At 39.6% G+C, this 57,671-nt stretch carries 53 protein-coding genes (2 of these 53 cut by a window edge); 29 read left to right on the top strand and 24 right to left on the bottom strand.

What is annotated here, in order from left to right; genetic code table 11:
- Positions 1-504, top strand: the 3' portion of a protein-coding gene (locus BM266_RS06110) for a DUF2062 domain-containing protein (RefSeq protein ID WP_093407190.1). It extends 699 nt beyond the left edge of the window; only the last 504 of its 1,203 coding nucleotides appear in the window; its start codon lies beyond the left edge, outside the window; it ends in the stop codon at positions 502-504.
- Between the two features lie 17 nt (positions 505-521).
- Here the strand turns inward: BM266_RS06110 and BM266_RS06105 are convergent, their stop codons facing one another.
- From BM266_RS06105 to tsaD, 6 genes are read right to left on the bottom strand one after another with little or no spacing between them, the layout of a single operon-like run.
- Entirely contained in the window at positions 522-1,709 is a 1,188-nt protein-coding gene (locus tag BM266_RS06105) for a class I SAM-dependent methyltransferase (RefSeq protein WP_093407187.1), read from the bottom strand.
- Between the two features lie 10 nt (positions 1,710-1,719).
- Positions 1,720-2,760 carry an AI-2E family transporter gene (locus BM266_RS06100; protein ID WP_394333117.1) on the bottom strand — a complete coding sequence of 347 codons (1,041 nt, stop codon included), beginning with the start codon at positions 2,758-2,760 and terminating at the stop codon, positions 1,720-1,722.
- Between the two features lie 60 nt (positions 2,761-2,820).
- Positions 2,821-3,342: a TrmH family RNA methyltransferase gene (locus BM266_RS06095; protein ID WP_245760393.1), complete on the bottom strand. Its 522-nt coding sequence runs from the start codon at positions 3,340-3,342 to the stop codon at positions 2,821-2,823.
- Positions 3,339-3,983: a DUF4159 domain-containing protein gene (locus tag BM266_RS06090; protein WP_093407182.1), complete on the bottom strand. Its 645-nt coding sequence runs from the start codon at positions 3,981-3,983 to the stop codon at positions 3,339-3,341. The genes BM266_RS06095 and BM266_RS06090 overlap by 4 nt, the downstream gene beginning before the upstream one ends.
- 50 nt (positions 3,984-4,033) lie before the next feature.
- Entirely contained in the window at positions 4,034-4,744 is a 711-nt protein-coding gene (locus tag BM266_RS06085) for a 16S rRNA (uracil(1498)-N(3))-methyltransferase (protein WP_093407180.1), read from the bottom strand.
- A 3-nt stretch (positions 4,745-4,747) separates the two neighbouring features.
- Positions 4,748-5,770: a tRNA (adenosine(37)-N6)-threonylcarbamoyltransferase complex transferase subunit TsaD gene (gene tsaD / locus BM266_RS06080; protein ID WP_093407177.1), complete on the bottom strand. Its 1,023-nt coding sequence runs from the start codon at positions 5,768-5,770 to the stop codon at positions 4,748-4,750.
- A gap of 93 nt (positions 5,771-5,863) precedes the next feature.
- On the opposite strand from tsaD, the gene BM266_RS06075 reads away from it, so the two are divergent.
- The 3 genes from BM266_RS06075 to BM266_RS06065 all read left to right on the top strand — a co-directional run bounded on the left by BM266_RS06075 (position 5,864) and on the right by BM266_RS06065 (position 11,772).
- Positions 5,864-10,270, top strand: a complete 4,407-nt coding sequence (locus BM266_RS06075; protein ID WP_093407175.1) for a translocation/assembly module TamB domain-containing protein — start codon at positions 5,864-5,866, stop codon at positions 10,268-10,270.
- 145 nt (positions 10,271-10,415) lie between these two features.
- Positions 10,416-11,402, top strand: coding sequence for a 6-phosphofructokinase (gene pfkA / locus BM266_RS06070; RefSeq protein WP_093407172.1), 987 nt, complete (start codon positions 10,416-10,418; stop codon positions 11,400-11,402).
- Position 11,403: 1 nt separating this feature from the next.
- Entirely contained in the window at positions 11,404-11,772 is a 369-nt protein-coding gene (locus BM266_RS06065) for a methylglyoxal synthase (protein WP_093407170.1), read from the top strand.
- Between the two features lie 23 nt (positions 11,773-11,795).
- On the opposite strand, the gene BM266_RS06060 is transcribed toward BM266_RS06065, so the two are convergent.
- Together BM266_RS06060 and BM266_RS06055 are read right to left on the bottom strand one after the other, a co-directional pair.
- Positions 11,796-12,179, bottom strand: a complete 384-nt coding sequence (locus tag BM266_RS06060) for a RidA family protein (protein WP_093407167.1) — start codon at positions 12,177-12,179, stop codon at positions 11,796-11,798.
- A 12-nt stretch (positions 12,180-12,191) separates the two neighbouring features.
- On the bottom strand, positions 12,192-14,906 hold the full coding sequence (locus tag BM266_RS06055) for a putative LPS assembly protein LptD (protein WP_093407165.1): 2,715 nt from the start codon (positions 14,904-14,906) through the stop codon (positions 12,192-12,194).
- Between the two features lie 137 nt (positions 14,907-15,043).
- On the opposite strand from BM266_RS06055, the gene BM266_RS06050 reads away from it, so the two are divergent.
- The 7 genes from BM266_RS06050 to bshA all read left to right on the top strand — a co-directional run bounded on the left by BM266_RS06050 (position 15,044) and on the right by bshA (position 24,005).
- Positions 15,044-16,147, top strand: a complete 1,104-nt coding sequence (locus tag BM266_RS06050) for an N-acetylmuramoyl-L-alanine amidase family protein (protein WP_093407162.1) — start codon at positions 15,044-15,046, stop codon at positions 16,145-16,147.
- Positions 16,148-16,201: 54 nt separating this feature from the next.
- The gene (locus tag BM266_RS06045; RefSeq protein ID WP_093407160.1) at positions 16,202-17,152 is read left to right on the top strand and encodes an MlaD family protein; all 951 of its coding nucleotides are present in this window, start codon (positions 16,202-16,204) and stop codon (positions 17,150-17,152) included.
- A gap of 10 nt (positions 17,153-17,162) precedes the next feature.
- Positions 17,163-18,503 carry a 4Fe-4S dicluster domain-containing protein gene (locus BM266_RS06040; protein ID WP_093407157.1) on the top strand — a complete coding sequence of 447 codons (1,341 nt, stop codon included), beginning with the start codon at positions 17,163-17,165 and terminating at the stop codon, positions 18,501-18,503.
- 42 nt (positions 18,504-18,545) lie between these two features.
- On the top strand, positions 18,546-19,337 hold the full coding sequence (locus BM266_RS06035) for a (Fe-S)-binding protein (RefSeq protein ID WP_093407154.1): 792 nt from the start codon (positions 18,546-18,548) through the stop codon (positions 19,335-19,337).
- 85 nt (positions 19,338-19,422) lie between these two features.
- Positions 19,423-19,908 (top strand): ABC transporter ATPase, encoded by a 486-nt coding sequence (locus BM266_RS06030; protein ID WP_093407152.1) that lies wholly within the window; start codon positions 19,423-19,425, stop codon positions 19,906-19,908.
- Positions 19,908-22,832, top strand: coding sequence for a serine hydrolase domain-containing protein (locus BM266_RS06025; protein ID WP_093407226.1), 2,925 nt, complete (start codon positions 19,908-19,910; stop codon positions 22,830-22,832). The genes BM266_RS06030 and BM266_RS06025 overlap by 1 nt, the downstream gene beginning before the upstream one ends.
- Positions 22,833-22,874: 42 nt before the next feature.
- On the top strand, positions 22,875-24,005 hold the full coding sequence (bshA, locus tag BM266_RS06020; RefSeq protein ID WP_093407149.1) for an N-acetyl-alpha-D-glucosaminyl L-malate synthase BshA: 1,131 nt from the start codon (positions 22,875-22,877) through the stop codon (positions 24,003-24,005).
- Between the two features lie 61 nt (positions 24,006-24,066).
- Here bshA and BM266_RS06015 read toward each other — a convergent pair whose 3' ends face one another.
- Positions 24,067-24,555 (bottom strand): hypothetical protein, encoded by a 489-nt coding sequence (locus BM266_RS06015; RefSeq protein WP_093407146.1) that lies wholly within the window; start codon positions 24,553-24,555, stop codon positions 24,067-24,069.
- A 140-nt stretch (positions 24,556-24,695) separates the two neighbouring features.
- Between BM266_RS06015 and BM266_RS06010 the strand changes: the two genes are divergently transcribed.
- The 3 genes from BM266_RS06010 to BM266_RS06000 all read left to right on the top strand — a co-directional run bounded on the left by BM266_RS06010 (position 24,696) and on the right by BM266_RS06000 (position 30,171).
- The gene (locus tag BM266_RS06010) at positions 24,696-27,611 is read left to right on the top strand and encodes an FAD-binding and (Fe-S)-binding domain-containing protein (protein ID WP_093407144.1); all 2,916 of its coding nucleotides are present in this window, start codon (positions 24,696-24,698) and stop codon (positions 27,609-27,611) included.
- A gap of 119 nt (positions 27,612-27,730) precedes the next feature.
- On the top strand, positions 27,731-28,795 hold the full coding sequence (aroC, locus tag BM266_RS06005; RefSeq protein WP_093407141.1) for a chorismate synthase: 1,065 nt from the start codon (positions 27,731-27,733) through the stop codon (positions 28,793-28,795).
- A gap of 23 nt (positions 28,796-28,818) precedes the next feature.
- A complete protein-coding gene (locus tag BM266_RS06000) occupies positions 28,819-30,171 on the top strand; it encodes a dicarboxylate/amino acid:cation symporter (protein ID WP_093407138.1) in 1,353 nt (450 codons plus the stop codon).
- Here the strand turns inward: BM266_RS06000 and BM266_RS05995 are convergent.
- Both BM266_RS05995 and BM266_RS05990 read right to left on the bottom strand, forming a co-directional pair.
- Positions 30,168-30,581, bottom strand: coding sequence for a thiol-disulfide oxidoreductase DCC family protein (locus BM266_RS05995; protein ID WP_093407136.1), 414 nt, complete (start codon positions 30,579-30,581; stop codon positions 30,168-30,170). The genes BM266_RS06000 and BM266_RS05995 overlap by 4 nt on opposite strands.
- 2 nt (positions 30,582-30,583) lie before the next feature.
- Positions 30,584-32,770 (bottom strand): endonuclease MutS2, encoded by a 2,187-nt coding sequence (locus tag BM266_RS05990; RefSeq protein WP_093407133.1) that lies wholly within the window; start codon positions 32,768-32,770, stop codon positions 30,584-30,586.
- A 47-nt stretch (positions 32,771-32,817) separates the two neighbouring features.
- On the opposite strand from BM266_RS05990, the gene BM266_RS05985 reads away from it, so the two are divergent.
- The gene (locus BM266_RS05985) at positions 32,818-33,483 is read left to right on the top strand and encodes a uracil-DNA glycosylase (RefSeq protein WP_093407131.1); all 666 of its coding nucleotides are present in this window, start codon (positions 32,818-32,820) and stop codon (positions 33,481-33,483) included.
- A 3-nt stretch (positions 33,484-33,486) separates the two neighbouring features.
- Here BM266_RS05985 and BM266_RS05980 read toward each other — a convergent pair whose 3' ends face one another.
- Genes BM266_RS05980 through BM266_RS05955 form a run of 6 tightly spaced genes read right to left on the bottom strand, consistent with a single transcriptional unit; the run spans position 33,487 to position 39,606 of the window.
- On the bottom strand, positions 33,487-34,341 hold the full coding sequence (locus tag BM266_RS05980) for a substrate-binding domain-containing protein (protein ID WP_093407128.1): 855 nt from the start codon (positions 34,339-34,341) through the stop codon (positions 33,487-33,489).
- Complete coding sequence (gene ppk1 / locus BM266_RS05975) at positions 34,338-36,395, bottom strand: polyphosphate kinase 1 (RefSeq protein WP_093407126.1); 2,058 nt, start codon at positions 36,393-36,395, stop codon at positions 34,338-34,340. Before ppk1 ends, BM266_RS05980 begins: the two co-directional genes overlap by 4 nt.
- 47 nt (positions 36,396-36,442) lie before the next feature.
- On the bottom strand, positions 36,443-37,333 hold the full coding sequence (locus BM266_RS05970) for a nucleoside phosphorylase (protein ID WP_093407123.1): 891 nt from the start codon (positions 37,331-37,333) through the stop codon (positions 36,443-36,445).
- A gap of 1 nt (position 37,334) precedes the next feature.
- Positions 37,335-38,267 carry a DUF1835 domain-containing protein gene (locus tag BM266_RS05965; protein WP_093407121.1) on the bottom strand — a complete coding sequence of 311 codons (933 nt, stop codon included), beginning with the start codon at positions 38,265-38,267 and terminating at the stop codon, positions 37,335-37,337.
- A gap of 27 nt (positions 38,268-38,294) precedes the next feature.
- A complete protein-coding gene (locus tag BM266_RS05960; protein ID WP_093407223.1) occupies positions 38,295-38,651 on the bottom strand; it encodes a translation initiation factor in 357 nt (118 codons plus the stop codon).
- A gap of 4 nt (positions 38,652-38,655) precedes the next feature.
- On the bottom strand, positions 38,656-39,606 hold the full coding sequence (locus tag BM266_RS05955) for an isopenicillin N synthase family dioxygenase (RefSeq protein ID WP_093407221.1): 951 nt from the start codon (positions 39,604-39,606) through the stop codon (positions 38,656-38,658).
- Between the two features lie 141 nt (positions 39,607-39,747).
- On the opposite strand from BM266_RS05955, the gene BM266_RS05950 reads away from it, so the two are divergent.
- The 13 genes from BM266_RS05950 (at position 39,748) to BM266_RS05890 (ending at position 50,495) form a co-directional block, all read left to right on the top strand.
- Entirely contained in the window at positions 39,748-41,754 is a 2,007-nt protein-coding gene (locus tag BM266_RS05950; protein WP_093407118.1) for an alpha-ketoacid dehydrogenase subunit alpha/beta, read from the top strand.
- A gap of 130 nt (positions 41,755-41,884) precedes the next feature.
- Entirely contained in the window at positions 41,885-42,046 is a 162-nt protein-coding gene (locus tag BM266_RS05945; protein WP_093407116.1) for a DUF1328 domain-containing protein, read from the top strand.
- A gap of 91 nt (positions 42,047-42,137) precedes the next feature.
- Entirely contained in the window at positions 42,138-42,620 is a 483-nt protein-coding gene (locus BM266_RS05940) for a lipocalin family protein (RefSeq protein WP_093407113.1), read from the top strand.
- Positions 42,621-42,636: 16 nt separating this feature from the next.
- Positions 42,637-43,344 carry a YiaD family glycine zipper/OmpA-like lipoprotein gene (locus BM266_RS05935; protein ID WP_093407111.1) on the top strand — a complete coding sequence of 236 codons (708 nt, stop codon included), beginning with the start codon at positions 42,637-42,639 and terminating at the stop codon, positions 43,342-43,344.
- A 78-nt stretch (positions 43,345-43,422) separates the two neighbouring features.
- Complete coding sequence (locus BM266_RS05930) at positions 43,423-44,547, top strand: NAD(P)/FAD-dependent oxidoreductase (protein WP_093407110.1); 1,125 nt, start codon at positions 43,423-43,425, stop codon at positions 44,545-44,547.
- Positions 44,544-45,257 carry a methyltransferase domain-containing protein gene (locus tag BM266_RS05925; RefSeq protein ID WP_093407107.1) on the top strand — a complete coding sequence of 238 codons (714 nt, stop codon included), beginning with the start codon at positions 44,544-44,546 and terminating at the stop codon, positions 45,255-45,257. The genes BM266_RS05930 and BM266_RS05925 overlap by 4 nt, the downstream gene beginning before the upstream one ends.
- Positions 45,258-45,261: 4 nt before the next feature.
- Positions 45,262-46,314 carry a type III polyketide synthase gene (locus BM266_RS05920; RefSeq protein WP_093407105.1) on the top strand — a complete coding sequence of 351 codons (1,053 nt, stop codon included), beginning with the start codon at positions 45,262-45,264 and terminating at the stop codon, positions 46,312-46,314.
- Positions 46,308-47,105 (top strand): SDR family oxidoreductase, encoded by a 798-nt coding sequence (locus BM266_RS05915; protein WP_093407102.1) that lies wholly within the window; start codon positions 46,308-46,310, stop codon positions 47,103-47,105. Before BM266_RS05920 ends, BM266_RS05915 begins: the two co-directional genes overlap by 7 nt.
- 10 nt (positions 47,106-47,115) lie before the next feature.
- The gene (locus tag BM266_RS05910) at positions 47,116-47,544 is read left to right on the top strand and encodes a 3-hydroxyacyl-ACP dehydratase FabZ family protein (protein WP_093407100.1); all 429 of its coding nucleotides are present in this window, start codon (positions 47,116-47,118) and stop codon (positions 47,542-47,544) included.
- Between the two features lie 29 nt (positions 47,545-47,573).
- The gene (locus BM266_RS05905; RefSeq protein ID WP_093407097.1) at positions 47,574-48,854 is read left to right on the top strand and encodes a beta-ketoacyl-[acyl-carrier-protein] synthase family protein; all 1,281 of its coding nucleotides are present in this window, start codon (positions 47,574-47,576) and stop codon (positions 48,852-48,854) included.
- Between the two features lie 17 nt (positions 48,855-48,871).
- Positions 48,872-49,126 carry an acyl carrier protein gene (locus tag BM266_RS05900; RefSeq protein ID WP_093407096.1) on the top strand — a complete coding sequence of 85 codons (255 nt, stop codon included), beginning with the start codon at positions 48,872-48,874 and terminating at the stop codon, positions 49,124-49,126.
- A complete protein-coding gene (locus tag BM266_RS05895; protein ID WP_093407093.1) occupies positions 49,123-49,701 on the top strand; it encodes a 4'-phosphopantetheinyl transferase family protein in 579 nt (192 codons plus the stop codon). The genes BM266_RS05900 and BM266_RS05895 overlap by 4 nt, the downstream gene beginning before the upstream one ends.
- Positions 49,702-49,775: 74 nt before the next feature.
- Complete coding sequence (locus BM266_RS05890) at positions 49,776-50,495, top strand: hypothetical protein (RefSeq protein WP_093407091.1); 720 nt, start codon at positions 49,776-49,778, stop codon at positions 50,493-50,495.
- A 106-nt stretch (positions 50,496-50,601) separates the two neighbouring features.
- Here the strand turns inward: BM266_RS05890 and BM266_RS05885 are convergent, their stop codons facing one another.
- On the bottom strand, positions 50,602-51,138 hold the full coding sequence (locus BM266_RS05885; RefSeq protein ID WP_093407088.1) for a hypothetical protein: 537 nt from the start codon (positions 51,136-51,138) through the stop codon (positions 50,602-50,604).
- A gap of 122 nt (positions 51,139-51,260) precedes the next feature.
- Here BM266_RS05885 and BM266_RS05880 point away from each other — a divergent pair, with 122 nt between their 5' ends.
- Positions 51,261-53,285 carry an aconitate hydratase gene (locus tag BM266_RS05880; protein WP_093407086.1) on the top strand — a complete coding sequence of 675 codons (2,025 nt, stop codon included), beginning with the start codon at positions 51,261-51,263 and terminating at the stop codon, positions 53,283-53,285.
- Positions 53,286-53,351: 66 nt separating this feature from the next.
- Here the strand turns inward: BM266_RS05880 and hpf are convergent, their stop codons facing one another.
- The 6 genes from hpf to BM266_RS05850 all read right to left on the bottom strand — a co-directional run.
- Entirely contained in the window at positions 53,352-53,651 is a 300-nt protein-coding gene (gene hpf, locus BM266_RS05875) for a ribosome hibernation-promoting factor, HPF/YfiA family (RefSeq protein WP_093407083.1), read from the bottom strand.
- A gap of 125 nt (positions 53,652-53,776) precedes the next feature.
- Positions 53,777-54,691 carry a cation diffusion facilitator family transporter gene (locus BM266_RS05870; RefSeq protein WP_093407081.1) on the bottom strand — a complete coding sequence of 305 codons (915 nt, stop codon included), beginning with the start codon at positions 54,689-54,691 and terminating at the stop codon, positions 53,777-53,779.
- A 307-nt stretch (positions 54,692-54,998) separates the two neighbouring features.
- The gene (locus tag BM266_RS05865; RefSeq protein WP_093407078.1) at positions 54,999-55,460 is read right to left on the bottom strand and encodes a cupin domain-containing protein; all 462 of its coding nucleotides are present in this window, start codon (positions 55,458-55,460) and stop codon (positions 54,999-55,001) included.
- Between the two features lie 300 nt (positions 55,461-55,760).
- Positions 55,761-55,976 carry a VF530 family protein gene (locus BM266_RS05860; RefSeq protein WP_093407075.1) on the bottom strand — a complete coding sequence of 72 codons (216 nt, stop codon included), beginning with the start codon at positions 55,974-55,976 and terminating at the stop codon, positions 55,761-55,763.
- Between the two features lie 32 nt (positions 55,977-56,008).
- Complete coding sequence (locus BM266_RS05855; RefSeq protein ID WP_093407072.1) at positions 56,009-57,331, bottom strand: DEAD/DEAH box helicase; 1,323 nt, start codon at positions 57,329-57,331, stop codon at positions 56,009-56,011.
- A 131-nt stretch (positions 57,332-57,462) separates the two neighbouring features.
- A protein-coding gene (locus BM266_RS05850) for a cold-shock protein (protein WP_093407069.1) crosses the window boundary here: on the bottom strand, positions 57,463-57,671 show its final stretch. 232 nt of this gene lie beyond the right edge of the window; only the last 209 of its 441 coding nucleotides appear in the window; its start codon lies beyond the right edge, outside the window — the gene reads right to left on this strand; it ends in the stop codon at positions 57,463-57,465.

The raw sequence follows: 57,671 nt of genomic DNA, 5'->3' as shown, positions 1-57,671 counted from the left end.
ATCTGGTTTGTGCTGGTTAGTTTCTTCTATATTCACCCCAGGGATACTTATAATGATTTCAGAAGAAAAGGTTTTAAGCGTTTTTGGAAAGAGAACATTATCAAGAGCGATGAACCGGCACATAAAAAGGCTGCTGCGATCGCTTTAGGAGTCTTTGTTGGTATTTCCCCGTTCTGGGGATTTCATACGTTATTAGTTTTTACCCTTGCCGCAGCTTTCAAGCTGAACAAAGTAGTAGCTTTCTTATTTTCTAACATCAGTATTCCACCACTAATACCTTTAATTGTATATGCCAGTTACCAGGTGGGATCATTTATCACCGGAAGAGGCTTTAGATGGGAATTGCTGCCGGAAGATTTTGACTCGGCTACAGATTTGATCCAGGGATTTTGGCAGTACATAGTTGGAAGCTTTGCCCTGGCAGGAGTAATTGCGTTAACTCTTTGGGCAGTCTTTTATTTTATGTTCGCGCTTACGAAGCAGCAACAGGTGGTTAAGCCATAGCATTGTTTAATCAGGAATCAATTTAAAGCCTTAACCTTTCGACAGTCAAGAACTATCTTTTTATTCTCTTGGTTAGTGGTAAAGAAAAGATAGCGCTCTCCCCCATCTTTGATTCTGAGAAGTTTACGTAAACCTGCAACGCTTTCAGGAAAATTCCGGGTGGTAATATTTGCTTTTTTTTCTTTAAACTCCTTCTTTAGTCTAGAGGCCTTAAAGTCTTTTATACCAATTATTTCAAATCTTCTTCCGGGAAATTTTTTTAATTTTTCTGAAGTAAATAAATGCGAATTCTTATTCAGTTTGAAAGTCCCGGTTTTTTCAGCCAAACGTTCAAAAAGACCGCTTTTCATTATGGCAGCATTGGGTTCATAAAGGTATTTTTTGGGAAGGCTGAAGTTTAGTTCTGGTTTGTTTTCTATGGTTCCCGAAAATTCTTCGAGCTGATTTTTATTAAAATTAATAGTTTTAATTTGAAGAGAACCTGAAAAACCTTTCTCCATAAACCAAAGAAGCTCCTTCACTTCATTATTTACCGCCACTATATGAACCTCTGATCCGTATTTTAATTCTGCTATACCCGCCGTAATATCCAGAAGCGGGGAGGTTTTAATTAAAATTCTGCTGCTTTTGTTGAATAGAAGATCCAGGTTAGCCGGAATATTGGGGAGGCAATCTGTAAGTTTAAAAACCTTTCCGCCGTGGTCATCCCGCCTGGCAGGATCGGCATAGATCACATCAAAATCTTTATCGGTGATTTCCAGCGTTTTTATACCATCTCCTGGAATAACCTGTATGTTATCTTTCTTAAGCTGCTTGAAATTATGTCTTGCAATTTCGGCCAGCTCTTCATTTAATTCACAATAGACCACTTCTTTAAAACTTTCAGCAAAAAAATGATCATCGATACCAAAACCGCCGGTAAGGTCTATGAGTCGTTCTCCCTGAATTAATGAAGCCTTATATTTTGCAGTAATTTCTGAAGATGTTTGCTCCAGGTTTAATTTAGGTGGATAAAAAATGTTTTGGGTTTCAAACAAGGTAGGAATTTTTTTTTCAGCCGTTTTTAAGCCTGATATCTGCATAGCTATTTCAGCAGAAGAAACTTCGGGGAACGGGCTTCCTTTCAGCACAAGTCCCGTAAGATCCCTTTTCAGGTTTTTCCTGATAAAATTTTGGATTTCGGGTTTTAAAAGCGCTTTATTCAAAGCAGGAGATTTAAAGATCGCGGGTAAGTCTTTTTACAATTTTATATTCGCTAAGCGATTCCTTAGCGATAACTTTCAGGGCGGTGTAAACGGGTACAGCTACTACCATTCCCGCAATACCGAAAAGCAAACCAGAAATAAGTATGATAAGGAAGATCTCCAGAGGATGCGAACGTACACTCGCGCCAAAGATCATAGGTTGAGAAATAAAATTATCTATAACCTGACAAATTCCGTAACCCAGCATTACATAACCTAGTCTTGGTAAGATAACGGTAGAGAAATCGGCCCCCAGGAAACTGGAGATTACAAATAGAGCCATTAATATCCCGGCGAAAATAGGGCCCAGGTAGGGGATAAGATTTAAAAATGCGCAAATAAAGGCAATAGCCACAGGATTGTTTATCTCAAAAACAGTGAGTAAAATGGTGTATAAAATAAATAACACAGTAATCTGCAAAAAGAGTCCTACGAAGTAGCGCGAAAGCAATATTTTGATCGCGTTAAAAATCCGCTGATACTTCTTTTCCTCTCCACGGTTGGCGAAAACCAGGATAGAATTCAACATTAACTTGCTATCTTTTAGAAGGAAGAACGAAATAAAAATCACCGAGAAGATGGCAATTAAGGCTGCGCCTAAAATTCCAAATACATTGTTTAAAAATCTGGGTATTCCACCTATATCAAAATCCCGAAAGAATTCACTTTGGCGTAAACCTTCAATTATATTGATTTCTTGCACGCCCAGGTAATCATTGATCTCCTGATTAAGCACATTTAAATCGGCCCGAAAGGCTTCAATATCGATCTGTCCCAGGTGTTGACTTTGTTCAATAACAATTGGAACAAATACAAAAACAATTCCCACGAGTATAGAAAGCACAAGGAGTAACACCAGGACAACCGCCAACTTATTAGGTATTAAAAGCCGGTGTTTCAAAAATATCACCACCGGACGGCCAATAAGCGAAATTACCCCGGCAATTGCAATATAAATTAGTACAGATTGGATCATGTACAAAAAGTAAAGCAACAGGATAATTCCAACCATGATCCCGGTTGCACGCAGTATTCCGAATGTAATCGCTTTTGAATTCACAGGGTAAATATATTATTTCTTGTTGAAAGCAAGGATTGTTTTTGTTATTTCATAAAGGGCGATGCCTGCCGCCTGCGCCACATTCATACTACTATTTTTTCCATACATATTGATATGCAGTCCTTTATCTGAAATTTTAAGTAATTTTTCATCTATTCCTGAAACTTCATTTCCTAGAATTAGACAAAGTGGACGATCTTGCTGATAATCAAAATCTCCAATTGGTACGCTGTCTGAAGTTATTTCAAGAGCATAAAGCCAATATCCCTGTGATTTTAAAGTTTCAGCGACTAGGAAACAATCTTCGTTAATTTCAATAAGCACTTTTTGATGTGTGCTTCTTGCAGTTTTTTTTAGACGGTTGCTTTGGAGGTTTGGGGGAGTCCCGGTAAATATTATTTTTTCCACATTAAAAGCATCTGCCAGCCTGAAGATACTGCCAATATTGGCCTCGCCGGTAATATTATCCAGTAAAAGAACAATGGGAAACTTTCTTTCCTCAAATTTATTTTGTTTGTGAATGAGCTGTATCAATTTTCGAAGACATATTTAAGGATGTTAGCACCCATTTTTAAGGCTTTAAGGCGAACTTCTTCCGGATCATTATGTACCTCGGGGCTTTCCCATCCATCACCAAGGTCGCTTTCTACCGTAAACAGAAGAACCAAGCGTTTTTCTTCAAAAATACCCAGGGCTTGTGGTGGTTTATTATCGTGTTCGTGAATTTTAGGCAAACCCTCAGGAAAATTATAAACCTGGTTAAAAATGGGATGGGCAGAGCTTATTTTCTGTAATCTCCTGTCTGGGAATACTTTTTTTAAGGCTTCCCGCAAATAAGGTTCCATTCCATAATTATCATCAATATGAAGAAATCCACCGCTTAAAAGATAATTTCTTAAGTTTTCAGCATCTGCATCGCTAAAATAAACATTCCCATGGCCGGTCATGTGAATAAAGGGATATTGAAAGATATCTGTACTTCCCGGGCTTACGGTTTCCGGTTTAGTATCAACGGAAGTTTTAGCATTTTCATTGCTGAATCTTATCAGGTTGGGTAGGGCGGTAGGGTTGGCATACCAATCGCCCCCGCCATCATATTTTAAAAGCGCGATCTTTTGCGGATAGGCCCCGGAAACTCCCAGAACTATCAGAAAAATGCTCAACCAAATCTTCATAGCAAATTTTGGATTTTGGTAAAAATAGGAAATAAATATGAGTGTTGAAGCTAGCCCTGATTGGTTAAGGCAACGGTATGGCAGGCAACGATAGCGGCCGTTTCGGTTCTTAATCTGCTATTGCCCAGGCTAACCGGTTGCCAGCCATGTTGCAATGCAAGCTGAATTTCTTCGGAAGAAAAATCTCCCTCGGGACCGATAAGAATTGTAGCTTCTGCTGAAGGCTTTATTTTATCTTTCAGTTGAAATCTCTGCATTCCTTCTTCGCAGTGCGCGATAAATTTTTGTCCTGAAAAATCTTTTTTTAGAAAATCCTTCAAACTTTCAGCTTCATTCAACCGGGGCAGACTATAATGCAACGATTGTTTCATAGCACTTTGCAAAACTCTTTCAAAGCGATTGAGCTTCACGTGCTTTCTTTCGCTGTGATCGCAAATAACAGGGGTGACCTCGTGCATACCAATTTCTGTTGCTTTCTCAAGAAACCATTCGTAACGATCGTTCATTTTGGTAGGAGCCACGGCAAGATGAAGCTGCCAGGAAGCAGGCTTTTCCTTTTCTGAAGCGATTATCGCTGCTCGACATCGGTTTGGGTTGGCATCGGTTATCTTTACCGTAAAAAGAGAACCGCGACCGTTTGTTACCTCCAGGACATCCCCGACATTCTTCCTTAAGACCTTTACGATATGTTTACTTTCATCCCGGAGGAATTCAATATCTTTCTGGTTCTCATCGATTTCAGGATTATAAAAGAGCTGCATGGCTTAGAATTTATAGCGTGCCTGGGCGGTTATGGAGAAATCGGCGAAATCTTTTTCAAGATATTTATAATGCCCTGCTATAGCGATCATCGCAGCATTATCTGTGGTGTATTCAAACTTTGGAATATAGCATTTCCAGCCGTATTTCTTTTCGGCTTCCATCAAAGCGTTTCTGATTCCGCTATTGGCCGAAACCCCACCGGCAATGGCAATACGGTTAATCCCGGTATGTTTTACGGCTTTTTTCAGCTTATCCATCAAAATCCCCACAATGGAATACTGAATGGAGGCACAAATATCCTCTAGATTCACCTTTACAAAATCAGGATTGTTTTTGGTTTCCCGTTGAATAAAATAGAGCACCGCAGTTTTAAATCCGCTAAAGCTGAAATTTAGTTCCGGCACTTTGGGTTTTGGAAATTTGAAGGCTTTCGGATTTCCGCTCTGGGCATATTTATCGATAAGAGGTCCGCCGGGATAGGGTAATCCTAAGATCTTTGCACTTTTATCGAAGGCTTCACCCACCGCGTCATCGGTAGTTTCGCCAATAACTTCCATCTGGAAATAATCGGATACTTTTACGATTTGGGTATGGCCTCCGCTAATGGTTAAGGCAAGAAATGGAAACTCCGGTTTTTCAAAAGCATCTTCTTCAATAAAATGGGCCAGGATATGGGCCTGCATGTGGTTTACGTCAATAAGAGGGATGCCCAGACCCATTGCTAAAGATTTAGCGAAAGAGGTTCCAACAAGCAAAGATCCCATAAGTCCGGGACCGCGTGTAAAAGCGATTGCATTTATATCTTTTTTAACGATATTTGCCTGAGTTATGGCCTGGTGGATCACTGGCACAATATTTTGCTGATGCGCCCTGGAGGCGAGTTCGGGAACAACCCCGCCATACTGCTTGTGGACCGCTTGTGTGGCCACAACATTAGATAAAATTTTACCGTTATGAAGTATGGCCGCAGCCGTGTCGTCGCAGGAAGATTCGATTCCTAAAATGTAAATATTTTGTGAAGCCATTAAGAAATACGGGGCATAGAAATTGTTAATATTGTGTACAAAGTTAAAACATAAAAGCGTATCAAAAAATTCTGGAAAATATTAACTAGAACCGTGGTTGCGCTGGTTTTATTTTTTATTCTACTTCTTATAATTTTCTCCATTCCGGCGGTACAAACTTCGGTTGCCGGGAGGATTACAAAAACCCTTAAAGAAAACAACGATGTTAATATTTCGGTGGAAAGGGTAAGTTTAGGATATTTTGGTAAAGTTAAGCTCAATGGTATTTTCGTGGAAGACCACCACGCCGATACGCTCATACATGCCCGACAGGTACGAACTTCAATTTTAAGCCTGTCAAATTTAATAGGCGGAAACCCTTCCTTGGGTTTTACCCAATTAGATGGATTTAGTCTGAAAATGAAAAAATACGCAAATGAGGATAAGGACAATCTTGCGATATTTCTCGACAAATTAAAAAGCGAGCCTACAGGGGATTCAACCGTGTTCAGGCTGGATGTAAGCACTGTTGAAGTTCTGAATGGTCACTATAGTCTTGTTAACGAAAACCTTGATAACCCTGAAATAATCGTTCTCGACAATTTAGCTCTGCTTACAAAAGATTTTGAGATAGAAGGGAGTAAGATTACCACCGAAATCACCAATATTAGAGGTACTGAAAAACGGGGTCTCAATATAAATCACCTAAGTACCGATCTTAGTTATTCTCCAACGGGAATGATCCTGGATGACTTTATTCTCCGAACCCCGCATTCCCTGATTAAAGCCGATTTACAACTGGATTATATCCTGAGCGATTTTTCTGATTTTACCAATAAGGTCCAGATAAGGGGTGATTTTGAAGAAACAGCTGTTTCAAGTTCAGATTTGAAAGTCTTTCACGATAGTTTTGGTGATGACCAGTTACTGGTTTTTGACACTAAATTAAGTGGTTCACTTAATGATTTTTATCTCGAGGATCTGGACCTAAAAGGAATGGACCGTAGCCGTGTTGATGGTAGAGTGAGGGTGGAAGGTGCTTTCTCAAATAGAGGAGAGAATCTGAGGATTGATGGTAATTTTAATGAGTTCACTTCAAATTATTATGATCTGGTGAATTTATTACCAGGGGACCTGCGTGGAAAATTACCGGAAAACATTCGGGATTTTGGAAATATCAGGATAGTGGGTGATGCTATTCTTACCAAAAACTCCTTGGATGCCGATATTGACCTCACCACCCAACTGGGAGATGCCGAGGCTTTCTTTACACTTAATAATTTCAGTAATGTTAAACTGGCAGAGTACAAAGGTAACCTGATTCTGAAAGAATTCAATTTAGGAAGATTGTTTAACAACGAAAATCTCGGAAAAACCAGTTTCAACTTAAATGTAGACGGCACAGGCTTCGACCAGGAAAGTTTAAGCACACGTCTGGAAGGCCAGATTTCCCAGTTGGAATTCAATAATTACAGCTATTCGAATATCAGGGTAATTGGTAATATGCGCCAACCGGTATTTAATGGTTTGCTTATGGCCAATGATCCTAATTTAAGGATGGAATTTAATGGCCTTGCTGACCTTTCTGAAGAAATAAACGTTTACGACTTTGAGGCTGCGGTTAGTTATGCTAATCTGAATGAACTAAACCTGGTAACCAGGGATAGTATTTCGGTTTTTAAGGGTGATGTGATTATGAATATGAAAGGCACTACGATAGATAATGCTTTTGGGGAGATACTACTACTTAATACCTCGTACCAAAATCAAAATGACCATTACTTTTTTGATGATTTTAGCATAGTTTCCAGTTTTGAAGGTCAGGTGAGAACTATAGAGATCAATTCCCCCGATGTGATTAGTGGCCAGGTACAAGGTGTTTTTCAGGTGGCCGAGATTGTTGACTTGTTTAAAAACTCCCTGGGAAGTATTTATACTAACTATGAGCCCGAAACCATAACCAGTAATCAGTTTATGGAATTTGATTTTGATATTTACAACAAGATCGTAGAGGTTTTTTATCCCGAAATTACTTTGGCTCCAAACACTTTTATTCGCGGCAGGGTGGAATCAGACGAATCTGAATTCAAGATCACCTTCAAGTCTCCCAGGATAGATCTATTCGGAAATATGTTGGAAAACGTGAATCTGCAGGTAGATAATACCAACCCCATTTATAACACCTATTTTGAATCAGATAGCGTTTCTACAGAAGTTTATAATTTTTCAGAATTCAGTTTTATTAATGTAACTCAAAGGGATACGCTTTTTATCCGCTCAGAATTCCAGGGAGGAAAGAAAAATGACGATGTGTTTAACATCAACCTTTTTCATACCATAAACGAAGAAAATAAATCGGTAGTAGGCATTCAGCGATCTGATATTCGCTTCAGGGAAAATATCTGGTATATCAATGAAGACCGGAATAAGAGCAATAAAATTGTTTTCGATAATAATTTTAAAAACTTTACAATCGATTCTTTGGTGATGAGCCATCAGAATGAAGAAATTAGACTTAGCGGAGTACTTCGGGATTCAACTTATAAAAATTTCAGTATGGAATTTGACAATGTGGATGTCGGTAAGATCACTCCGCAAATCGATAGCCTGAGACTGGCCGGCACCCTTAACGGAAAACTGGATTTGTTACAGGAGGATGGGGCCTATTATCCCAATACATCTCTACGCATTGATTCCCTGGATGTGAATGACAATCTTTTGGGGAACCTTGTAATCGATGTAGAAGGTAATGAAGATCTTACCAATTATAATATTGATGCGACCCTAAGAAAGGAGAACTTCGAATCACTGACGGCATTGGGAAATATTGATGTTAGTGGTCAGGAACCCAGCATTGATCTCGATGTGGAACTCAATCGCCTAAATATGGCAGCTTTTAGTCCGCTGGGTGGAGAAGTAATCAGTAATATAAGAGGTTTTGCTACAGGAAGCGCTGGAGTTACTGGAAATTACAAGAATCCAGAATTTTCAGGGCAGTTAAGTCTATTAGATGCAGGCCTTAGAATTCCTTATTTGAATGTGGATTTTGATTTCAGGGATGATGCCACGATTAACCTTACCGAACAACAATTCAATTTTGATCAAATTGGATTAGTGGACACTAAATATGGTACCCGTGGAACTCTTGATGGCTATATAAGGCATCGCAATTTCCGGGAATGGATGCTCAATCTCAATATCACAACAGACAGACTATTGGTGCTTGATACCGAAGCAAGTGAAGATGCTCTGTATTACGGAACCGCTTTTATTAGTGGAGAAGCAAGTATTAAAGGGCCTACCGATGAGCTTTTAATTGAAGTGAATGCCACCACTGAGCGAGGTACTGTTTTTAAGATTCCGCTGAATGAAACCGTATCGGCCGGAGATAATTCCTATATCTATTTCCTGAGCCCCGAAGAAAAAGCGGCGCGATTGGCCGGCGAACAAATCGTTACCAAAGAGGTGAAAGGTATAGAAATGGTTTTTGATCTGGATGTAACCAATGATGCTGAAGTGGAAGTGGTGGTAGATCAAACTAGCGGAAGCACGCTTCGCGGCCGAGGTGCAGGAAACCTGTTGCTAGAAATCAATACCAATGGGAAATTCAATATGTGGGGTGATTTTGTGGCCTATGAAGGAGTCTACAATTTCAAATATGCTGGTTTGGTGCAAAAGGTCTTCAATGTGGAATCTGGCGGAAGCATTAACTGGAACGGAAATCCGGCCCGCGCGCAACTGGATGTTCGGGCAATCTATGAACTTAATGCCAACCCTGCTGTTCTCCTTGAAAACCCCAGCATAAACCGAAAAATCCCGGTGGAAGTGATCATAGACCTTCAGGGAGAGATCATTCAACCCGATATCACCTTTGAAATTGATTTTCCTAATGCGAGCTCGGTGGTACGTTCAGAATTGGAATACAGGATGGATGACAGGGCGAGCAGGGAATTACAGGCACTATTCCTGGTTACCCAAGGGTCGTTTTATAGTGAATTCGGCCTACGTCAAAATGCCATTACAGGAACACTGGCAGAAAGAGCCTCCAGTATTGTTAACGATATTTTTGCCGATGAGGATGGCAAATTCCAGGTAGGCGTGAACTATGTTCAGGGAGACCGCACCCCGGATCAGCAAACTGTAGACAGATTCGGTCTTACCCTTTCAACTCAAATTAGCGACAGGGTGATTATTAACGGGCAGGTGGGGGTTCCTATTGGCGGAGTTACAGAGTCAATAATTGTTGGTGACCTGCAGATAGATTTTCTTCTGAATGAAGATGGGTCGCTAAGAGCAAAGGTTTTTAATCGCGAAAACAATATCCAATTCATAGGGGAAGAGATTGGGTTCACCCAGGGAATTGGGCTTTCTTATTCCGTTGATTTCGACACTTTCAAGGAATTGATTCAGAAGATCCTGAATCAGGAAAATATAAAATCTGAGGAAGAGGAAGAACAGGAAGAATCGCCAAAATCTATCGCGCCGGATTACATAGATTTCCCGGAAAAACGCTCCAATTAAATTGGTAGGAATTTGCCGGAATGATCCGAATTCACTTTTATTTTAAAAACTGCTATTTGTTGTTGTGTTAGCCATGAATTAAAATTTAATCCAGGTGCGGCTATTTAAGGCTTTTTCGTAGATTTATAATGTTAAATAAAAGAATATGTCACCAAGAATAAAAAGAATAGGATTAATGACCTCCGGGGGCGATTCCCCTGGAATGAATGCTGCCATACGAGCTGTAACCCGGGCCTGCGCATATTATCATGTGGAATGTTTTGGTTTTAAAAGAGGTTTCCAGGGAATGATAGAGAATGATTACCTGGAGCTAAATGCTCGTAGTGTACGAAATATCATTCAACTTGGGGGCACCATTTTGCAATCTGCACGTTCTAAAGAATTTTTAACTGAAGAAGGCCGGGCAAAAGCCGCAGCTAACATTAAAAAACTTGGCATAGACGCTATGATCCTTATCGGTGGGGATGGGACGTTTAGAGGTGGGCAGGCACTCTTTAGAGAACATGGTATTCCGGTTCTGGGAGTTCCCGGTACGATTGATAATGATATTTTTGGAACTCAATACACCATTGGCTACGATACCGCATTAAATACAGTTGTTCAGGCCATTGACAAAATAAGGGATACCGCAAGCTCTCACAATAGATTATTCTTTGTGGAGGTTATGGGCCGGGATGCGGGTTTTATCGCGCTTAACAGTGGAATTGGTGCCGGCGCGGAGGAAATTCTTATTCCTGAAGAAAATTTAGGCCTCGATAGATTATTAAATTCCCTTGAAAAAAGTAGGCGCTCTGGTAAGACCTCCAGTATCGTGGTAGTTTCAGAAGGGGACAAGATCGGGAAAAATGTATTTGAACTCGCAGATTATGTTAAGGAAAATCTTCCGTACTATGATGCTAAAGTAACCGTATTAGGCCATATCCAACGCGGGGGTAGTCCTACCTGTTTTGACAGGGTTCTGGCCAGCAGGATGTGCGTGAAAGCTGTGGAATTACTTCTGGACGGCGAGCATAATGTAATGGTGGGGATGATGAATAATCGAATAGAAGCCTGCGACCTGGATAAAGCTTTGAAAGACAAACCAACGATCAATAAGGAGTTACTAAGAATTTCAGATATACTTTCCACCTAAAATGAAGAAAAAAATTGCCATAATAGCCCATAATGGGAAGAAAGCTGAAATGGTGCAGTTTTTAAATGAAAACCGGGAAATCCTGCAATCCAAGGCAATCCATCTTATAGCCACGGGAACAACCGGTGCAAAAACCGAAACAGCCGGATTTGAAGTAGAAAAATTACTTTCCGGTCCCATAGGCGGGGATGCACAGATTGCCGCCAAAGTCGCAGAAGGGCAGATCCAAATGGTTATTTTCTTTCGGGACCCTATGGACAAACATCCTCACGAACCAGATATTTTTATGCTGATGCGTATTTGTGACGTCCACAATATTCCGCTGGCAACTAATCCGGCCACCGCTAAATTGCTAATTCAGGGAATTTAATTTGGTTTCCTTCTGGTTAGTATTTAGGATTTCACAGCGATAGCGCTTATCTCCACATTTACGAATTTTGGCAGGTTTGCCACTTCCACGGTCTCCCGGGCAGGGGCAGTCTCTGCATCAAAATACTTAGCATAAACCTCATTTATTTGGACGAAATTATTCATATCACTAATGAAAATGGAGGTTTTAATTACGTCTTCAAAACCTAAACCTGCTTCCTTAAGGATTGCTTTAAGATTTTCCATCACAAGGCTGGTTTCCCTTTTTAAATCTGAAATTTCCAGTTCACCGGTTTCAGGATTAATAGCTATTTGCCCCGATACAAAGAGCATATTCCCACTCATTACTGCCTGATTATATGGCCCAATAGGAGCCGGTGCATTTTTGGTTTTGATAATTCTTTTCATAATATTGATTTTTTAAAGCCGGCGGTCTGGTTCCCGTCGCTTATCATATTTAATATCGCTTAAGATAGATGATTTAATTCCTATAAAAAAGTACCACGAGCTGCGTTCACTAAAAGGTACCCAGTTAAAACTCATTCTCCAGCTATCAAGGTCCCGTTGAAATCGCAACTGGGTATACGTGAAACCCTGTTCCTTTAAATCGAACCCCGAAGAACCACCTACCTTCCATTTTGGGGAAATTTCTACGTCTCCCGAGAACATTATGGAATGAGAGGTGATCTCATTTTGCCTGGCATTGTTGTTATATGTCATCGTATAGGATAACCGGAGATCCCATGGTACCTTATAATTATACCATCTGTCGTCGCGATCATCACGGCTTTCATCTTCAAAATCATCTTCCTCATAAAACCGGCCGTCCATATCTGTGCCTTTTCCAAAGAGATCATCACGACGCCCACCATTTCTGTAAGTTTCATTTTCCAGCTCATCATCTTCCTCAGCATCCCCTTCAAAATCCTTATTAGAAAAGGAATACCCAAAACTTATATTGGCATTAGTAAACCGGAACAGACTCCCACCATTTTCAATATTCAACTTATCGATCCTTCGGTTGTTATTGTCTAACGCATATAAATCTATATTCCCGGCAACATTTATATCCAGTTTATTCCGAATAATAGGAATTCCTCCTCGGATCGAAATGGGGGATAGACGTAAGGAGTCTCCCGCTAGATTATATGAAGTACTTAAAGAAAAATTGTTAAGTAAGGTGATCTTTTCAGGCTCAGTTGCGGTGCTGTCTTTAGAGCGAACTTTAGCTTCCAGGGTATTGCTTAGGCTTAAACCAATGGAACTTGAAAACCTTCTTCCCGGTGCCCCGTAGAGCGTTCCCTGAAACCGGGAATAATCAACCATATTGGTTTCCAACGGATTTGCAGGATTAATACGCTCATAGCTATCGTAATACTGATCGAAGGCAGGATTAATATTATAACTTATACTAGGGCGCATAACGTGGCGTATAGCCTGTATCTTCTTGTCTTTTCCAAAGTTTTTTAAACCGTAAATTGTAGTCCCTATACTGCTACTAAAATTATAGGTTCGGTAAGAATCAAACTTATTAATGGTATCGATAACTTCTACATTCGCCACATCATCCCAGGAGCGCTCAAAGGTTTTAAAAACCCAGTTTTCGTTATAATTGGCATTCACACTTGCGCTTAAATATTTAAATACCTTAAAGTTGGTAGAAACCGGGATGGTATGCTTTGCACCAAAATTCATCCCCTCAAACATTTCTGGTTGAAAAAAGAGCGAATCGGTAGTCTGGATTTGATTTTCTCCTCTAAAATTATATTGTAAATTGATATTTTCGATGAATCCCTTTTTCGCGCCCGTTTTTGGGGCGAAGGGATATATTCTGGACATGCTTAACTGAGCGGTTGGCAAACTCATATTAATACTTTCCGTGTTGGTATTCTGGGAATGCCTTGCCGCAAGGCTTAAATTAACCTGAGGCTCTCCTTCAAAAGTCTTACTGTATGACACCGAAGAACTTAAAGTATTATTTAAGAAATTCCCTGTATTTCCTTGATTTACAGATTCTTTGTAATAGGTGCTACTCCCAAGGTTAACCGATGCAGAAAATCGTGAATTGGGATTTGCTTTTGCATCCTGATTGTGAGTCCACTGTATGTTGTACTGTGTCCTTTCAGCATAATCCGGAAAGCCACGTTCACTATCCAGCTGGTTCTCATACCTTAATCTGAAATTACCCCGGAATTTATATCGTTTTGCATAATTGGTTTCCGTGCTTAACTCATAGCTCCCGTTGGTATAATAGGCTCCCAGCACCATAAGGTCTGCATAATCGCTAATCGCAAAATAATAACCGCCATTTTGAAGAAAATAACCTCTCCTACTATCTCCAAAACTGGGAAGGATAAACCCTGAGGTTTCCTCCTCGGTCATAGGGAAATATCCAAAAGGCAATCCCAGAGGTGTAGGAACATCGGCGATGTACATATTTACCAGCCCTGAAACGATCTTTTTATCGGGAACGAATTTAATCCGCCGGGCATAGAAGAAATAATCGGGGTTTTCTACGTCTTCTGAAGTAGTAAACTTTACATTCTGCATAAAATAAACTGAATCATTTTCCCGCTTGGTAACTTCTCCCAATACATTAAAGGAAGCTTGCTGAGTCCTGGAATTATAAACCAGGGCTCTTTCGGTATCAAAATTAAAGCGAATTGAATCGGGTTCTACCGTTTGGTTTGCCTGGGTGAACACCGGTTTTTGTGAATATGCCCCCGTAGAGTCGGGGATACCATAGGCATAAACTTCATTCTTATTATTATCAATTACAATTAAACCAGCATTAATGATCAGGTCTTCATAAGTGATCTGGGCTTCATTATAAAGATACATTCTGTTTTCCTTCTGGCTAATCCGCATATAATCCTTCGCGGTATAAGTAACAACATCGGTGATAAGTTGATTTCCCTGTGGTTTTATTGTATCCTGAACTATAGCATCTCCAACAATGGTATCGAGTGATTTTATGCTTTGAGCAAGAGGAAGTGAATCTCCAACCGAAACCAGGGTATCACGCTGGGCTTCAATCTCAATTCCGTCTTGTTTCCCGATTTCCTGGGCTGCAATTATACCCGGAAAAAGAAAAAAAATAGAGCAAAAAAGTATATTAAGTATAGTTGGTTGCAATGCTTTAAGTGCTATTTTTGTACGGAATGGCTCGCTTTTTGCGAATTCAAAATTACATATATTTTTTCAGCTTGGATTTGAGATTTAAGGAAAAATAGTAATTAAAATATTCACCCCAAACTTTGCGTTACATATTTATGAGAACGAACTTACTTAAACTTTTCGTATTAATTTTTCTTCTGCCAGCATCTTACCTGTATGCTTATGAAACTGAGAAGCCACCACGAGATCGTTTTGTAGTTGTTTTGGATGCCGGTCACGGCGGAAAAGATCCCGGAAACCGGGGTAATGGATTTAAGGAAAAAGAAATTGCTTTAAACATTGTGTTGCAAGTAGGGAAGGCCCTTGAAAAACGAGGAGATATTGAAGTTATTTACACCCGTAAGAGCGACGTTTTTATCGAGCTTAAACAGAGAGCCAAAATTGCAAACGATGCTAACGCCGATCTTTTCGTTTCGGTTCACTTAAATGCTCATAATTCTCAGGCCTACGGCACCGAAACTTTCGTGCTGGGACTTCATAAATCTCAGGAAAACTTTGAGGTGGCTAAGAAGGAGAACTCTGTGATCTTCCTGGAGGAGGATTATGAAATAACCTATGGAGGTTTTGATCCCAATTCTCCTGAGTCCTATATAGGAATGGCTCTTATGCAGGAAGAGTATCTTAACCAAAGTATTCTCCTTGCCGATTTTATTCAGAAAAATTTCACCCATAAACTAAAACGTAAGAATCGTGGAGTAAAACAGGCCGGTTTTCTTGTATTAAAAAATGCGGTTATGCCCAGCGTATTAATCGAAACCGGATTTTTAACCAATAATCATGAAGGCCCTTATTTAAATAGCAGAAAAGGGCAGGATAATCTTTCAAATGCTATTGTTGATGCTATTATTAAGTATGCCGAAAACATTAATTTGAACACCCTGGAAAGTATTTCAGACCGGGAGTTTGGGATTGCTGAATCTTCAGATTATTATGAAGGTATTACCTTTAAAGTTCAATTGGCAGCAGGCAGCACTAAACTGGAAACAAAACCCTATAACTTCAAGGGGTTTAGGAATGTAACTCGAGAAAAAGAGGATAGGCTGTATAAATACTACTACGGAGACACCTCTAGTTACATGAGAATTCAGGAATTGCATAGAGAAGCAAAAGAGAAGGGATATCCTTCAAGTTTCATTGTTGCCTTTAAAGATGATAAAAAGATTACGGTTAATGAGGCGTTAAAATCTGAGGTCAATTAGAGTTATCTTTCTATTTTTATTTCTAAATTTGTGCATATCCAAAAAAAATAGCTCTTGAAATTTACACGTGAGGTAAAAACTGCCCTTTTAGCTATTACAGCTATCATTCTCCTGATATTTGGTTACAGTTTTCTGAAAGGAAAAAATCTTCTCGATTCGAGCAGGACCTTTTACGCCATGTATGATGATGTGGAGGGCTTGTCTCCTTCCTCGCCCGTGACTATAAACGGCCTCAAAGTAGGTCAGATCACTAATATTGATTTTGTAGACCAGTCTGGGTTGATCCGGGTAACATTTACCGTAGAAAATGATTTTCAATTCTCTAAATCCAGTATTGCCGAGGTATACGGAGGTAGTATCCTTGGCGGAAAATCACTGGCTATCATCCCTAATTATGATGATCCTGAGATGGCCGAATCCGGAGATATTTTAAAAAGCGAGGTGGAAGAGGGTATCATGGAATTGGTAAATGAAAAACTAGCCCCGCTCCAGGAAAAAATCGAAAGCTCCATTGTTAGCGCCGATTCTTTGCTAACCGCGTTAAACGAAATAATGGATGATAGTACCCGCAACAATATCAGAAGCACCTTTAAAGATCTGGGAGAAACGGCTCGCTCTTTTAAAGGAACGGCTTATGAACTGGAAGGCCTGGTAAAAAACAATTCATCTAAATTAGACAGGACTTTTACAAACCTGGATGAAATGTCTACCAACTTCAATAAATTCTCTGATACGTTATCAACAATGAATATAGGTAAGATCACCAATGATATTGAAAGTGTGGTCGCCGATTTTGAAAAGATTTCCAGTAACCTGACCAATGGCCAGGGAACTGCAGGAAAATTGCTTAATGACGATAAGGTATATGATAATCTTGACAGAGCAACAAAAGAGCTGGAACAATTATTACAAGATATAAAACTGAATCCTAAGCGATATGTTCACTTCTCTGTTTTTGGTAAAAAACCAGGACCTTATGAGCCGCCGCAGGATTCGTTAAAATAACCAACCTGTTATGCAAATCATTTCCCAAATTTTATTCCTATTGGCCCTGGTGGCCGGTATTTGGTTTTTTACCCGAAATGTAAAACGCCTGATCCGCAATATTAAATTAGGAAAAGTTATAGACCGCACCGACCGGTCTGGCGAACGCTGGGCCAAAATGTCCAGAATAGCATTGGGACAGAGTAAGATGGTAAAACGACCCATTGCCGGAATTCTTCATGTAATAGTATATGTTGGCTTTATTATCATCAATATTGAAGTTCTGGAGATCATTATTGATGGTCTTTTGGGTACCCACCGGATACTATCTTTTATGGGTGGATTCTATAACTTCCTTATCGGATCTTTTGAAATCCTGGCGCTGCTGGTTCTCATAGGAGTAATTATCTTCTGGACCCGAAGAAACATCAGCAATATTTACAGGTTTTTAAGCAGGGAATTAAAAGGATGGCCTAAAAATGACGCCAACTACATTCTTTATTTCGAAATGGTACTTATGCTCCTGTTTTTGGTGATGAATGCTACAGATTATCAGCTTCAGCTAAACGGTGCCGCACACTATTCGCAGGAAGCGGGTATTGTAGGGGCCTTCCCGGTGAGCCAGTTTTTACTCCCTATTTTTGACGGAATGAGCAATGCAAGCCTTATCATTATAGAAAGGGCTGCCTGGTGGCTTCATATTCTGGGAATTTTGATATTCCTGAACTATCTTTATTATTCCAAACATTTACATATACTTCTTGCTTTCCCTAATGTTTATTACTCAAAACTTCAGCCAAAAGGAGAAATGGATAACCTTGAAGCCGTGACCAACGAGGTGAAATTAATGATGGATCCCGATGCCGATCCTTTTGCCGGACCTGCGGAAGAGGAATCAGATGCTGAACCCGAAAAATTCGGGGCTTCAGATGTGATGGATCTCAATAGGGTGCAATTACTCAATGCCTATACCTGTACCGAATGTGGCAGATGTACTTCTGAGTGCCCTGCAAACCTAACAGGGAAGAAATTATCTCCCCGGAAAATTATGATGGATACCCGCGACCGGGTAGAAGAAATAGGAGAGATTATCAATAAAAATGGAAAATTCGAAGACGATGGCAAGCAATTGCTTGATGATTATATTCTTCGGGAGGAACTTTGGGCCTGTACCACCTGTAATGCCTGTGTAGAGGCCTGTCCTATTGGGATAGATCCACTTTCAATTATTCTTGATATGCGCCGGTATCTTGTTATGGAACAAAGCGCCGCTCCTAATGAATTAGGGATCGCGATGACAAATATTGAGAATAATGGAGCGCCCTGGCCCTATAACCAACAGGATCGCCTTAACTGGGCTAATGAGAATTAAGACTAATCAAGAAGAAAAATTTCTGAATAAAATTATACAATTATGGCAGAAGCACTAAAGGTACCTACAATGGCCGAATATATGGCGGAAGGCAAGAAACCCGAAGTCCTTTTTTGGGTGGGATGTGCCGGAAGTTTTGATGATCGTGCAAAAAAAATAACCAAAGCTTTTGTAAAACTACTACATAACGCCGGAGTGGATTTTGCGGTTTTGGGTACGGAAGAAAGCTGTACCGGAGATCCGGCAAAACGTGCCGGAAATGAATTTTTATTCCAAATGCAGGCTGCGACCAATATTGAAGTGCTTAATGGCTATGAAATAAAAAAGATAGTAACTGCCTGTCCTCATTGCTTTAATACTATCAAGAACGAATATCCCGCCCTGGGAGGAAACTACGAGATAGTGCACCACACCCAGTTTCTGAAATCACTCCTTGAAGAAGGTAGGTTAAAAGTTGAAGGAGGAAAATTTAAAGGTAAGCGCATCACTTTTCACGATCCTTGTTATTTGGGACGTGGAAATGGAGAATATGAAGCACCACGCGATTTACTTCGTAAACTCGAGGTAGAACTCATTGAGATGAAAAAATGCAAGAGCGAAGGCTTATGCTGTGGAGCAGGAGGCGGACAGATGTTCAAAGAACCTGAACCGGGTAATAAAGATGTAAATATCGAAAGAACCGAACAGGCTTTAGAAGTTCAACCAGAAGTTATCGCAGCAGGTTGTCCGTTTTGTAATACCATGATGACCGATGGCGTAAAAAGCAAAAATCAGGAAGACGACATTGCTGTAATGGACGTTGCCGAACTTATCGCTTCCGCTGAAGATTTATAGGGGATTTTAACACTAAAAACTGGTACTATATTTGAATTCCAACAGGGAAATCAATTAGTTTTGTGATCACCTAAATTTACATCAAATGTTAGTACCCTTTGAAAACCTGCCAGACTCTGCACGTGTTTGGGTTTATCAGGCCAACCGTTCTTTTACCCAGGAAGAATTAGAAGAAATAAAAGCCAGGTTAGATGAATTTCTAACCCAATGGACAGTGCACGGCTCCGGACTTAAAGCAGGTTACGATATTAAATATAAGCGTTTTATCACTATTGGACTTGACCAACAGGTTAATCCTGCCTCCGGTTGTTCGATAGATGCTTCCGTTGCTTTTATTCAACAACTTGAAAAAGACTACAATGTAGATCTTTTGGATAAGATGAACGTTTCTTACAAACAAGGAGAATTTGTAGCGTATAAGACCCTGATTGATTTCAGGAAAATGGCTAAAAACAAATCGGTTTCTCCAAATACTATTGTTTTTAACAACCTCGTAAATAATAAAGAAGAGTATTTGAATAACTGGGAGGTTCCTGCCTCTGAAAGTTGGCACAACAGATTTTTAAAATGATGAATTTTAAGGGGCAGATTCGTTTCCTGTTTTTATTTCTCATTTTTATTAGCTTTAATTCATTCGGACAGAACACACATCCTTTACTGGCTGATGATGCTGAAGCTCAGCGAAAATGGGTTGATAGCGTGTATGCGCAAATGAGCCTTGATGAGAAAATTGGCCAGTTATTTATGGTTGATGTATTCTCGAGTGCTTCAGAAAGAGAACTGAACAGGACCCGAAAGCTTATTAAAGAACATAAAATTGGCGGTCTCATTTTTTCTAAGGGAGGTCCGAAAAGACAAATCAGTATTCACAACGAATTTCAGGAGCTATCAGATTTTCCGCTCATTATTGGAATGGATGCCGAATGGGGTCTCTCTATGCGTCTTGATTCTACATTTGCCTTACCGTGGAATATGACACTAGGCGCGATTAAAGACAACAAACTAATTGAATCTGCCGGGGCAGCTATTGGCAGGCATAGTAAAAGAATGGGAGTGCATATAAACTTTGCGCCTGTGGTAGACATCAACACCAATCCCAATAATCCCATTATCGGGAACAGAAGTTTTGGGGAAGAAAAGGAAAATGTGGCTGAAAAATCTGTCGCTTTTATGAAAGGGATGCACAAGGAAGGCGTGCTTTCCAGCGCAAAGCATTTTCCCGGACACGGCGATACCGATTCAGATTCGCATAAAACGCTTCCCACAATAAGTTTTTCAGAAGAAAGAATTAAAGAGGTAGAACTTTATCCTTATTATGATTTAATCCGGGAAGGACTTTCCAGCGTGATGGTAGCTCATTTAAATGTTCCCCAACTTGAAAACCGGGAGAACCTGCCGTCTTCTTTAAGCAATAATATTATTTCTGATCTGCTCAAAGATCAAATGGGTTTTAACGGACTTATTTTTACCGATGCGCTTAATATGAAAGGAGCGGCAGATTATAAGACTATCGGAGAAATAGATCTTGCCGCTTTTCTCGCAGGAAATGATATTTTGCTAATGTCTAAAGATGTGCCTAAAGCCATAGAAACCATAACAAACGCCTATATAAAAGGAACCATCTCTGAACCCAGACTCGCTCATTCGGTAAAAAAGATCCTTTTGGCTAAATATAAGGTTGGTCTAAACAATTACAAGCCCGTACGGCCCGGGTACATCTACGAAGAATTAAAAACGGTTAGAGACAGTGCGCTTTTTGAATCCCTGGTAGAAAGTTCGCTCACCCTTCTTAAGAATAACAAAGCTGTTGTTCCGATTAAAAATCTTGAGAAAAAGAAGATAGCCTATGTGAATTTTGGAGATGCCGATGGCAGCGAATTTTTGGCGCAGATGCGAAAATATGCCAAGGTAGACTGGGTTAGTGCGACCACAATTTCAGGTTTGTTAAATAAACTGGAGGAATATAATTATGTAGTAATTGGTTTTCATAAACCTGATGTGAACCCCTGGGCAGGTTATAAATTCTCACCCAGGGAAATTGAATGGATTCACGAAATTTCCCGCAAAAACACCACCGTCCTAGGACTTTTTACCAGGCCATACGCATTGACACCCTTACCCACCCAAAATCTGGAGGGAATTTTAATTGGGTATCAAAACAATAAAATTGCCCAGCAAAAGCTGGCTCAGGTAATTTTTGGAGGGTTAGAGGCAAAGGGTTTACTACCCGTGAGCCTGGGAACTGAATATCCTGTAGGGACGGGTTTTCAGACCAAAGGTCTTAACCGGATGTCCTATGGAAAACCCGAAAATGTAGGGCTTAATTCCCATAAACTTCAAAAAATAGATAGCATTATTGAAGATGCCATCGATAAGGAAATGACCCCGGGTGCCCAGATTCTTGTGGCCAGAAAAGGAAAGGTTGTTTACCAGAAGAATTTCGGATATCATACTTACGAAAAAAATATTCCGGTTAGTGACACTTCGCTCTATGATCTGGCCTCTTTAACCAAGATTCTCGCAACCCTTCCGCTTATCATGCAACAGGAAGAAGAAGGGATTGTGAATTTTGACACTCGCCTGGATGAATTGCTTCCACTTTTTGAAGGCTCAAATAAGGGACATATCACACTTCAGGATATGCTTATGCATTATGCGGGGTTAAAAGCATGGTTGCCATTTTATGTGCCAACTATTGACAAAGTAACGCGAAAGCCCTCTACAGTTTATTATTCGAAAACACCATCAGCAGATTTCAATACTACTGTAGCCGAGGAAATGTTTATTCGTAATGATATGCAGGATACGATTCTGGATATTATAAAAGAAAGCAAACTGGAATCCCGGCAAAAGTACAAATACAGTGATCTTCCTTTTTATATGCTGAAGTATTATCTCGAGGCTTATTACCAGACCACTTTACACAGCATTACACAGGAAAACTTATATAAACCTTTAGGAGCAAATTATACAGGTTACCTTCCATTAACGAAATTCCAAAAGGAGCAGATAGTTCCTACCGAAAACGATAAACTCTGGCGCGGCCAGGTGGTTCATGGTTATGTTCATGATCAGGGCGCAGCAATGCAAGGTGGGATTGGTGGACACGCCGGTCTTTTCAGCACGGCAAACGATGTTGCTAAAATGATGCATGTTTTCCTTTATAATGGTGCCTATGGAGGTGAAAAATTCTTTAAAGAAGAAACTGTAGGAAAATTTAATACCTGTTATTATTGTGAAGAAGATGTAAGGCGGGGTGTTGGTTTCGACAAACCACAACTGCAAACTTCCGGTCCAACCTGTAATTGCGTTTCCATGTCTAGTTTTGGACATTCAGGATTTACCGGTACTTTTGCGTGGGCAGATCCTGAAGAAGAGATAGTATACGTGTTTTTGTCTAACAGGACCTTCCCCGATTCTAACAATAGAAAATTAATAAGGGAAGATGTACGATCAAAAATTCAGGGAGTAATCTATGATGCCATTGATTTTTAATGGATTACCAAAAGAATAAGTTAATATTTAAATAAAATTCTGATGAAAATAGGCATTGTTTGTTACCCTACTTTTGGTGGGAGTGGAGTAGTAGCCACCGAGTTAGGTCTTGAACTATCCAGGCGTGGTCACGAAGTTCATTTTATTACCTACAGCCAGCCGGTAAGGCTGGATCAGTTATCGAGTAATGTTAGATTTCATGAAGTCCACGTTCCCGAATATCCACTTTTTCATTATCAACCTTATGAACTTGCATTAAGTAGTAAACTGGTGAATATGGTAAAACTTCATGGAATTGAGCTTTTACATGTTCATTATGCCATTCCACATGCCTATGCGGGCTATATGGCCAAAAAAATGCTGGCTGAGGAAGGAATTGAACTTCCTATGGTAACAACCCTTCATGGTACTGATATCACCCTTGTGGGTAATCATCCATTCTATAAACCGGCTGTAACTTTTAGCATTAATAATAGTGATGTGGTTACTTCTGTCTCCGAGAGCCTAAGGACCGATACTTTGAATTTATTCGACATACGCAAAGAAATTGATGTAATTCCCAATTTTATAGACGTTACCAAATGTGATCGAATGTCTTTTACAGACTGCCAACGAGGCCTGATGGCAGGAGATGATGAAAAAATAATTACCCACATTAGTAATTTCCGGAAAGTGAAACGTATAGACGATGTAATAAAGGTCTTCTACGAAATTCAAAAGAAAATGAAAGCTAAACTAATGATGGTTGGTGAAGGCCCGGAAAAAGAAATGGCTGAAGAGATGGCTATTGATCTCGGAATTGAAGAAAAAGTGCTTTTCCTTGGGGAAAGTCATGAGATCCATAAAATACTGTGTTTTTCAGATCTGTTTCTATTACCTTCCAGAACCGAAAGTTTTGGATTGGTGGCCCTGGAGGCTATGGTGCATTCAGTTCCCGTGATCTCAACCAATACCGGTGGGCTTTCTGAAGTTAATAATGCAGGAGTTTCGGGATTTTTAAGCGATGTGGGCGATGTAGAAGATATGGCCAAAAATGCTTTGTATATCCTAAGCGATGAAAAGCGACTTAAGGAATTTAAAAGGGGGGCATTACGAACTGCCACTAAATTTGATATTAACAAAATTGTTCCTATGTACGAGGCAATCTATGAAAAAGCTTTAATCAAGAAATAACAAGAAACTAAAAAAGTGGAAGGTTTACTTCCACTTTTTTAGTTTTTAAAAAGATCAGTTTTTAGAACTGGTATCTTATCCCTAGCGCTATGTCCGGGGAAAATTGATCGACTACGTCGTAGTCATTAAAACCAAATTCAGGTCTGAAATCAAGCGATAATAATAACGGAATATCGAAGTTATATTCAATTCCTATATCTCCGGCAATGAATAAAAACGCACCATCGTTATGATCTTCATCGTTATCATCAATACTACCAACACCACCACCAAGGCCGGCATACCAGTTAAATCCGCCATCAATATTCCAAACCCACTGGTATAATCCCGTCACCTTAAAGGCATCATAATCACTATGGGTGCGCCAACCAAGATCTAATTCCAAACGATTGTTATCTCCAAGAGCTCTTTGGTAGGAAATTTCCGGACCAATTCCGCCTCCTCCACCAAGTCTTAATCCAAGTGCATTTTCAGAAATACTCTGTGCCTGAGTTTGGCTCATGAATGTAGCGCCAAAAGCAAATACAGCAATTAAAATCAATTTTTTCATGTTCATAGTTTTTAGATTCGTTGTGCAAATTTAATTGTTAAATAAGAATGTTAACGCCTTCCCAGCCCAATCTATTGTTAATATTCCATAAAAATCTGTTAAGTATTTTAGCTTATTTTACGTAATTTTAACGGCTTACTATGGAAAAAAAATTGCAACAGCTTTCGCAGGAAATTGATGGTCAGTTATATTACGACGAACTATGGCGGTCAATTTATGCTACCGATGCTTCTGTCTACCGGGAAATGCCCCTGGCCGTTTGTTACCCTAAAAACGAGCAGGACCTTAAACGACTTATCATTTTTGCCAGGGAAAACAAAACTTCCCTTATCCCCAGAACAGCAGGGACCTCCCTCGCCGGCCAATGTGTAGGTGATGGTATTGTAGTAGATGTTTCAAAACATTTTACCGATATAAAGGAGATAGATCCTCAGGAAAAGACAGCTAGGGTGCAACCCGGGGTCATAAGAGATGACCTGAATCGTGTTTTGACCGAACACGGCTTGTTTTTCGGACCAAATACTTCCACCTCCAATCGTTGTATGATTGGCGGAATGGTTGGAAATAATTCCAGCGGAACGACCTCCATAAAATATGGCACTACCCGTGACAAGGTAGTTTCTATGAAGGTTTTACTCAGCGATGGGAGTGAAGCCGAATTCAGAGAAATTTCTTCTGAAGAATTTCAGCAGAAGCTTAAGCTGGAAAATCTGGAAGGGGAGATATACAGAAAGATCTATGCTGAATTATCTCCTGCCGAAGCCAGAAAAGAGATCATTGAAAAATTTCCCCCTAGAGAATTACATCGTAGAAATACCGGTTATGCAGTTGATGAACTCATCTATTCTGAAGTCTTTTCAGAAACAACCGATCCAATTAACCTGTGCCGACTTTTAAGCGGAAGTGAAGGTACCCTTGCCTTCACCACCGAGATCACCCTGCAACTAGACGCCTTGCAGCCACCTAATACTGCGATGATCGCTGCACATTTTTCGAGTATAGATACCTGTATGCAGGCGGTAGTTCCCGCGATGGAACATTCGCTCTATACCTGCGAGATGATGGATAAGGTGATCCTGGATTGTACCAAACAGAACCTGAAGTATAAGGAGAACCGTTTTTTTATTGAAGGAGACCCACAGGCTATCCTTATGCTGGAAATGCGGGCAAATTCCCAGGAAGAGTTGCAAAAGCAAACCAAAGCCCTGCTGGAAACCCTTGAAAATTCAGGCTTGAGCTATGCTTTACCTGTACTTTTTGACGAACAGATAGAACTTGCCCTGGAATTGCGAAAGGCCGGACTGGGATTGCTGGGAAATATTATTGGAGACAAGAAAGCTGTAGCCTGTATTGAGGATACGGCGGTTGCCTTGCCACAACTGGCCGATTATATTTCGGAGTTTGGTAAGATTATGAAAAATTACGGTCAGGATGCGGTGTATTATGCCCACGCCGGGGCCGGGGAAATACATTTAAGACCTATTCTAAACCTTAAAAGATCTGAGGATGTAAAGTTGTTTCGGCAGATCACCGAGGATGTTGCAAAACTTGTAAAAAAGTATAACGGCTCCCTTAGCGGAGAGCACGGTGACGGTAGGGTAAGGGCAGAATTTATCGAGATGATGATCGGTCCAAAGAACTATCATCTTATTAAAAATATTAAGCTGGCCTTTGATTCTGAAAATATATTCAATCCCGGGAAAATAATCGATGCAGCGCCAATGGATACTTCTTTACGATATATACCGGATAGATCTGAGCCACAAATTGAAACCCTTATGGATTTTTCTGAATCCCATGGAATTCTCAGGCTTGCTGAAAAATGTAACGGTAGTGGAGACTGCAGAAAATCTTCTGAGGCCGGTGGAACTATGTGCCCCAGCTACAGGGCTACCAAAAATGAAAAGGATACAACCCGTGCCCGTGCTAATGCTTTAAGGGAATTCCTAACCAATTCAGAAAAACCAAATAAATTTGATAATAAAGAATTAAAAGAGGTTTTTGATCTCTGTATCAGTTGTAAAGGCTGTAAAAGTGAATGCCCTTCCAGCGTAGATGTGGCCGCTTTAAAAGCTGAATTCCTTTACCAGTATCAAAAGGAGAACGGAACTTCCCTGAGAAGTAAGGCTTTTGTCAATAATGGAAGAATGAACAAACTCGCTTCCAAAACTCCGGGATTTTCTAATTTCCTATTCAGCAACAAGTTCACAGCCGGAATTGCTAAGAAAGCAATGGGAATTGCATCGGAAAGAAGCCTGCCACAACTTTCAAAACAGAGCCTAAGCAGATTCTACCGTAAAAATAAAGATCGTTTAAAGGTGGAAAAACCTATAAAAACGGTTTATTTATTCAATGATGAATTCACTAATTATCTGGATGCTGAAATTGGTATCGATAGTTTGGAACTACTGAGTAAATTAGGTTACCAGGTAGAAATTGTGCAACATGAGGAAAGCGGGAGAAGCCATCTTTCAAAAGGTTTCCTTGAAGAAGCTAAGGATTTTGCCAATAAGAACATCAGCATCTTTAAATATCTCATAACTGATGAAAAACCTCTAATAGGAATTGAACCTTCAGCTATTTTAAGCTTCAGAGACGAATACCTAAGACTTGCTGACGATAAAGAGGCAGCAGAGGAACTGGCACAAAATTCTTTTATGATTGAAGAATTCCTGAAAAAAGAAATGGCACTTGGCAATATTAAACCAGGACAATTCTCTACAGAAGAAAAAACCATTAAAATTCACGGGCATTGCCATCAAAAATCCTTGTCCAATACGGCGGTTACCTTTGATATACTTAACCATCCTGAAAATTTCAAAGTAAGTATCATACCTTCGGGTTGTTGCGGTATGGCAGGTTCCTTTGGATATGAAAAAGAGCATTACGAAGTGAGTATGAACATTGGGGAACAAACTTTATTCCCAGCGGTGCGAAAAACTCCTGAAGAGACGATCATTTCAGCAAATGGGACGAGTTGTCGCCACCAGATTTTTGATGGCACAAAACGGATTGCAAAACATCCCATAACGATTTTAAGGGGAGCTTTAATTTAAAATTATTTGGTTAAGCCGCTAAATACAAGGGGAATTTGGAGAAATCAGAGAGTTTTTTTAATTAGTCTTAGATTTTTAAATATTGGCTTAAAAAATTACATTTGTTCAAAATCGAAAGCATGGCGGGAAATTCCTTTGGAAAATTATTTAAACTTACCACATTTGGGGAATCACACGGCCCGGCAATTGGAGGAATTTTAGACGGATGTCCTGCAGGACTCCAACTTGACCTGGAAGCTATTCAAACCGAATTAAACCGTAGAAAACCTGGACAGTCTGCCATAGTTACTCAAAGAAAGGAACCGGATACTGTAGAATTCCTTTCCGGGATTTTCGAAGGAAAAACCACGGGAACCCCTATAGGATTTATGATTCGTAATGCCAACCAGAAGTCAAAAGATTACTCACATATTAAAGATACCTATCGCCCTAGTCATGCCGATTATACCTATGATGAAAAATATGGATTTCGGGATTACAGGGGAGGAGGAAGGTCTTCGGCTCGGGAAACCGCTTCCCGGGTTGTGGCAGGTGCTATTGCCAAACAGCTCTTAAACAAAATTGATTTTTACGCTTATACAGCTTCAGTTGGGAATATTAAACTAGATAAAAGCCCGCATGAAATTGATTTCAGTCTTATTGAAAGCAATCCCGTACGCTGCCCCGACAAGGCTTCCGCAGCAAAAATGGAAGCCTATATTAAGGAAATAAGAAAAGCCGGGGATACGGTAGGAGGAACCGTGCAATGCGTTATTAAAAATGTTCCTAAAGGCTTGGGAGAACCAGTGTTTGATAAGCTTCACGCCGAGCTTGGAAAAGCGATGTTATCCATCAATGCTGTAAAAGGTTTTGAGTACGGTAGTGGTTTTGAAGGCACCAAAATGAAGGGAAGTGAACATAACGACCTCTTTAATTCTGATGGCAGTACTAAAACCAATTTGAGCGGAGGCGTGCAGGGCGGAATTTCTAACGGAATGGATATCTATTTTAATGTTGCTTTTAAACCTGTAGCGACAATCATGCAAAATCAGGAAACAATTAATGCTGAAGGTCAAACCGTGGAAATGCAGGGTAAAGGTCGCCACGATCCCTGTGTAGTTCCAAGAGCTGTACCTATTGTAGAGGCCATGGCCGCTTTGGTAATCGCTGATTTTTGGCTTCAAAATAAGATTTCTAAACTATAACCCAAATTTGAAATAGAACTATTATGAAGAAACTCGCACTGCACTGGCAGATTTTATTAGGAATGGCTGCCGGAGTTGTTTTCGCGCTAATCCTTACCAATTTTAGCTGGGGATCTGAATTTATTGGAGATTGGATAAAACCCTTTGGAACAATATTTATCAATGCCCTTAAGCTTATTGCAGTGCCACTTATTTTGGGTTCCCTGATAAAAGGAATTTCAGATCTTAAGGATATTTCCAAGCTTTCTAAGATGGGAGCTCGTACTATCGGGATTTATATTTTTACCACAATAGTTGCGGTGACTATAGGTTTAGGACTGGTCAATCTAATTAAACCCGGAAACGCCATTACCGCAGAAACCCAGCAGGATCTTATTACAAGTTATGAAGGAGATGCTTCGGGGGTTAAAGCCTCTGCAGATCAACAAAGGGAATCGGGACCATTACAAGCCTTAGTAGATATAGTCCCCGATAATATTTTTGCCGCAGCGGGTGATAATGCCAATATGTTGCAGGTAATTTTCTTCGCGATCTTCTTTGGGATCGGACTAATTCTTATTCCTGAAAAAACAGCCAAACCGGTAAAGGATTTCTTTGATGGTTTTAACGAAGTGATCCTAAAGATGATCGATCTCATAATGCTTGCAGCACCTTATGGTGTATTTGCACTTTTAGCAGCCCTGGTAGTAGAATCTCCAAGCACCGATCTTTTTGCTGCTCTTGCAATGTATGGAATAACCGTTTTAATTGGTTTGACCGTAATGATTGGATTTTATATTCTTTTGGTATGGATTGTAACTAAAAACAAACCATCATTCTTTGTTAATGGAATTGTACCCGCACAATTACTGGCTTTTTCAACCAGTTCGAGTGCTGCGACTTTACCGGTAACTATGGAAAGAGTAGAAGAGCATATGGGCGTGAGCAGGGAAGTTACCAGCTTTGTCCTGCCAATTGGAGCTACTATTAATATGGACGGAACCAGCCTTTACCAGGCAGTTGCAGCTGTTTTTATCGCACAGGCTTTTGGAATGGACTTAAGTGTTGGAGCTCAGCTCGGAATCATCGCTACGGCCACATTGGCATCTATTGGCTCGGCTGCTGTTCCCGGAGCGGGAATGGTAATGCTGGTAATAGTGCTTGCTCAGGCTGGAATTCCGGAAGCTGGGTTGGCGCTTATTTTTGCGGTAGACAGACCTTTGGATATGTGCAGAACTGTGGTAAACGTAACCGGTGATGCCGCTGTTTCTTTAATGGTCGCTAAGTCGGTTGACAAAATGGGGCCACCAAATGTGAAGGAATGGGATGATAATTATCATCCAGATACCAATGCCGAAGAAAAAGAATCAGAATTGGAGAAGAAAGAAAAAGCTTAATCCAGGAATTTAGACTTTAATTCAGGGGTTGGGATCATACAGCTCTCCTTCTTACCATACCATTTATAACGGTTATTGGCGATCAGGTTATAAATTCCATCTCTAAGGCTTTCGGGTATAAACCAAAAATATTGAAGCAAAGAAGCTCCACCGGAAAGGTCTTTCGAAATCTCCAGGGCTGCAGTAGATTTTCGGAAATAAGCAACTCCGGGTTCAATTAAAATTATAGAATCCAGGTCATCGGGATCCATTCCTCTTTCAGAAACCAGTTTTCTGCCAAGCTCACTTTGCAAAGAAGCAAACCTGAAAATATCTTTTTTATCGTGTTTTATAATATAGGTCACGGCGCCGTTGCAAAGATTACAAACCCCATCAAAAAGCACAATCTTTTTATCCTTTGGTATCTCCATAATTATTTTTTCTTCATTGCCTGCACCAATTCGAGTTTCTCTAGGTCTACCTGGGTGGTGAACATTCCGTAATTAACTGTAGCTTTTCCCTTTTCAATTTTGTCTAAGGTCCCAACCGATTTACTGTCCTCCAATCTAACCCGGTCTCCCAATTTTGGAGTGATCTTAGGTTTTTCAGCAGCTTTGCGTTCAGCTTCGGTCATTTTGGCTTTTTCCTCTTTTTTCTTCTGACGAATTACTTCTACCTTTTTCTTTACTTCCTGCTGAACTTTCTTCTCCTCGGTTTTCTTGGCCTGCTGCTGTTTTTTAGTTTCCTTTTTACGCTTGGAATTCTCTATCTCAACGAATTTCATGAATTCAGCTATCAGTTCTTTTTTCTTTTTATTCTGAAAATACTTTTCACTGATGTCGTTTATTTTCTGTCCAATATAGATTAAGCACTGATTGCTATCATAAAGATCCTGAAAGCTTTCCAGTTTCTGCTGAATTCTGGTATTGGTTTCCTCTAATTTGTCTTTCTCCTTTGCAGCCTTTTGTTCCTTTGTTTTAAGGGAATCTGTTGTTTTTTGAAGTTTAGAACGTTCCTTTTGAAGGTTTGCTATGCTTTTATCAAACCTTATTTTTCCTTTCTCTACCTTCTTTCGGGAACGATTAATAAGGCTATAGGGTATGCCGTTTTTTTGTGCTACTTCGAAGGTAAAGGAACTGCCCGCTTCTCCAACCTGTAATTTATATATGGGTTCCAGGCTCTGTGAATCGAATAACATATTCGCGTTACTCATATCCGGAAGTTCATTTGCCAGTTTTTTCAAATTAGCATAGTGAGTGGTAAGGATTCCGAAAGATTCCTTCTCATAAAAAACTTCCAGAAAAGTTTCAGCCAGGGCGCCTCCAAGCTCCGGGTCACTTCCGGTGCCGAATTCATCGATAAGGAACAGCGTTTTGTCATCGCATTTCCGAAGAAAATAATTCATATTCTTAAGCCGGTAACTATAGGTGCTAAGATGGTTTTCAATGGATTGATTGTCGCCAATATCGGTAAGGATCTTATCAAACAAACAAACCCGGCTGTATTCATGCACCGGAATGAGAATCCCGCTTTGGATCATAAGCTGAAGTAGCCCAACGGTTTTTAGCGTGATACTTTTTCCACCCGCATTTGGACCTGAGATCACTATAATTCGGTTATCTCTGGCAAGTTCAATGCTTTGGGGATAGGTTTTATCTCCCTTCTTTTTATTACTTAAATAAAGAAGTGGGTGATAGGCATCCTTTAACTGAAGTTCTCTTTCTTTGGTGATTTTGGGTAAAATCCCGTTTATATTTTCAGCATATTTAGATTTTGCGGCAATAAGATCTATCTCGCTTAAAAGCTCCTGATATTCCTGCAGCAAGGTTTTATAAGGTCTTATGAATTCAGTTAGTTCTTTTAGAATTCGCTTTATTTCTTCTTTTTCCTCGTATTCCAGGTTATTGAGTTCCCGGGTAAACTGGTAAGTTGCTTCGGGTTGAATATAAACTATACTACCGGTCTTGGAGTTTCCAAGAATTCCGCCTTTAACTTTGCGGCGATGCATCGCACTTACAGCCAGCACCCGAACATTTTCTACAACGCTTTCCCTTATTTCATCAAGATAGCCAAAAGAATGATAAGTGCTTAAGGCTTTGGCAAAGCTCGAATTGATTTGGCCCTTTACCGAATTGATGGATCTTCTAACCGATTGCAAAAGGGGAGAGGCATCATCTTTCACTTCCCCGAATTTATCGATCACATTGCCAATTTTGTCGATAATTTCCGTGGTATATTCTATTTCTGAAGTGGTTTTATAAAGACTCGGATAATATTCCTGAAACTTTTTGAAAAACTTAAGCTGAGTATTCACGGTTTCAGAAAGGCTGGCGATTTTTCTGAAGCTCCCAACTTCCAGGATAGCCTCTTCAATCTCCAACATTCTTAGTTCTTTATTCACAGCATCGAAACCATGATTTGGAATACGGCTTTCCCGCGTTTTGGAACTTAAATATTCATTGGTCTGGTTAAGGCCAAAAATAGTTTTGGAATAGGAAGGAAAAGGCTGAATTTTCAGGGCTTTTTCCTTTCCCAATCCTGTGATACAGAGTTCTGATATCTGGTCGCAAACCACCGGAAATTCAAGGTCAATAAGGCTTTTAGGTGCAATTTTAATCATAGAATAATTTCCCTACTTTTGAAGTGCTGCAAATTTACTTAATTAAAATGAAGCTAGACTTACCACCCGACTGGAAAAAGGAATTACAGGAGGAAATCAAGAAAGAATATTTTCAGAATCTACTTCAATTCGTTAAACAGGAATATGAAGAAAACACTTGTTTCCCTCCGCAGGATTTGATTTTTAATGCATTTAAGCATTCAGGTTTTGAAAACACAAAAGTAGTTATCCTGGGACAAGATCCTTATCCAAACCCTGGACAGGCGCACGGTCTCTGTTTTTCGGTAAATGATGGTGTGAAATTCCCACCTTCTCTTAAGAATATCTTCAGGGAAATTGAAAACGACTTGAATAAACCCATACCGCTTTCAGGAAACCTGGAGCGCTGGGCAGACCAGGGCGTTTTACTTTTAAATGCCACGCTAAGTGTGAGAGCACGAGAAACCGGTTCTCATCAGAATAAAGGTTGGGAGATTTTTACAGATAGTGTCATCAGAATTATATCAGCAAAAAAAGAAAATGTGGTATTCCTTCTTTGGGGCGGTTTTGCCCAAAAGAAAGTGAAATTGATAGATCAAACCAAACATCTGGTTTTAACAAGCGGACATCCCTCACCTTTAAGTGCCAACAGAGGTTATTGGTTTGGTAATAAACACTTTAGCCAAACCAATAAATATCTCCAGAAAAAAGGAAAAAAACCTATTGATTGGTAAGAATTACAATGAAGCAACCAGTTGAGAATATTTTAATTTCTTCGGAGTAAGGTCCAGTTCTAATAATTTATCCTGAACTGCTTCTACTTCTTTCTCACTTATTTGTTCCTGACTCCAGCTGGTAATTTCCAACCATTTCCCTATATCTTCCGGTTTTTGGCGATAGTTATCGGCAAGAATGTTAGCAAGGTCCGGGATGTCTTTGAAGTTTGAAGTTTCTTCATTTAAAACCTGAAGCATGGTTTTAAGTATTTCAGCATTATATTTTATTGCCTGGTCTCTTGCCACAATCATAAAACAGGGCCAGGGCGTTGGGCAATCTGCTACCAATCTGAAAGTGCGATTATCTACCAAGGGTTTAGTGGTGAAGTGTTCCCACATAAAATACTGGGCTTTATCGGTTTTAAGGGCTTCCACGGCCCCATCAAGATCATTAACAACCTCAAAATTGAGGTCCTTTCTAATATCCCAATAATGTCTTTCAGCATTTACATAAGCCATCAAATGAGAGCCCGAACCGTAACGACTAATTGCAGCCTTAGTTCCTTTAAGTTCTTCTACCGAGTTATATTTGGAACCGGCAGCGACGTGAATCCCCCAAATAAGTGGGGAACCTATATAAGATTGCAGGATCCTGCTTTGATTTCCACCAATTATATCTTTTATAATTCCTTCGGTGAGGATTACGGCAGCGTCAATTTCTCCAGATCTTAAGGCCTTATTCATAGCTCCTGTACCACCAGGAAAATCTTTCCAGATCACATTGATCCCTTTCTTCTGAAACTTTCCTTCTTCGATGCATTTATGCCAGGGAAAATTAAAATGTTCCGGCACTCCGCCTACTTTTATGGTTTTCATTTTGAATGCTTTTTCTTAAGATAATTATAGATCTCGTTCTGTGATCTTATTGCTTTCTCACCCTCTTTCGCTTTAACGTAGGTATTGCTTTCTTCTTCATCCTGGATGCGGGCTTTCACGTTATCCCTAAGTTGAATGTCCAGGATTTCCTTAAACTCTTTAACTATATCTTCATCCAGAATAGGAGCAATAACTTCAATTCTCCTATCGAGATTTCGGGTCATCCAGTCGGCACTTCCGAAGAAGAACAATTGGTCTCCATCATTTTCAAATGCATAGATGCGGCCGTGCTCAAGAAAACGATCTACAATACTGGTCATATAGATATTCTCACTAAGTCCTTTCACACCCGGAATAAGGCAGGTAAAACCTCTTACTAAAAGCCTGATCTCGACTCCGGCCTGGCTGGCTTTATAAAGCAGTTCGATAATCTCGGGATCTTCAAGACTGTTCATCTTGGCAGTAATCTTTGCTTTTTTACCTTCCCTGGCATTATCCATTTCATTGTAGATCAATTTGCTGAAACGCTGCCGGGTAGAGAAGGGGGAGATAAGTAGGTTCTTTTCCCTCGGGATTATCAAATCACCTTCCAGAACTTTAAAGAGTCGTGAGAGTTCTTTAGTAATGCTTTCATTGGCGGTAAAGATTGCGTGATCACAATAGATCTTTGAAGTTTCACTATTAAAATTTCCGGTCCCTATGTAGGCATAATTGGTTAAGGAATCATTTTCGCGACGGGTCACCAACATAATTTTTGAATGTACTTTGATCCTGGGATAACTATAAATTACTTTAGCGCCTTTTTCTTCGAATTTCCGTCCCCAGATGATATTGTTCTCCTCGTCAAAACGCGCTTTTGCTTCTACAAATACGGTGACATTCTTGCCGTTTTCCAGAGCTTGTAATAGGCTGCTGGTTAACTTAGACTCATCAGCCACCCTGTAAAGAGATATCTTGATGTCGGTCACATTTTTGTCGGAAACGGCTTGTTCCAGGAAGTTTTCGACATATTTAAAAGACATATACGGGAAATGAACCGATTGATCCTTCTCTGTAATGGTTTTGAAGTAATCCCTGCTTTCCTCCAGCGCTCTATGTTTAATTGGAGTCATAGGCTTAAACTTAAGTGACGGATTATTAGTAGGATCGGGAAATGAAAAGAAATCTTTAAAGTTGTGATATCTCCCCCCGGGCATCATATCTATTTTCCCAAGGTCAAGTAATCTTCTTATTTTCTTTTGAACCTTATAAGGCATTTCGGCATCATACAATAGCCGGGTTGGTTGACCATCCATTCTTTGCGCCAGAGATTCGTAAATTTTTTCTGCAAGTACGCCGGTATATTTATCTTCAATATATAGCTCTGCATCACGAGAAAGCTTTACCTCATAAATACCAGTGATTTCTTTACCTGGGAAAACCTGAGCAATTTCACCGCGAAGAATTTCATCCAGATAAGTTAGAAAAGATGCGTCTCCCTGACTTTCCAGGCTTATAAATCTTCCACAGCTGTGTACGGGAAGATTTACAACCCCCAATTCATTTTCCTCCTTAAAGCTCAGGATAAAATATAATACCGAGTTCTCCAGAAAGAGTTCATTTTCCTTATTAAGATCGATAATTCTTGGGGTGAGGAATGGCTCTATTTTTTCCTGAAAAAGATCAGCTACATATTTCTTTTGCTCTTTACTGAACTGTTGATGATCAATAAGGTTAATACCATTTTCGGCTAATTCAGGGAGAATTTGCCCATGATAGATCTTACCAAATCTGTCTTGCTGTTTTTTTACTTTTTCAATAATTTGTTTGGTAATCCTGGTAGGTTTAAGAGCAAGCTTTTTACGGATACTTTTTTCCACCCGTTTTATTTGCCTTAATTGAGATACTCTAACCCTAAAATATTCATCCAGATTCGATGAAAATATAGCCAAAAACCGAATGCGCTCATACAGAGGATTAACTTTGTCTTCGGCTTCCTGTAACACTCTCTCGTTAAAGCTGAGCCAGTTAAGGTCCCGATGTATTAAAGGGAGGTCCTCAGAAGTTTCTTGCATAGGTTATGGATTTCTCCAAAAATACAAATTAGGCTATGGTGCTGTTTCTAATATTCTGTTAAATCAGCCTGGTGTACTAGTTTATTCAGCGTGTAAACAATCAGATCATCAACTATTTTCCCGGGGTCTTTTGAAAAATCTCCCGTTGCTCTGTTAGCTATAATAGCATTCATAGAAACCGAACGGTGCCCCAGCAATTTTGCAAGGCCATACATAGTTGCAGTTTCCATTTCCATATTGGTGATCTTTAAACCTTTATAGGAAAAAGATGAGATTTTGTCATTCATAGCATCATCCTGCAAAGCAAGTCTTAACACCCTTCCCTGTGGCCCATAAAAACCAATGTTGGTTGCTGTAATCCCTTTATGGGTTTCCTGGGTAGAGAGTTTTTTTACTAATTCCTCATCGGCAGGTACTACATATGGGCTTGATTTCTTTTCAAACCAGTTGAGATGATCCATAAATGACTTAGCGAAATCAAGGTCCTGAATATTTTCATTTTGATAAAAATGAAGGACTCCGTCAAAACCGATGGAATTTTCGCTTATAAGAAAAGAATCCACCGGAATTTCCGGTTGAATGGAACCTGAAGTACCTATTCTAATCAAATTGAGGGTACTGAGTTTTTCCTTAGGACTTCGGGTTTCAAAATCAATATTTACGAGGGCATCGAGCTCGTTAAATACGATATCAATATTATCGGGGCCAATACCTGTAGAGACCACACTAAGGCGTTTACCCTTATAGTATCCCGTATGAGTGTGAAACTCTCTTTTTTCTATTTTATGTTCAATTTTTTCGAAGTGCTTTGAAACTCTTGCAACCCGGTTAGGGTCTCCCACGGTGATTATAGTTTCAGCAATATGCTCAGGAAGCAGGTTTAGATGATAAATACTTCCATTTTGGTTTAATATTAATTCTGAAGCTTTAATTTTCATTCTATAGTTTTAATAAGCGATGGGATTCAGAATCATATAAGAAATCATACATTCTGGCGCCTCCCAGGTAATCTTCATTTTTAAGTTCTCCGTAAAAATTCTTTTTCTTTTCCAGGGCTAACTCTCCCTTTTTGGTAAGGCTTACTCTATTGTTAATAACTTGGAAGAAGTCTTTAATCTTATCGATGAGGCGTTGCATTTGTAAATCGCTGTAGCCATAATATCCCTGGTATTGGAGGGCATATCCCAGTAATTGATTTAAAGAGGTGATCTCGTATTTTTTAATAAGTTTAAGTACATTCTGCTCCAGGGTGTTGAGTCCGCTTTCCGAATTGGGAAAGCGTTCTATATGTGCTCTTATGCAACTGGATAAATACTCAAAATTGGAGGTAGTCTTGATTTGCTGCTTGAGTTTCATAGGGTTATTACTGCAATAAAGTTCCCAAATCAATAGAGCAATTTCAATATCATCAGCATTAAGAGCGATCCTGTTTTCATAGTGATTAAGTAATTGCTTCGATGAAAGTTGGGAAAGCGGTATTTGTTCCTTTTCACCTTCTAATTTTTTACTACATACCAGGAAAAAAGGTTTACTCTCTCTATGGTTAAGATAATAACTGATGGCAGCCAGCATATTGATATGGCAGAAAAGATCAAATTCGAACCACAATACTACATAATCGTGATCTTTTGCAGTCTTAAGTTTCTTTAATTGAGAAATGAACTTCTCTTCATAATCTTCTGCGGAAATCCCATATATTTTTTTTAGAAATTTTTTACGCTGTTTGAGAAATTCCTGGCTACCAACTTCTTGCAGGGTAGGACCTTCGCATAACATTTCACGCCAGATTACTACTTCCCCTGGCAGGTTGAGCTCAAGCATTTCTTCAGTAAGCTCATCACCGTTGGTAATATGTAAAGCGGTACCTTCCATAACAGCTATTTAAATAAGGGTGCACAGTTAACCACCAACTTTTTTTACTTTATATCCGTCCTTTTGAAGCAATTTCATAATCTTTTCGCGATCATCCCCCTGAATGATAATATCTCCATCCTTAACCGAGCCGCCCACGCCACAGCTTTTTTTAAGTTTTTTTCCCAAAGTGATCAAATCTTCCTCTGGACCTTCAAAACCTTTTATAATGGTCACAGTTTTACCACCCCGGCCTTTTTTGCTGAAATGTGCTTCCAGCCGTTGTTCACCAGGGCTTAAGAGTTCAGTATTATCATCTTGGTGGATTTCATTTTCATCAAAATCGTCGTTAGTTGAAAAAACGAAACCTCCAAGATCTTCGAGTCCCATCTTCTTCTTTGCCATAACTTTATTTTTTTGCAAGGCCTATTTCCACCAGGCGTTGGTGTAAAAATTCACCGGCTGTAATATCTTCATACTGTTTTGGATGATCTTCATCTATACACTCTTCAAGGCAATTGAGTGGCATTTCACTGCGGGGATGCATAAAAAATGGTATAGAATAACGCGGCTTGTCCCATTCTTCTTTTGGAGGGTTTATTACCCTATGAATGGTAGAACGCAGCTTATTATTGGTATGGCGCTCCAGCATATCCCCAACGTTTATTACTAATTCGTCTTCCTGTGGAATAGCATCTATCCATTCCCCATCTTTTCTAAGTACCTGCAGGCCTCCAGTAGACGCCCCCATTAAAAGGGTGATAAGATTTATGTCCCCGTGTGCTCCGGCTCTTACAGCTCCTTTGGGTTCTTCGGTAATAGGCGGGTAGTGAATCGGTCTTAAAATACTGTTCCCATTGCTCGCCCAATGATCGAAATAGTGCTCATCAAGGCCTATATACAAAGCCAGGGCACGAAGTACATAAATTCCGGTTTTTTCAAGCATTCGGTAGGCTTCCATACCTACGTGATTAAAGTCCTTTAATTCCTCCACCTGAACATTGTCAGGATACTCTTCAATTAAATTTGCATCTTCGGCCGGTTCCTGACCAAAGTGCCAGAATTCTTTAAGATCGCCTTCCTTTTTACCTTTTGCATGCTCTTTTCCGAAGGAAATATAACCTCGTTGTCCTGCCAGGCCCTCGATCTCATATTTACGTTTAGTTTCCAGGGGAAGGTTAAAGAATGCTTTCACCTCTTTATATAATTCATCTACCAGCTCTTCGCTTAAAAAATGATTTTTTAAAGCTACGAAACCAATTTCTTCGTAAGCCTTACCAATTTCATTAACAAATTTTTGTTTTCTTTTAGGATCATCCGACAGAAAATCAGCCAGATTTACGCTGGGTATGTTATTCATTGCCATTTTTTGGTGTTTTTATGTATAAGAACAACTTACGAATTTAAGTAAAATTAGGGGAAAAGTCGAGCGTTTATTTTTTTATTAGCATTATAAACACTTGGGATTTTTATTTACATTTGGTCTTGAAATCCTCAAATCATGACCACAGAAACCTCTTTAATTTCCAATATAGCCTATAAAAATGAAGGGCTTTCCAAAACAGAATCGTTGGAATTATATCGCCTGATGCTCAAACCCAGGCTCATAGAAGAAAAAATGCTCATTTTATTGAGACAAGGAAAGGTTTCAAAATGGTTTAGCGGCATAGGGCAAGAAGCGATTTCGGTGGCTGTAACCAAAGCATTACACAAAAATGAATATATACTCCCTATGCATAGAAACCTGGGGGTATTCACCGGAAGGGAGATTCCGCTTTACCGGCTTTTCTCTCAGTGGCAGGGAAAAATGAACGGATTTACCCAAGGCCGGGATCGCAGTTTCCACTTCGGAACCCAGGAATTCAAAATTATAGGAATGATCTCCCATCTCGGGCCTCAACTTGGCGTTGCAGATGGGATCGCACTGGCTCATAAACTTAAAAAGGAGAAAAAACTTACTGCTGTTTTTACCGGAGAAGGAGGAACAAGTGAAGGAGATTTTCATGAGGCACTTAATATTGCTTCGGTCTGGAATTTACCGGTACTTTTTTGTGTTGAGAATAATGGATATGGATTATCAACGCCTACCAATGAACAATACCGCTGTAAAGACATCGCAGATCGTGCCGTTGGTTATGGAATGGAATCCCATATTATAGACGGGAATAATATTATCGAGGTCTACACCCGCGTGAATGAAATAGCCGAAAGTGTACGTGAAAATCCGAGACCTGTTTTACTGGAATTTAAAACCTTCAGAATGCGTGGCCACGAAGAGGCTAGTGGAACTAAATACGTACCCGAAGAATTGATGCAACACTGGGCAGAAAAAGATCCGGTAATTAATTTCAGAAATTATTTAATGTCGGAAGACTTGCTCGATCAAAAATTCAATGATGAGTTAATCGCGGAAATTAAAACTGAAATCGATAAAAATTTAAAGATTGCCTTTTCTGAAAAGCCCGTCTCTTCTAATGAGAGCAAGGAGTTAAATGATGTGTATAAGATCGTTGATTATGAAGAAGTTAAACCAAAAGGAGAGACTCAGGAATTAAGATTGATCGACGCTATTGCCCAAAGCATGAAGCAATCTATGGCAAAACATGAAAACCTTGTTTTAATGGGCCAGGATATCGCAGATTATGGGGGAGTTTTTAAAATCACCGATGGGCTTCTGGCGGAATTTGGCAGCGAAAGAGTAAGAAATACTCCAATTTGTGAATCGGCGGTGGTTGGTGCTGGAATGGGATTATCTATTAACGGGATGAAAGCTATGGTAGAAATGCAATTTGGCGACTTTGTAAGCTCTGGCTTTAATCCCATTGTAAACTATTTGGCGAAGACCAATTACCGTTGGAACCAAAATGCCGATGTAGTTATAAGAATGCCCTGTGGAGCAGGAGTAGGGGCGGGACCCTTCCATAGCCAGACCAATGAAGCCTGGTTTCTCAAAACACCGGGCTTGAAAGTAATCTACCCGGCATTTCCTTATGATGCCAAAGGCCTTTTAAATACCGCATTTAATGACCCTAATCCGGTTCTTTTCTTTGAGCACAAGGCATTATATAGAAGTATCCGGCAGGAAGTTCCTACAGATTATTATACTTTGCCTTTCGGAAAAGCTTCGCTACTTCGTGAAGGGGAAAAGATCAGTATTATCACTTATGGAGCAGGGGTTCACTGGGCAATGGAAATTCTGGATGAATTAAATTACGCTGAAGCTGATCTTCTTGATCTCAGAAGTCTGCAACCGCTGGATAAGGATGCTATTATTGAATCGGTTAAAAAAACAGGTAAAGCCATGGTACTTACGGAAGACACCTTATTTGGTAGTCTGGCATCAGAGATAGCATCTTTAATTCAGGAAGAATGTTTTGAATATCTAGACGCCCCGGTGTTCAGAGTTGGGAGCTTAGAAACCCCAATACCCTTCGCTTCCCAGCTTGAATCCCAGTTTCTTCCAAAGGAAAGATTTAAAGCCAGGCTAAAGGAATTAATTGAATATTAGCATTAATTAAAGAGTTTTACCTCATTATTAAGAAACCTTAACGGACCTATTGTTAAATAAGTAATAATCTTTTGTTGACCTTGGGTTGCTACTGTAATTTAGTTCATAACTAATCAATAAATCTAATATTATGGTACGTTTAATCGTTATTTTTTTAATCATTGCTTTAGTGGCCGCTATTTTTGGCTTTGGGGGCATTGCAGAAGGTTTCGCTGATATTGCCAAGATCATTTTTTACATATTTATCGTACTTCTGGTTATCTCATTAATCAGTCGATTATTCCGAAGATAATTTAATCTACTATAATCTTGAATCCAATGTGGTTTTTTGGTTTGGTCCAGAGCTTGCATTGGGTTTTTATATTTAAAATAATACCAAAACCATGAAAAAACTATTAGTATTAGTATCCATAACCTTATTGCTGGTTACCGCCTGTGGCCCAAGTAAAACAGCAAGAGAAGCCAGAAAAACCTTTAATGGAGACTGGACATTAACCAGCGTAACCTATCCTAACAGTTCGGGTGAGTTTAATGTAACCTTATTAAATGATGCCTCCGCCGATTGCTTCGAAGGTAGTACCTGGGATTTTATCTCAAACAATAACCACGGAACTTACAGGGTACAGGGAATCAACTGTGATGGAGGAGAACGCAACTTCATGTGGTCTATAGACGAAGAAAATACCCCGGAAGGTATTTATGATTTCTTACTGAAACCAACCGATGAAAATTACAAATCTACAACTGGAAATCAAGGTTTCAGATTAAATCTTAGATCTTTAAGTGATACACAAATGGTTTGGGAACAAACAGTTAGTCTGGATGGTTCTCCATTTGTGATTCGAATGAACTTTTCTAAAAATTAATATAAATAATACAGATATGAAGATGCAATTAAATAGAATGTTCGCTTTACTTTTTGCCGCAACGATGTTGTTTGGCTGTGAAGCAACTAAGAATGCAAGTAATAAACAAAAAGGTGCTGTAATCGGTTCAGCCGGTGGTGCGGTAATTGGCGGTGTTGTAGGTAACAATACCGGAGACGGAAACACCGCTCTTGGAGCCATTATTGGTGGAGTAGTAGGTGGAACTGCCGGTGCCATTATTGGTGACAGAATGGATAAACAGGCGCAAAGGATAGAAGAAGAAATTCCTGGAGCAGAAGTAGAAAGAGTAGGGGAAGGTATTAATGTAACTTTTGATGAATCCAGTGGGGTTTATTTTGACACAGAGAAATACAATATAAACTCAAGATCCCAGGAAACTCTGAATAAGTTAGCCGATATCTTTAAAGAGTATCCTGATTCCAATATCCTTGTTGAAGGACATACTGATAATACAGGAAGTGAAAGTTATAATCTTACTCTTTCAAAAAACAGAGCCCAGGCCGTTACCAATTATTTATTAGGACAGGGTCTTGCCAGCGGAAGATTTGATACCAAATGGTATGGAGAACTTCAACCTAAATACGACAATAGCACTGTCGAGGGACGTGCTAAGAACCGTAGGGTAGAGCTGGCCATTGTAGCCAATGAAGAATTAAAAGAAGAAGCCAAAAGAAAGGCTGCCGCTGAAGAAGACCAGAATTAGGCCTTATCATACTATAATTTTATCTTAAATCCCGGCTTCTGGCCGGGATTTTATTTTTGTTTTAAGTATCTTCAAACCATGGAGCATCCCGGAGTAATAGTGATTGGAGGCGGACTTGCAGGGCTTACCGCTGCCATTCATCTTTCCAAAAAAGGAGTTCCGGTTCAGGTATTTGAAAAAGAGGTTTACCCTAAACACAAGGTTTGCGGTGAATATATTTCAAGAGAAATTCTTCCTTATTTAGAATCCCTGGAGATTGATCTTTTGGAGCTGAATCCTCCCTTCATAAATGAACTTTTTTATAGTACCAGAAAGGGAAATAGTATTAAAGCAAACCTTCTTTTAGGAGGTTTGGGTATAAGCAGGTATAATCTGGATAATTTTCTGTGGGAAAAGGCAAAAGAAAGTGGTGCTGAAGTTGTTTGTGATGCGGTGGTGCAGGTGAAATTGGGTAATGATAATAAATTCGAAATTGCAACAGCCTCCGGAAAAAAATATAAGTCACCTATTGTTTTAGGAGCTTTTGGAAAAAGATCGATTTTAGATAAAAAGCTCGAACGAAATTTTATAAAAGAAAAATCCTCCTGGCTCGCGGTTAAATCACATTATCACCATCCTGGATTTCCTGAACATCAGGTAGCCCTTCATAATTTTAAAGGTGGCTATTGTGGTCTTTCAAAAACCGAAACAGGAGCGGTAAATGTTTGTTATCTGGTTTCTTACTCTAGTTTTAAAAAGTATAAGGATCCTAAACTTTTTAAAGAGAAAGTGCTTATGCAAAACAAGCATTTACGCAAGTTTTTTAATGAAGCTGAGGAGCTGTTTGAAAAAGAATTAAGCATAGCACAGATTTCTTTTTCCCAAAAAAAGGCAGTAGAAGAACATATTTTAATGATGGGCGATTCCGCAGGTTTAATTCATCCGCTTTGCGGAAATGGCATGGCCATGGCCGTGCATAGTGCAAAAATAGCTTCAGAAGTGATCCTGGCTCAGGAAAAGAATAGGTTCAGTAGAAAAAATATGGAAGAGGAGTATGAAATTGGATGGAAGAAAACATTCAGAAGAAGGCTTCAGACGGGTAGAATGCTTCAGAATATACTTTTGAATCCTTCCCTGGCTGAAGTCTCTCAAAGCCTTGTAAAAACCATCCCCTCACTTCTTCCAAAAATTATCTCTCAAACCCATGGTCGCCCAGTAATATGAAAATAATTAATACTTCCTTTAGAACAAATCAGGCGGAGATCATGGATAATTTTGAGCTCGGCGGGGAAGAATTGGAAAAAGTCCTGAAAGATCTGGAAAATATCAATAAATGGCTTGGGGGCAATAAGGTCACCCTTAGCGGGATAAAAAAGATTCAACGGGAAAATCCTCAAGAGCAGGAATGGAATATTGTGGATGTTGGTTGTGGGAATGGTGCTATGCTGAGAGAAATCGCTCAATGGGGGAAGAAAAATAATATAGAATTAAAGCTCACAGGTGTGGATGCAAATATTCATGCAATTTCAATTGCTAAAAGGCTTTCAGAAAATTATCCGAATATTGAATTTAAGGTTATGGATGTTTTCAGTGAATCTTACCGGAAGCAAAATTTTGATATTGTACTTTGCACCCTCACTTTACATCATTTTACTGATCCTCAGATCATAAATTTGCTAAAACTTTTCCATCGGCAGGCTAAATATGGAGTTTTAATAAACGATTTACACCGAAGTAAAATCGCATATCGCCTATTCCAGGTCTTTTGTAGGGTGTTTATCCGTAACGAAATTGCCAGAAAAGATGGATTAACCTCTATTTTAAGAGGCTTTAAAAAAAGTGATCTCGAAAGATTTTCAGCTAAAATACCCGCAAGCCAGGCAGAGATTAAATGGAAATGGGCCTTCAGATATCAATGGATTATTCAGAAATAAAAGAATGAGCACCAAAGTAGTTAATGTTGAAAAAGAGTTACCGGAATTTTCCAGGAATACAGCAGATATTTTGCCATTTGTAGAAAACTGGCTCAGCGATGAAAATGAACGCTTTCGCCGTAAAGTTTTAAAAATTTTTGAAGGGGCAGGGGTAGACAAGCGGTATTCCATTATGGATCCGGAAGAAGTTTTTACAGTGACTTCCTTTGAAGATAAAAACAGGATCTACAAAAGGGAAGCAAAAAAAATGGGGGCGAAGGTCCTTAATAAAGCCTTGAAAAATGCCGGCTGGGAACCGAATTCCCTGGATTATATTATCACTGTGAGTTGTACAGGAATTATGATTCCTTCTCTTGATGCTTATTTAATTAATGAGCTGGATCTAAGACAAAACATCACCAGATTACCGGTAACCGAGATGGGGTGTGCTGCGGGAGTTTCAGGGATGATCTATGCCCATAATTTTTTGAAATCAAATAAGGGAAAAAGAGCCGCGGTTATTGCAGTTGAAAGTCCTACCGCAACTTTTCAGCTTAACGACTTTAGTATGACCAATATGGTGAGTGCCGCCATTTTTGGGGATGGGGCAGCTTGTGTTTTGCTTTCTTCAGAAGAAGAGGCAACCGGACCGGAAATTATAGGAGAGGAGATGTATCATTTTTATGATGCTACTCACATGATGGGATTCGATCTTACTAACCACGGTTTAAAAATGATTCTTGACGAAAGCGTACCGGCAACCATTTCTGCACATTTTCCCGATATTATATATCCTTTTTTAAAGAAGCATGGTACCGATATCGAAAAGCTAGAACATTTGATTTTTCATCCCGGAGGAAAGAAAATTGTACAGACTGTTGAAGATCTTTTTGGTAACTTAGGGAAAAATATAGAAGAAACCCGGGAGGTGCTCCGGCTGTATGGCAATATGAGTAGCGCCACCGTACTGTATGTTTTACAGGAATTTCTGAATAAAAACATTCCCGAAGGCGAACAGGGACTTATGCTGAGTTTTGGCCCTGGCTTTTCGGCACAAAGAATCTTATTGCAATGGTAACAGAATTTAAAGACACAAATTACTGGGCCCTTATTTTGGGTGGCAGCAGTGGCCTGGGCCTTGCATCAGCAAGAAAACTGGCAAAACACGGAATGAACATTATTATTGTTCACCGCGACAGAAAAGCTGAACTTCCCGATATTGAAGAAGCTTTTGAAGATATCATCAAAAACAGTGATGTGCAATTGGAGAGCTTCAATATTGATGCAACCAATGCTGAAAAAAGGGAAGGAATCATTTCAGAGATCCTCAAGATTCTGGGCCCGGAGGGAAAAATCAGAAGTCTAGTTCACAGTATCGCAAAAGGGAATCTAAAACCCATGAATGGGGATGAGGCCACCCTGGAAAACCTGGATTTTCAAATTACCATTGATGCTATGGCCATTAGTCTTTATGATTGGACCAAGGATATTTTTAAGCATGGAATTTTTGCTAAAGATGCCAGAATCATTTCTTTTACCAGTGAAGGAAATAAGAAAGTCTGGCAGGGTTATGCAGCCGTTTCGGCCGCTAAGGTAGCCCTGGAAGCTATTACCAGAAGTATTGCCCTTGAATTTGCTCCCTATGGAATTAGAGCAAATTGTATTCAGGCCGGGGTAACCGTAACCAAATCATTTCAAATGATTCCGGGTAATGAGACCCTTAGAGTTCACGCTTTAAAACACAACCCTTTTAAAAGACTTACCGTCCCCAACGATGTGGCCAATGTTGTTTACCTGCTATCCAAAGATGAAGCCGGCTGGATTACAGGAACCATCATTCCGGTAAACGGCGGCGAACATTTAAAATAAGACATTGCTTTTGAAATTCAACGAGATACTTGACAAACTGCCATATTCTCATCCGTTTTTGTTTGTTGATGAACTCAGCAGAATTGATGAAAATAGTGTGGAGGGAACATATACCTTTTCTGAAGATGAATTTTTCTACAAAGGACATTTTAAAAATCAACCAGTAACGCCTGGTGTGATTCTAACCGAATGTATGGCCCAGATAGGAGTTGTTTGCCTGGGAATTTTTCTTTTAAAAGAAGAAAAAGAGGAGCCGCAAAAAATAGCTTTGAGTTCAACCGAAGTTGATTTTTATCTGCCTGTTTTACCGGGGGAAAAAGTGACAGTGATTTCAGAAAAAATGTATTTCAGGTTTAAAAAATTAAAATGTGAAGTAAGAATGTATAATGCTGAAGCGAAACTAATATGCAAGGGGAAAATTGCCGGAATATGTGCTTAATAAATCACTTTTAAAAAGTATGAAAACCAATGGCTGAAAAACGTGTGGTAATTACCGGTATGGGTGTGGTAGCTCCAAATGCCACGAATCTTCCTGATTTTAATGATGCCATTAGAAACGGAAGATGTGGAATTACCCATCACCAGGAATTGGCAGACCTTAATTTCGGTTGCCAGGTGGCCGGCCAGCCCGAAGTGACAGATGAAATCCTTCAGCAATATTTTTCTCCCCTGGAATTACGCGGATTAAATTCAAGTGGAATTTTCTACGGAACCATCGCCGGCACCGATGCCTGGAAAGATGCCGGCTTAAGCTTCAGTGAAAAGGAAAATCCCGATTGGGATAGCGGGATCATTTTTGGAACTGGAATTCTTGGCGTGGACAAATTCAGGGAAGCTATTCAGCTTATTGATGCTGGTAAAACCCGAAGGTTGGGCAGTACCAGCGTTCTACAAACCATGGCCAGCGGACTTAGCGCTTTTCTAGGCGGCAAACTAGGTTGTGGAAACCAGGTTACTACCAATTCTTCAGCGTGCACTACCGGCACAGAAGCTGTTTTAATGGGATATGACAGGATAAAATCGGGTAAGGCAAAACGAATGCTGGTGGGTAGTTGTAATGATCACGGGCCTTATGTTTGGGGCGGATTTGATGCCATGCGCATCTTACCACATAATTTTAATGATGATCCAACATCGGCTTCCCGTCCAATGAGTGCAACAGCCACCGGGTTCGTTCCGGGGAGTGGAGCAGGTGCTTTGGTTCTTGAGGAGTATGAATCGGCAAAAGAACGTGGCGCAAAAATCTATGCCGAAGTTTTAGGCGGGGCCGTGAACAGCGGTGGCCAGCGGGGAGGAGGTAGTATGACTGCTGCCAATAATACAGGAGTCCAACGCTGCATTAAAGAAGCAATAGGTAATTCGGGGATTTCGGCAGGGAAAATTGACGTGATCAACGGCCACTTAACGGCAACCACCAGGGATGCTACTGAAATTGTAAACTGGAAGACCGCTTTAGGAAGTGGAAAAGACAATTTTCCTTATATTAATTCCTTAAAAGGAATGACAGGTCATTGCCTAAGCGCAGCCGGTAGCATAGAATGTGTGGCCAGTGTACTTCAGTTAAAAAACAAATTTATTTTTGGAAATATAAATTGTGACGATCTTCATCCCGACATTCAAGCAATAATTTCACCCGAAAGAGTTCCAATTAAAACAAAAGAGCAGCCCTTTAACATCCTCGCTAAAGCAAGTTTTGGATTTGGGGATGTAAATGCAGTAGTAGTTTTCAAAAAAACAGTAGAAAAATAATCTCAAAATCTTCAGCAATGGAAGAAAAAGACCTGAACGCTCAATTAAAAAATATAGTAGAGCCTTATGCACAAAACAAGGAAGCCTTACTGAAATTCAACGATAGCTCTCATTTTATTCAGGACCTGGAAGTGAATTCGGCTAACCTGGTGGATATCATTCTTGATGTTGAAGATGAATTTGATATTGAGGTAGATAACGATTCCATGGAAGGAATGCTGACTGTGGAGGATGCCAAAAAAATTATCAGGCAAAAATTGCAGGAAAAATGATAGGAAATGATATTGTAGATTTGCAGCTCGCTAAAACTCAAAGCAATTGGAGGCGGCGGGGATATCTTCAGAAAATATTTACAAAAGAAGAACGTCAACAAATTCTGGATTCAGAAAACAGGGATAAAATGATCTGGTTATTCTGGAGCATGAAAGAGGCTGCTTATAAAGCCTGGCAAAGAAAACATAATCTGGCTCCAAAATTTAATCCGTGCAGTTTGGAATGTTTTCTTCAATCTTCAAATTCAAAATCAACTACAGGAAAAGTAATTATAGAGGAAGAGTCAATTTTCACCAAAAGCTTCTTCAATTCAAATTTTATTCATAGTCGCGCCTCTTGCCGGGAAGATGAGAAAATCATTTGGAAGAGCCTATCTTCTAAAGAAGACCTAAGACAATCTTTGCTAAGGGAGTTTGTAGCAACTGCAGGTACTTTTTCAAAGTTTCCCAAGCTAAAAAAAGACAGGAACTTTATTCCCCAATTTTATATCGATGACCAGGCACTTTCTTACAATTTTTCTCTCTCTCACCATGGAAGTTTTTCAGGGTTTGCATTCTCGTTAAATAACTCCTAAACCCTTCTTAAAGGCTTGTTGAAAAAGGGCTGGATTTGTATCTTAATACCACTAATTTAAAATCCCAAGAATTTATGAAGACAGTTGATAAAATGGAGGTGCTTAACAGCCAGTCTGCCGAATTTATTGAAAAGGCGGAACCAGGAAAATTCCACAAACTAATACCAGACACCTTTATTATTAAAGGAGAGAAGATTAACGGGAGTCACAATCAAGGGTATGCGATCAGGCATATTAACCGCCAGGATATTATCCTGATTGATGTAGTTGAAAAATCTACTAAAGATGCGGTGAAAAAACTGGTAACCGATGGATACCGAATTAAGGGAATTTTAATTACCTGTGACGAAATTATGAAGAGCGCATATGCCGATTTGAAAACAATTTCTGAAGATGCCGGAGGTGCTGCTATATTTGCGCATCCCAGGAAGAATTTCAAAGATGACTATAGAACAAAGGATATAACCGCCAGAGAGAATGTCTTGAAGGATTTTGGTCTTAAGGTATTTGATCTTCCCGGTAATGGAGGAGCATCTGTTATTCTTTATTCTGAAATAAACGACGGAATGTTATTTACCGGTGATGATGCTGAAGGTTCACCCTACGATTCAGATCTCAATACTTTTAAGCGTCCTGAAATGAAAAAGAAAAATGACGATTTTGGTCTTGCCGAAAGCTGGAGTGCATTTAGAGAACCGTTCAGTTATTTATTTCCGAGGAAAGGAAAGCCTGGTTTTAACCTGGAAGAAGGCCAGCAAACCGATATTATTAATGCATTAAGCCGAAATAATTAAATTTTTAGTTTCCCGGGGCTGCTATAAAAATAGAGTGATGCCTTTCCCAATTTCTAACAGGATTCAGTTTGGTATTGGTTTTATTTTTCGAGCGGCCCCATTTTCATTATTCTTTACTAGCCCTCTGGTCCTGATCGTCATCTACCAAAGGATGATCGGTTACCCCCAGCCCAACGATCAAAATAATATTTGCTATTGTTCCGTATAGCATAGTTACAATGGCGATCAAACCACCTCCAAGCAAAGCCGCTACGCCAAGGGTTATATAATAAATTGTGGTGTACCAGCTCCCGGGTACTTCCTGGCTTTCGGTAATAGGTATATTCAGAAATAAAAAAGCTATCACTGCTGAAATAATCAGGATAGTATCATATTTAGCGATACTCAACACCTGTCGGTAATGCTCCTTATTTAAACTGGAATTCGCAGCCCGACTAAGGCTTAGAAGGGTTAGCATTAAAGCCAGAATGGTTGATGAACCTAAGATAACAGTATTGCAAAGCATATTGATACCTGAGAGAGAAGATTCCAGCAATACCTTAGCTTCATAACCCGAAAGCCTTCCCAGAACAAATGTACCGGAAGCCATAACAAGAGTAGCCACTGCACCCCCAAAGAGCGCCCGTTTTATGATAACACTCATGATCTAAAGATTGGTTAGAAGATGAAAATAAGGGATTAAGGCAGAATCAAGCCATAAGATATTGTTAAATGGCACCTAATTTAGTAGAAAAATGATATTTTGAAATATAAAATTAACCAACTATGTCACATTTAAATGTTACCCAGAAACTTATAAAAGAACATCTTCTCAAAGGGGAGATGAAACCCGGAACTGAGATAGGCATAAAAATAGATCAGGCCTTGCTTCAGGATGCTACCGGTACCCTGGTTCAATTAGAACTCGAGGCTATGGGACTTCAGAAAGCCCAAACCGAAGTAGCGGTTCAATATGTAGATCACAATCTCTTGCAGACAGATTTTAAAAATGCTGATGATCACGTTTTTTTGCAATCGGCTGCGAGAAAATTTGGATTATGGTATAGCCGGCCGGGGAACGGCGTAAGTCACCCGGTACATATGGAACGATTTGGAAAACCGGGAAAGACCATGGTAGGCTCAGATAGCCATACACCCGCGGCAGGTGCTCTGGGTATGCTTGCCATAGGTACAGGAGGCCTGGATGTAGCCGCCGCAATTGCAGGACAGCCATACTTTGTGAAAATGCCAAAGGTTTGGGGTGTAAAGTTAACCGGTAATCTTCCGGACTGGGTTAGTGCAAAAGACATTATCCTGGAAATGTTACGACGTCACGATGTGAAAGGTGGAGTAGGGAAGGTTGTAGAATATTACGGAGACGGACTTAAAAACTTAAGTGCGATGGATCGCCATGTGATTGCCAATATGGGAGCCGAATTAGGTGCCACTACTACAGTATTTCCGAGCGATGAGGAAACCCGTAGATTTTTAAAATCACAGAACAGAGAAGAAGATTGGAAAGAATTAATAGCCGATGAGGGTTGTGAATATGATCTTCATGAAGAAATTATTTTGGATGAACTTGTTCCTCTAATAGCCAAACCCACAAGTCCGGGGAATGTGGTCCCGGTTAGAGAAGTAGAAGGAAAGGAGATAAGCCAGGTGGTAATAGGTTCTTCGGCTAATCCGGGATTAAGGGATTTCTGGATGGCAGGTGCCATTGTTGATGGGAAAACTGTTAGTGGAGATGTTTCTTTTGATATAAACCCAACTTCAAGACAGGTAATTCAGAATATGATAGATAACCGGGCCTTTGCCAATCTCATAAAAGCAGGAGCGAGATTTCACCAGTCTGGGTGTATGGGATGTATCGGGATGGGACAGGCCCCGGCGTCTAAGACTATAAGTTTAAGGACTATGCCAAGAAATTTCCCCGATAGATCGGGGACTAAGGATGATCAGGTTTACTTATGTAGCCCTGAAACTGCTGCAGCTTCAGCATTAACTGGAAAAATAACCGATCCCCGGGATTTGGAAAAACTTTACAATATGAGCTATCCAAAGTTTAAATATCCCGAATTGGAAATAATTAACACCGAAATGCTCGTAGCACCGCCGGAGGACAATTCAGGTATCGAACTTCAAAAGGGGCCAAATATTAAATCGCTTCCATATATTGAACCAATGCAGGACCACTACAGTGTGCCAGTTTTGTTAAAAATGGGTGATAATATTTCTACCGATGAGATCCTGAAAGCAGGGGCAGATGTTCTACCTTTCAGGAGTAATCTTCCCGAAATCAGTAAATTTTCTTTTACAGTCATTGATGATACTTTTTATGATCGTGCGATGAAATCTAAGGACGAGTACGGCGGTCACATTGTGGTTGCAAAAGATAATTATGCGCAGGGTTCAAGCAGGGAGCATGCTGCTATTGCACCAAAATACCTGGGACAAGTAGCGGTAATAGCCAATTCTTATGCACGAATTGCGTGGCAAAACCTGGTTAATTTTGGAATTTTGCCGCTCGAATTTTTGGATATTAGTGATTACGATAAAATAGAGCAGGGGGATGTTATTACTTTCAAAAATCTTCGTAATGATGTTATATCTCGAAATAATATTAAGGTGATTATTCGTAAACCAAACGGTGATAAAGTAAAGTTTGAAACAAAACATAGTTTGAGTGATCGCCAGATAAACATCCTGGTTAAAGGCGGAATCATTAATGAATTTAAAGAAAGAATTGAAGAGAAGGAATTGGGAGAAGATGAAGCCTTAGACCAAACCTATGAGGATAAAATGAAATAGCAGTTAGTCAAAATAAAAAAGGCCCCGATAATTCAGGGCCTTTTTTAATACATTCAACAACTTAGGTTAATGAGTGCTCATTTTTGCTTTTCTTTTCTGAAGCTGACGATCAATATCCTTAATAGATTCTACCACAGCGGCTTCAAATGAAGTTTCGTTCGATTCTGCAAAGATTTTAGGGCCGGGCATACTTATATTTATATTGCAGATATATCCTTTAGGATCTTCAACTTCATGCTTTTTAAAATGCACTTCAGCACTTATAATAAAATCATATTTATCTTCTAACTTATCAAGCTTTTTCTGGCTGAATTCCTCCAAATCTTCGCTTTTATCCATCTTAACATATTGAAATCTTGCGTCCATAATTCTATTTTTAATTTAGGTTCAAGAAAAATAAATTTCACTAACAATACAAGCATTTCTGGTAGATTTGGCAAAGATTTATGATTGGTATTTATCTATAACTAAATATTTAGTTTGTAATTCAATTATTCCTTGATCTCATTGGTAGTTTGAATAACTACCTGATTAATCTGTGGGATTTTATTTTTAATTTCCAAACGTAGACTTTCCATTGTTTGTTCTGCCTGAAGAAGTTTGATATCATCGGCCAGTTCTATCTCAATGACTGCAAATATGCTTTCAGGACCAAAGTGCATGGTTTGAGGAACAGCCCAATCTTTAATGTTAATGTTTCTTTTCAATATTTTTTCCAGGGAAACCATTACGTCTGGACTGGCACTTTCACCTAAAAGAAGGCCTTTACTTTCACGGGCGAGAAAAGTGGCTACAATTAAAAGAATTAGACCAATAAGGATAGAGGAAGCCCCATCGAAATAGGGGTTCTGAAGTTGTTGGGATAGAAATATACCCAACATTGCAACAAGAAGACCTGCCAGGGCCGCAGTATCTTCAATGATTACCGCAAAAGTCGCAGCATCTTTACTTTTAACAATGCTACTGATAATGTTGGTCTTCTTAGCTCGTGATTTATTAAACGTCTTAAGAGCGAGGTATAAGGCGGTGCCTTCAAAAATGATTGCTACGCCCAGTACCACATAATTCCAGGTAGGATCTACAATTACATGAGGGTCCTGTAAGGCGTGAATGCCTTCATAAATTGCAAAACCGCCACCCAGGGCAAAAATAAGGATGCTTACCACAAAACTCCAGAAATATACTTCCTTACCATAACCAAATGGATGCATTTTATCTGGTTCCTGTTTGGACCGTTTTATACCGAGAAGAAGCAGTAAACCATTTCCGGTATCTACCAGGGAGTGAATACCTTCAGCAAGCATTGCAGAACTTCCTGTGAAAAATGCTGCTGTAAATTTGCTGATTGCTATAAGAGTATTAGCGCCAATGGCACCATAAATTGCGATTTTAGATCCGCCTGCCATAGAAATCAGATTTAATTATAGGTTGATTAATTTCAGTGTGAAATTGAAATTACAATAATTATATATCGCTCACAGGTATTATGCTTAAATTTTGGAAAAATTTAGATATAGAGGATAAGTGCGAAGTTTAAGAGGGGTAAACATTGGAAGTGGTCTCAATTATTCTATTTTACATAATGTAAATTATAGGTCAATTTATGTGATATAGTAAAAGCTGATAATACAGCGTAGATTCTTCCTGATAACGCTCTTTTGGGCCAATCTGGAAGAAATAATCAGCTTTATAAGATCGCTAAGTGATAAAATCTTATTCTTCTACTGCAAAAGCATCTACGGGTTCCTCAAATGCAATAAATAGTACGCAAGGTGAATCTCCGCATTTAGCCGAATGTGGTTTCTGTGCCGGCCCGTAAGCATAAGTGCCTTCTTTTAAGACTTGGGAATCTTCACCTTCGTAAGTAACTTCCAATTCCCCTGAAACCAAAACCATACGCTCCGCTGAAGTATGTTTGTGATTAGGAATTTGGGTATTTGCAGGTACTTTAAAAAAAATATCAGCATTCTTTTTGCCGGGATCCCCGTGTAAGACTGCTATCCCGCAACCGGCTGGCATAAATTCCGGACAAGGTCCCCATTGCAAATTATTATCGGTTTTGGTAATTACAACAGAATCTTCAAATGGTTCCTGAGCAAAGAGCGTTACCGTAGCCAGAAAAGTCAAAGACAACAGTAAAATTTTAGTTTTAAATGATTGAAATAATGTTTTCATGGTTACAGGTTTTTTAAGGAATTAACTTCATTCTAAGTAACTACTACTTAAAACAGTTCAAGTTAATCTTATATGACTTGTTCCCTTATACTGAATTTCCTGTATTTTGAGCCAGTATGGTTGGTTCGCTAAAAAAATATTATGTTATATTCTTTCTTTCTTCCCTCTTAAAAGACTGTTATTCAGCCACTCTATTAGATTACCAGCCCTAAAAGTCGTTACGTCAACAAAAGCACAGTCTAATCTAACGTAACCGAAAGTAATATTTTTCCTCCTGGTAGTGATATTTTGCAAATAAGCCTAACGCGAATCGAGATATAAGTTCTCTACCTTGGTTCTTGCCCAGGGCGTTTTTCGTAAGAATTTTAGACTGGATTTTATAGAAGGATCCTGGGTGAAACACTTAATATTTATTCTCTTTCCCAGTTCTTCCCAGCCATAGCGGTTCACCAGAAATTCCAGAATTTCGGCAAGTTTTACTCCGTGAAGCGGGTTATTTGGCTGGCGGCTTTCCATAATTATATGCAATAGAATTAAAGATAAGTTTATTAAACGTAACGTATTCTTACTTTTTTCTTCTTGAGTTTTGAGTTATTAAGCGAAGCTATAAGTTCTTCAGCTTTTTGCTCAGGTACAGCAACGAATGCACAGTCCTGCTTTAGCTCTATAAGACCAAGTTCCTCTTTTTCAAGCTGTCCCTGTTTCAGGAATAAACCAGCTATATCACCTTTTGAAATCTTATCCTTTCTTCCTCCGGAAATAAATAGAGTAATTTGTTCAGAAAAGGCTTTTGCTGTACTTTCAACCGAAGCACCTCGCTCCCATTTATGCTGATTCGGTATAATAAACTCTGGTAATTTCTCATTTTCACCGTGCAAAACATAAGCAATACCTTCGGAGTTCATCCGGGCGGTTCTTCCATTTCTATGGGTGAACTCCTGATTTTTAAATGGAAGTTGATAATGTATTATAAAATCGATTTCCGGCACATCTATGCCGCGTGCCGCAAGATCGGTAGCGATAATTATTCTGTGACTCCCGTTACGGAATTTAATTAGGGCTCTTTCCCTGTCTTTTTGTTCCATTCCCCCAAAAAAACATGCGTGAGAGATTTTGTTTTTATTCAAAAAATCACTGACTTCTGCGATGCTATCTTTAAAATTACAGAAAACTATTCCGGTAGCTTCCGGGTTTTGATTGATAAGTTTTTTGAGTCCGGGGAGTTTATTACGTCCCGGCACAGCTATCGTTTTGATCTCAAGTTGTGACTCCCCTCCTTCCAGATAATTCAATACTTTTGGTTCCTTAACTCCGGCGAATTTTGGGATTTCAATTTCCTGGGTTGCAGAGGTTAAAATACGTTTTTCCAGGTTGGTTAAACTCTCAATAATCTCACTCATTTCAGTCATAAATCCTACCTCCAGGGATTTATCGAATTCATCCAGAATTAAGGTTTTAATCTCTTCTACGGAAAATGTATTTCTCCTGATATGGTCGGCAACACGACCCGGGGTACCAATGAGAATTGCGGGCGGATGATTTAATTCTGTTTTATCTTTAGCAAATGCGCGACCCCCATAAACGGCATTGGTTTTAAAGCCTGAACCTATTTCCCGTGTTACCTGCTCTATTTGGATGGCAAGTTCCCTTGACGGCACCAAAATGATAGCCTGGACCTGATCAAGGTCAGGATCCAATAATTCTAATAAGGGCAATAAGAAACCAAGGGTTTTTCCGGTTCCGGTAGGAGATAGAAGAACGGTATCTTTTTGTTCCATGATTACCTTATGCGCCTTCTTTTGCATAGGATTAAGTTCAGATATACCGAGCTTGGTCAGGATCTCCTGATGATTCTTTTTTATTCTTTGCATGAAATATATAAAATGGGGATAACCGGAAAGTGCAAAATCCGGCTCCTGGGAGTAACAGGCTGATTAATAGCCTAAAAATAAAGAAGCTTCGGTAAAACAAGCTGTTTAATACCGAAGCCTTAGAATTGAAATTATATCTTTTTGACTTTTACGGCATTCATTCCTTTCATGCCTCTTTCAAGTTCAAAAGAAACTTTGTCATTTTCATCGATATCTTCGAGGGTGCCACTTATATGGACAAAATATTTTTCCTGGGTTTGGGTATCCAAAATGAAACCAAAGCCTTTAGAATGATCAAAAAAGGAAACTTTTCCTTCCCTTTGCGGATCTTCCTCTGGCA

This window comes from Salegentibacter flavus, from assembly GCF_900115145.1.
GTDB classification, from domain to species: domain Bacteria; phylum Bacteroidota; class Bacteroidia; order Flavobacteriales; family Flavobacteriaceae; genus Salegentibacter; species Salegentibacter flavus.
Note: the sequence above shows the minus strand (reverse complement) of the source record. Positions and strands in the feature narration are given on the sequence as shown.

What these genes read in the sequence shown, in the direction of transcription:
- BM266_RS06000 (WP_093407138.1), top strand. Translation starts at nt 28,819, where the DNA reads ATGAAGAAACTCGCACTGCACTGGCAGATTTTATTAGGAATGGCTGCC.
- BM266_RS05885 (WP_093407088.1), bottom strand. Translation starts at nt 51,138, where the DNA reads ATGAGTGTTATCATAAAACGGGCGCTCTTTGGGGGTGCAGTGGCTACT.
- BM266_RS05860 (WP_093407075.1), bottom strand. Translation starts at nt 55,976, where the DNA reads ATGGAAAGCCGCCAGCCAAATAACCCGCTTCACGGAGTAAAACTTGCC.
- BM266_RS05970 (WP_093407123.1), bottom strand. Translation starts at nt 37,333, where the DNA reads ATGAAAATTAAAGCTTCAGAATTAATATTAAACCAAAATGGAAGTATT.
- ppk1 (WP_093407126.1), bottom strand. Translation starts at nt 36,395, where the DNA reads ATGCAAGAAACTTCTGAGGACCTCCCTTTAATACATCGGGACCTTAAC.
- BM266_RS05880 (WP_093407086.1), top strand. Translation starts at nt 51,261, where the DNA reads ATGTCACATTTAAATGTTACCCAGAAACTTATAAAAGAACATCTTCTC.
- BM266_RS05920 (WP_093407105.1), top strand. Translation starts at nt 45,262, where the DNA reads ATGAGCACCAAAGTAGTTAATGTTGAAAAAGAGTTACCGGAATTTTCC.
- BM266_RS06010 (WP_093407144.1), top strand. Translation starts at nt 24,696, where the DNA reads ATGGAAAAAAAATTGCAACAGCTTTCGCAGGAAATTGATGGTCAGTTA.
- BM266_RS06015 (WP_093407146.1), bottom strand. Translation starts at nt 24,555, where the DNA reads ATGAAAAAATTGATTTTAATTGCTGTATTTGCTTTTGGCGCTACATTC.
- BM266_RS05865 (WP_093407078.1), bottom strand. Translation starts at nt 55,460, where the DNA reads ATGAAAACATTATTTCAATCATTTAAAACTAAAATTTTACTGTTGTCT.
- BM266_RS05940 (WP_093407113.1), top strand. Translation starts at nt 42,138, where the DNA reads ATGAAAAAACTATTAGTATTAGTATCCATAACCTTATTGCTGGTTACC.
- BM266_RS05935 (WP_093407111.1), top strand. Translation starts at nt 42,637, where the DNA reads ATGAAGATGCAATTAAATAGAATGTTCGCTTTACTTTTTGCCGCAACG.
- BM266_RS05950 (WP_093407118.1), top strand. Translation starts at nt 39,748, where the DNA reads ATGACCACAGAAACCTCTTTAATTTCCAATATAGCCTATAAAAATGAA.
- BM266_RS06100 (WP_394333117.1), bottom strand. Translation starts at nt 2,760, where the DNA reads ATGGTTGGAATTATCCTGTTGCTTTACTTTTTGTACATGATCCAATCT.
- BM266_RS05955 (WP_093407221.1), bottom strand. Translation starts at nt 39,606, where the DNA reads ATGAATAACATACCCAGCGTAAATCTGGCTGATTTTCTGTCGGATGAT.
- pfkA (WP_093407172.1), top strand. Translation starts at nt 10,416, where the DNA reads ATGTCACCAAGAATAAAAAGAATAGGATTAATGACCTCCGGGGGCGAT.
- BM266_RS05905 (WP_093407097.1), top strand. Translation starts at nt 47,574, where the DNA reads ATGGCTGAAAAACGTGTGGTAATTACCGGTATGGGTGTGGTAGCTCCA.
- BM266_RS05855 (WP_093407072.1), bottom strand. Translation starts at nt 57,331, where the DNA reads ATGCAAAGAATAAAAAAGAATCATCAGGAGATCCTGACCAAGCTCGGT.
- BM266_RS05985 (WP_093407131.1), top strand. Translation starts at nt 32,818, where the DNA reads ATGAAGCTAGACTTACCACCCGACTGGAAAAAGGAATTACAGGAGGAA.
- BM266_RS06065 (WP_093407170.1), top strand. Translation starts at nt 11,404, where the DNA reads ATGAAGAAAAAAATTGCCATAATAGCCCATAATGGGAAGAAAGCTGAA.
- BM266_RS05895 (WP_093407093.1), top strand. Translation starts at nt 49,123, where the DNA reads ATGATAGGAAATGATATTGTAGATTTGCAGCTCGCTAAAACTCAAAGC.
- BM266_RS05980 (WP_093407128.1), bottom strand. Translation starts at nt 34,341, where the DNA reads ATGAAAACCATAAAAGTAGGCGGAGTGCCGGAACATTTTAATTTTCCC.
- BM266_RS05960 (WP_093407223.1), bottom strand. Translation starts at nt 38,651, where the DNA reads ATGGCAAAGAAGAAGATGGGACTCGAAGATCTTGGAGGTTTCGTTTTT.
- BM266_RS05965 (WP_093407121.1), bottom strand. Translation starts at nt 38,267, where the DNA reads ATGGAAGGTACCGCTTTACATATTACCAACGGTGATGAGCTTACTGAA.
- BM266_RS05900 (WP_093407096.1), top strand. Translation starts at nt 48,872, where the DNA reads ATGGAAGAAAAAGACCTGAACGCTCAATTAAAAAATATAGTAGAGCCT.
- BM266_RS05915 (WP_093407102.1), top strand. Translation starts at nt 46,308, where the DNA reads ATGGTAACAGAATTTAAAGACACAAATTACTGGGCCCTTATTTTGGGT.
- BM266_RS06025 (WP_093407226.1), top strand. Translation starts at nt 19,908, where the DNA reads ATGAATTTTAAGGGGCAGATTCGTTTCCTGTTTTTATTTCTCATTTTT.
- bshA (WP_093407149.1), top strand. Translation starts at nt 22,875, where the DNA reads ATGAAAATAGGCATTGTTTGTTACCCTACTTTTGGTGGGAGTGGAGTA.
- BM266_RS05930 (WP_093407110.1), top strand. Translation starts at nt 43,423, where the DNA reads ATGGAGCATCCCGGAGTAATAGTGATTGGAGGCGGACTTGCAGGGCTT.
- BM266_RS06030 (WP_093407152.1), top strand. Translation starts at nt 19,423, where the DNA reads ATGTTAGTACCCTTTGAAAACCTGCCAGACTCTGCACGTGTTTGGGTT.
- BM266_RS05925 (WP_093407107.1), top strand. Translation starts at nt 44,544, where the DNA reads ATGAAAATAATTAATACTTCCTTTAGAACAAATCAGGCGGAGATCATG.
- tsaD (WP_093407177.1), bottom strand. Translation starts at nt 5,770, where the DNA reads ATGGCTTCACAAAATATTTACATTTTAGGAATCGAATCTTCCTGCGAC.
- BM266_RS05995 (WP_093407136.1), bottom strand. Translation starts at nt 30,581, where the DNA reads ATGGAGATACCAAAGGATAAAAAGATTGTGCTTTTTGATGGGGTTTGT.
- BM266_RS05945 (WP_093407116.1), top strand. Translation starts at nt 41,885, where the DNA reads ATGGTACGTTTAATCGTTATTTTTTTAATCATTGCTTTAGTGGCCGCT.
- BM266_RS05890 (WP_093407091.1), top strand. Translation starts at nt 49,776, where the DNA reads ATGAAGACAGTTGATAAAATGGAGGTGCTTAACAGCCAGTCTGCCGAA.
- BM266_RS06060 (WP_093407167.1), bottom strand. Translation starts at nt 12,179, where the DNA reads ATGAAAAGAATTATCAAAACCAAAAATGCACCGGCTCCTATTGGGCCA.
- BM266_RS06050 (WP_093407162.1), top strand. Translation starts at nt 15,044, where the DNA reads ATGAGAACGAACTTACTTAAACTTTTCGTATTAATTTTTCTTCTGCCA.
- BM266_RS05990 (WP_093407133.1), bottom strand. Translation starts at nt 32,770, where the DNA reads ATGATTAAAATTGCACCTAAAAGCCTTATTGACCTTGAATTTCCGGTG.
- BM266_RS06090 (WP_093407182.1), bottom strand. Translation starts at nt 3,983, where the DNA reads ATGAAGATTTGGTTGAGCATTTTTCTGATAGTTCTGGGAGTTTCCGGG.
- BM266_RS05870 (WP_093407081.1), bottom strand. Translation starts at nt 54,691, where the DNA reads ATGGCAGGCGGATCTAAAATCGCAATTTATGGTGCCATTGGCGCTAAT.
- hpf (WP_093407083.1), bottom strand. Translation starts at nt 53,651, where the DNA reads ATGGACGCAAGATTTCAATATGTTAAGATGGATAAAAGCGAAGATTTG.
- aroC (WP_093407141.1), top strand. Translation starts at nt 27,731, where the DNA reads ATGGCGGGAAATTCCTTTGGAAAATTATTTAAACTTACCACATTTGGG.
- BM266_RS06085 (WP_093407180.1), bottom strand. Translation starts at nt 4,744, where the DNA reads ATGCAGCTCTTTTATAATCCTGAAATCGATGAGAACCAGAAAGATATT.
- BM266_RS06040 (WP_093407157.1), top strand. Translation starts at nt 17,163, where the DNA reads ATGCAAATCATTTCCCAAATTTTATTCCTATTGGCCCTGGTGGCCGGT.
- BM266_RS06035 (WP_093407154.1), top strand. Translation starts at nt 18,546, where the DNA reads ATGGCAGAAGCACTAAAGGTACCTACAATGGCCGAATATATGGCGGAA.